This window comes from Sulfurovum sp. (assembly GCF_049668085.1).
GTDB lineage: Bacteria > Campylobacterota > Campylobacteria > Campylobacterales > Sulfurovaceae > Sulfurovum.
The window spans coordinates 1-57,671 of sequence record NZ_JBATIY010000006.1 but is presented as its reverse complement, the minus strand read 5'-3'; the positions used below and the strand labels follow the sequence as shown (position 1 = coordinate 57,671).

The window sequence follows — 57,671 nt, the reverse complement described above, 5'->3', positions numbered from 1 at the left end:
AAATAGGAGAGGTACAATCTTTTGCTACCCTGCTTGAAACAGGAAAAATACTCAATCAAAACAAAGATCTAGACAGTATCGATCTAGCCCTGATATATCAAAAATTACCTCAAAAATATAGAAAGATCATACTTGTACCTTATGTCAATATTGAATATAATCAACTAAGATTCGCTACTCGTATCGTAGACTCTAATGAAGCCTTACGAAGGGATGCATTGCTAAAAACTATCAAAGATGATCTAACGCATATTATTGATCCAAAGATCGGAACGGTACAGCTGTCAAATCTCATGGTACTTTATAACAACATGCTGCAATCCCTTTTCCATTCACAGATCACTATGATCGGTCTTGTCTTACTCATTGTTTTCTTTATGTTCTTTATACTCTTTAGATCATTTAAACTCACTCTTATTGCCTTAACTGTCAATATTATTCCTATAGGAATGGTCTTTGGATTTATGGGTTGGCTACACATTCCTCTTGATATTATGACTATTACCATTGCAGCCATAGCGATGGGTATTGGTATCGATGACACCGTTCACTATATTCACCGTTATAAGGTTGAATATGCAAAAGACAACCTTTCGTATTTTAGTATGCACAGAACAAATACGAGCATCGGAAATGCACTCTATTTCACTACACTTGTTATTGTCATTGGTTTTTCCATTTTAACATTATCCAACCTGCTTCCTACCATTTATTTTGGTCTACTTACCATGCTCGTCATGATTGCAGCCCTCATTTCAGATCTGATTTTGTTACCTAAACTTTTACTCTTGTTCAAGCCATTCAAAAAAACAATTAAAATGTAAAAATTAATAGCTACTTCTATAAAATATGCTACAATCAAAAAAATATAATAATGGATAATAACCTATGTTTCAAGAATTTAAAATAAACAATTTAGAACAATTTCCTCAAGATTTAGATGCCCTCTTAAATCAACAAAGAGAGATCATCAACAGCATTACTACAAATAATGAAGTCAGCTATGAAAAAGTGCTTAAACCTCTACAGGACCTAGATGAAGAGTTAGGACTATTCTTTACACCTCTTTCACACCTCAACTCTGTCATGAACTCAGAGGAGACACAAAAAGCCTACGAAGAATCTATCCCTTTGCTCTCAAAATTTTCTTCTGAAATAGCACAAAATGAAGCGCTGTTTAAGAAGATAGAAACTATCAAGGCCAACTCAGATGAAGCTAAAAAAGTAGTTGAACATGAAATAAGGGACTTTGTGCTCTCGGGAGTAAACCTTCCTGATGAACAGAAAAAACGGATGGAAGAGATATCACTTAAACTCTCTGAACTCAGTAACCAGTTCTCCCAAAACCTTCTGGATGCCACCAATGCCTATGAACTCATTATTACAGATGCAAATGATGTAGAGGGATTACCCCAATCTGATATAGATGCAGCTCAAGAGGAAGTAGAAGGTAAAACCGTTTATAAATTTACACTTCAGATTCCTAGTTACTTGGCATACATGACATATGGTCCAAACCGTGAGTTCAGAAAAGAACTTTCAAAAGCATATGCTACTCGTGCACCAGAGAATGCAAAAGTAATAGACCAAATTCTTGCCCTTAAAAATGAAAAAGCAAAATTGCTTGATTTTGAATCTTATGCACACTATGCACTTGAGACAAGAGATGCAAATAAGCAAGAAGATGTCATTGGTTTTTTAAATGACTTGGCAGATGCGGCATTGCCTCAAGCCAATAATGAACTTGCTGAACTTAAAGCATTTGCTAAAAAAACTGATGGTATTGAAGATCTGTCAGGGTATGATGTTGGCTACTATAGTGAAAAACTCAAAAAAGAAAAATTCGACTTTGATGATGCTATGACAAAACCTTACTTTGAACAGAGTAAAGTACTTAGCGGACTGCTTGATATTGTTTCAGAACTCTTTTCTGTCACATTCAAAGTAGCTGATGTCCCTACTTGGCATGAGTGTGTGAAGCCCTTTGATATCTTTGATGAAGGCAAACTCTCAGGACGCATCTACTTTGATCTTGAAGCACGTAAGGAAAAACGTGGTGGTGCATGGATGAATGATTGGGAGACACATTATGTAGACAGTAAAGGAGAGCAACACTTTTCCTCTGCATTTATCGTATGTAACTTTTCACCAGCTACCAAAGAAACCCCTTCATTACTTAGACATGATGATGTGGTCACACTCTTTCATGAAATGGGACATGCCATTCACCACCTCTTTGGAAAGTGTACTGAACGTTCCGTTTCAGGTATCAACGGTGTAGCATGGGATGTAGTTGAGTTTCCTTCACAGTTCTTAGAAAACTTTGCCTATGAGGAAGCTATACTTAAACGTTTTGGTTTCCATTATGAAACAGGAGAACCTATCTCTGATGAACTCATGGCAAAAATAAAAGAAACGAAAAATTTTCAAGCGGCTCTTGGCATATTACGACAAGTAGAGTTTTCTCTCTTTGACTTTATGTTACACCAAAACCTCTACCAGGGGGAAGAAGTACAGAGACTGATTGACAGTATTAGAAAAAAAACTTCTCTATTGGAATCACCAAGCTACAATAAATTCCAACATGGGTTTGCCCACATCTTTGCAGGTGGATATGCAGCAGGATACTACAGCTATAAATGGGCGGAAGTACTCTCAGCAGATGCATTCTTTTCCTGTCTAGATGATGACGCAGGATTTGACAAAGAACATGCACAAGGCTATAAAGAGTTCATACTTGCTAACGGTGGTTCAAAAGAAATGAGTGAACTGTATGAAGAATGGCTTGGGCGAAAAGCAGATGTCAAAAGTTTGACAAAACTGTATGAAATAGCATAACTATTTTGACACACTGTGCAGTGCCAAAGAATGTTAAAAAACAAAGGAGACTTTTGTGAGTGAATATCGTTCTCTTACGCTAACAGTAATTGCCATTTTTGTCATTACCTTAATGGCTGCCTATTTTAGTCCTTCATTTGCAGAACAAAAAAGCTACTTGGAACTTTTTATACTTTTAGGAAGTCTTCTTTTCATCTTTTCAGTGGTCATTGTCTTTGCAACATTGGGGTTTCACTCATTTGCACTTTTTTTGAGTATCTTTCTTGCTGTAGTCATAGCACTGTACGGCGTACTCGGTGCATTACTACTAACAGTTATGACTTATTTTCTATGGGGTTCTATCTTTGCTATGGAAGTGCTTCTCTTTTATAATGGCAGTGAAAGCGCTAAAGAGTGGTTTGTATCTCGTTATGATTTCAAAACGTTTAAGATGGAATACTTTGCTTTTTATCCAATGATGGGAATGTTATATATCTTACTAGAGTTTATCCCCTATATATTTTCTAAAGAGAAGTTATTGAAGTTCACTCCTTCAAAAGTCTTGAAGGAGATGGAAGAATTGTTAGAATAGTGTTATTTATTCTTCTTTATATACTCTTCTTTTTTTTCTTCCTCTGTTTTACCAAATCCAAAAAATCTTTTAATCCGTTGACAAATAGTAAATGAACCTGTCTCTATACGACACTCTTCTACTTCTTCCTCTTCAGTACCTACCATTGCAGCAATACGTTCAGGCTGTTTTTTACCTTCAATGATAAATCTAAGAGCATTTAGACGGATAAATCCTTCTGCATCTTTTTGGTTATATACTTCATCTTCTTCAAATGTAGAGTGCTCTTCGGAGTAAAGAGAAACATCAGATCTTCTACCTACTACAGTAATATTTCCTTTGTAAAGTTTCAACTTTACATCACCTTGTACATGATCTTGTGTTGCATCGATAGCAGCTTGAAGCATCTTACGCTCTGCTGACCACCAAAAACCCTGATAGATAAGCTTTGCATACTTAGGCATTAACTCATCTTTCATATGTGCTTCTTCTCTATCCAGTGTGATAGATTCGATCGCTCTATGTGCTTTAAGCATAATAGTCCCACCTGGAGTTTCATAACAACCACGTGCCTTCATACCCACATAACGGTTCTCAACGATATCGATACGCCCTATACCATGTTTGTTACCATAGTCATTCAAAGTTTTAAGAATCGTTGCAGGGCTCATCTCCTCACGGTTGATCGCTACAGGGTCACCATTTTTATAGCTAATAGTGATATATTCTGCTTCATCCGGTGCATTTTCCGGACTTACAGACCATAACCACATATCCTCTTCAGGTTCAGCATACGGATTTTCCAAGTGTTCACCCTCATAAGAGATATGAAGGAGATTAGCATCCATAGAGTATGGTTTTGGCTTACCTTTGTCATCAATATTAATACCATGTTCTTCTGCATACTTTAAAAGCTTCGTACGTGAATTCAAGTCCCACTCTCTCCATGGAGCGATAACTGCGATATCCGGATCAAGTGCAAGATAACCAAGTTCGAAACGTACCTGGTCATTTCCTTTACCTGTAGCACCGTGACTTACTGCATCAGCACCTGTCTTATGTGCAATTTCTATCTGCTTTTTAGAGATAAGTGGGCGTGCAATAGATGTTCCTAAAAGATACTCACCCTCATAGATAGCATTGGCTCTGAACATAGGAAAAACAAAGTCTTTTACAAATTCTTCTCTAAGATCCAAGATAAAAACATTCTCAGGTTTAATACCCATATCAAGTGCTTTCTGACGTGCAGGTTCTACCTCTTCACCCTGACCAAGGTCAGCAGTAAAAGTAACCACTTCACACTCATACTCATCTTGAAGCCATTTTAAAATAATACTCGTATCAAGCCCACCAGAGTAAGCCAACACTGCTTTTTTAATTTTTCTTTTTGCCATGCTATAAGCCTTATAGTTAATATAAACGCGATTTTACCATAATGTTGGTAATAGTTGAATGTATGGATGATTTAATTTTAATCAAACCCATACTTCTTCAAAATAATATCCACTACGGCTTTTTTATACGCTCCAGTATGACGGAATACTTCTTCACCTGAAGCATTAAAAAAAAGTTGTGTAGGCATCTCTTTTAGTTTGTAAATATCACGACTTACCAAACGTTCTTTTTGAGAGTCTATGGAGTAGATCTGAAACTCAGGATGTACTTTTAATACTTCGGCAAAAATCTTAGACATAGCTATACAACTGTAACAGTGTGACATACCAAAAGAGAGTATGAGCGGCTTTCCATTGCCTATATTATCTTTGATATCGACATACTTCATCACAGGCAGTACATTTTTAGTAGGCATCTTCTCTCCATATATTCTAAATATAATCGATTATACAAATTCTATCTTAAGAACTTTTGCTATAATCAAATTAATATTACTCAAGGGAGCTCATAGATGTTATTGGGTGTAAACATTGACCATATCGCTGTACTGCGAGAAGCAAGAAAGATCGCAGATCCTGATCCGCTCGATGCTCTGAGCATCTGTAAACGTGCAGGAGCAGACCAGATCACTATTCACCTTCGTGAAGACCGACGACACATGCAGGATATGGATGCTAAAAACATTATAGAACTCTCTTCACTGCCTGTGAATCTAGAGTGTGCCATCTCTTCTGAAATGATAGACATCGCATGTGAGCTGAAACCTCATCGTGTGACCCTGGTACCAGAAAAACGTGAAGAGGTCACTACTGAGGGTGGTCTTGCAGTTATGGGAGAGCAACCCAAACTCAAAGAAGCGATCAAAAGACTGCAAAAAGAAGAGATAGAGGTCTCACTTTTCATAGACCCTACTTTAGATGCTGTAAATGCATCACTTGACCTAGGTGTCGAATGGATTGAATTTCATACAGGAAAATATGCAAATATCTATGCGATGCTCTATACAAATCTATCCAAAACACACCACAGTATCCCTGAACTTGAACTCTCGCGTAAAATACTCAAACAGATGCTCAATGATGAACTGTGTAACCTACGTTTACTCTCTTGTGATGCTATGGAGCTAGGATTACGTGTGGCAGCAGGACATGGACTCAATATGCAAAATGTAAAAGAGATAGTTGAAATAGAAACAATAGAAGAACTCAACATTGGACAAAGCATTATAGCCCGCTCTGTTTATACTGGTCTTGAACAAGCCATAATAGATATGAAAGCCCTATTGATTAGATAACGTATATGAAGTAAAGCTTCCTATACTACGCTAACGCTCTATTCGCTTCAGCAGAGTGCTCTCGTTACTCTTTATAAGGAAGGAAATAACATGTTCAGAAAAAAAGTAGCCATATCTGTAGGTGATCTCAACGGTATAGGTATCCAGCTTGCCCTTGAAAATCATGACATCATTTCTAAAGAAGTAGAAGCACTTTACTGCATAGACAGAACCATGTTGGAGCAGGCAGCAAACAAATTAAAACTGCCAATACCCTCTGGCTTTAGAACGATAGAGGATATCGCTCAACCATTTGAAATAGACGCTGGAACTGTCAGTAAGGAAAGTGGTGCATATGCCTATGCTTCATTTATCAAAGCTATAGAACTCGCACGCAACAAAGAAGTAGACGCCATCGTTACCCTCCCCATTCATAAAAAAGCATGGGAATTAGCCGGGATCAGCTACAAAGGTCATACTGATGCCCTAAGAGATATATTTGATGCAGAGGCTATTATGATGTTAGGTTCACCTAAGATGTACGTTGCTCTTTTCAGCGAACATATACCTCTTAAAGATGTAGCAGGAAGTATCAACGAAAAAGACTTAACAAGATTTCTTATAGACTTTTACAAAACAGCAAAACCCACTCTAGAAGTAGGTGTTCTAGGGCTTAATCCACATGCCGGAGATGATGGTGTTCTAGGAAATGAAGAAAAGATCATTCAAAAAGCCATTGATAATGCTCATGCACAGATTGGCAAAGTAATATTCTCTTCTCCACTAGTACCAGATGTAGCCTTTACGCCAAGAGTAAGAGCAAACTATACACACTATATCGCTATGTACCATGACCAAGGCCTAGCACCACTAAAAGCTCTCTATTTTGATGAAGGTATAAACGTATCATTAAACCTACCGATCCTAAGAACATCTGTCGATCATGGAACAGCATTTGATATCGCATATAAAGGAATTAAATTAAGTAGTTTGAGTTATTTGAATGCAGTAAAATACATTGTAGAGAGTTAGCAGAAAAGTCCAGGACTATCATCTTCAACCACTTCACAATTCTCATTCATCTGAGCACAAAGTCTTTCCTGGCAATTTTTACATAAATAACGATAATTCTGCATATCATAATGGATAATATCGCCTTCATTGATATCATCATAACATTCAGCACATACATTGGTCACACGTAAAAGAATCTCTTGGGTTGCTTCCTGTGTTACAAAACATTCACTAGCCATTGCTACTCTCCATCTCTTTGATCATTTTTTGCGCCTCATCCAATGTATCATCTAGTGCGTATGCTTTGGTATAACCCACAAGCGCTTCTTTCTTTCGCCCAAGATCATATAATGTATTTGCGTAGTTAAAATGATGTGGGGCATACTCAGGGTCCAGTTCAATGGCACGTTCATGATGTTTTTCTGCACCCTCTTCATCTCCAAGTTTATGCAGTACATTAGCCAGTAGTGCATGTGCCATATCATCTGTCTCATCCAGTGATAAAAGTTTTTCATAACTCTCTTTTGCCTCTGCATATTCACCTGTCTGCATATAGACATAACCCATTTTTTGCAGTACTTCGGTATTATGCTCTTCTATAATAAGTGCTGAACCCAGCGCTTTTATGGCTTCTTCAAAGTCTTCTTTTGCAACGGCATCATCAGTCATTTGTAAAAGTTGTTCCATACGTGTAGGCTGAACATTTGGCGTAGAAAATGTTTTATCAGGACGGTTGATACCACCTATCTGCTCATCTCCTACTTTCGCTTCAAAGTCGACACCTCTTTTAGGATGATCGCCTGAAAAAAGTTGTTTAAAAAAAAGGTAAAATACTCCTCCGGCGACAATAAGAAGTAATAATTGAAATGTTGTCATAGTTTCTCCAATATAGTTATCGAATGATAAGATAATCTAACTTAAACCCAAAGAAAATCTGCTATGATAATAAAAAATCTCTAAAGGATTATCATGGCTTATAGAATAGAATTAGATAAAGAAAAATTGCAAAAAGAGTTAACACCACTTGAGTATAATGTTTGCTTAAACCATGGTACAGAAGCGCCGTTCCAAAATGAATTTTGGGATTCTAAGCAAAAAGGTATTTACACCTGTAAATGTTGTGCAACACCACTCTTTACTTCAGAAAGCAAATTTGATTCAGGTACAGGATGGCCAAGTTATTTTCAACCTATCGATGATGAAGCCATCGAAGAGATCACAGACAGTAGTCATGGAATGGTACGTGTCGAAGTATGTTGTGGGGCATGCGGTTCACACTTAGGACATGTTTTTCCAGATGGGCCTGAACCTACGTATCAACGTTACTGTATCAACTCTGCTTCTTTAAATTTCGAAGAGAAGTAAAATAGTTATTTGTGAAGTTGTGAGGCTATACGCCCTGCAGCTTCATCCATCTCTTCTTTTGTATCAAACATAAATGTATGCTTCTCATCTTCTCCAAGATTGACAAAAATACCAAAACCTACCACTTCGACCTTACCTTTTGCCTCGATATCTAACCATTCAAGACTTACCTGTGTTGTTTCATCTTCATGTCCAGTCTTTACTACTGCCGCTGGGTAGAGCTGTGTGATCTTTGCTGTGTCAAATTGTTTATCTTCTATTGTGATTATCATAGAGGGATTATAGTATAATCATTTTAAATCTAGAATGGAGACCTATATATGAGTTTGAATGCACAAATCAAAAATGATATTAAAGATGCCATGCGCGCAAAAGAGACAGTAAAAAGAGATACACTCAGAAATATCCAGGCAGCTATCAAGCAAATTGAAGTAGATGAGCGTAGAGATGTTGCAGATGCTGACGTTGAAGCTATCTTGATGAAATATTTGAAACAAAGAGAAGATGCTAAGGCTCAGTTTACAGATGCCGGACGAAATGACCTCGTAGAAAAAGAAGATGCAGAGATAGCCATCATAAAAGCCTACTTGCCAGAGCCAATGAATGATGCAGAATTAGAATCTGTACTCAAAGAAGTCATCGCTTCTGTTGGAGCTGAAAGCATGAAAGATATGGGAAAAGTGATGGGTGGCGCAAAATCTGCTATAGGAAGCCGAGCAGACGGTGGGCGTATCAATATAATGGTGAAGAAGTTACTTTCTTAATCATCTATTAATGATGTCGACCCGAACGCCCTTGAAAGCGGAGCGATTCGAGAGGGTCGACGCTTTTTGCCTACTTTTTTAAAAAAGTAGAGAGAAAAAACTGCATAATAAAAAATCTATTTACTTAATAATGTTCAAATATTCATCCTAATTGAAAACAATTGGGAATAAATGGATTTATTCTAATTAATTCCCATACTTAAGCTTTTTAATAGCCGCAGTAATATCATCCTGTCTCATAAAATGTTCACCTACTAAAAATGCATCTGCCCCAATCTTAGAAAGTTCTACAACTGTCTCATGGTCATTGATACCAGATTCAGCCACAATGATCTTACCATTTGGAATAAGCGGTATAAGTTTTTCACTAAGGTTCATGTCCATTTCAAATGTTTCAAGGTTACGGTGGTTGATACCAATAATATCTGCTCCAGCGAAAATAGCTTTAACCAGATCTGTTTTGTTATGTACTTCTACCAGTACATCCAAACCTAAATGACGTGCATAGTCATGTAACTCTTTAAGCTCTTTACGGCTCAGTGCCATAGCAATAAGCAAGATATAGTCAGCTCCAAATGCCAATGCTTCAAGTACTTGATATTTATCAACGATAAAATCTTTTCTAAGCAGTGGAATATTGACATAACGACGTACCATACCTAGATACTCTTTGTCCCCTTTAAAAAAGTGTGGTTCAGTGAGGATAGAGAGTGAGTCAGCTCCACCTTTTTCATAGGCCTGTGCTATCTCAACAGGATCAAAATTTTCACGTATGATCCCTTTACTAGGACTTGCTTTTTTCACTTCCGCGATGATACGGTATGGATTCTCCTCAGTAGAACGCAATGCACTTTGCACATCTTTAGGTATAAAAGGGTTAAATGCAAGTGAACGTCCTAACCACTCTTCTGGATAATCCACTTTTCTTTTTTCTAGGTCTGCTTTTGTTTTTTTAATAATTTCATCTAATATTTGAGCCATCTATTACTTTCCATATTTCTCTAAATTTCGCGTATTATATCTAAAAGAAAGCTCGAAGTTATTTACACTGTCTGATAGCATCCCAATGTTCTATGATCTCAGGTTCTGTCAGGCCTTCTTCATCGACAACTCTTTTCATCACTTTATAGGCTTTATCACACTCACCTTCTTTGTAATATCCCCAGGCTAAAGAGTCTAAATAATACATATTGTCAGGCTGCTGTATCAATGCATTTTCTATTACATCAATGCCCTTTTTCACATTTACTTCTTTATCGATAAGTGTGTAACCATAATAATTTAAATAGATACTGTCATCATTTCCCAATTCAATGGCTTTTTCAAAATGTGAGATCACATCTTCGATCATTTTTTTATCATTTTTATCTTTGGAGTTTTCAAAGATCAACACACCCTTTTCAGCTATCCATTTTGCATCTTGATCTTGATCATAGAGTTTATCTACTAAACTCAATGCTTTGGAAAAACGCTTTTCCCTCTTATAAAGTTCGTAAAGTATATCATTTCTACTTTGGTCTGTTTCTAAAAAATCGATCGCACCCTCAACATCTCTTTTATAGACGTACACATCTATGATCCTACCAAGATACTCTTCATCATTATTTTGTTGATAAAGTGCTTTATACGTTTCTAAAATACCATCAATATTGTTTTCTTTTTGATACAGTGAAAGTAGTTTAGCATAGACGTCATGACTCACAATATTGATACGGCGATGTGTTTCAAGCAACTGTATCGCTCTTTTACGTTCTCCTGTAAACTCGTCCATAATATCGATCATTCGCAATAATATCTCTTCTCTAGGCACACTTTCATATACCCTGCTTAAAAGTTCTAATGCTCGCTTAAATTGACCGGCATAAAGAAATGAATTTGAAGCCAGGTCTAAATCCATGGGTTCTTTTGACTGTTCAAGTAGATACTCTGCTTCTATGGTTGCATTCTTCACTTGTCGTATAGTAAGATAAAGAGGGATAAGAAGACGTCTTACCTCAATTCTATTTGGATTTTTTTTATCCCAAAGTTTTAAACGTGTGATACTCTCTAATATGTGTGTTCTACTCATTAATGCAGAAGTTGCTTCCTTAAACAGATAGATCTCAGCCCCTGTATCGTCATACAATTTTTTATAGACTGTATAACTGTTTTCATAGGCTCTATATTCATCATACAAAATCCCTCTAATAATAAGTTCATCTTCACTTATCTTCATGATCTCCTTGGCATAAGTAGCAGTACTACCAATGCTGAAGACTATTAATAGTGTTAAAGCTATACGATTCCAGGACACTCTTTGCGCACCTCTTCTTCATCATTTTTAAATTGTTCCCAAAATGGGAAAGTACGACACTGTAAAGGCCGTACAGGGTAAATAGAACAACGCTTCATAGTCTCATCAAAAAATACACAGGCAAAGTTATCTGGTGCCAGTTGTTTTTCTCTCAGAGAATAGCGATGCTTCACTTTTCTTAAATACATTGTACCAAAATCTTCTACACTAAGGTTAACAAAGTCTGCCATTTTTTCTATCTCAGCATATTTTGCCCAAATATAACCGCTCTCGCCTGTACAACAGTGACCACCACAGGCTTCACACTCGTTAGGGTTAAACTTAAATGTATACTGTTCATGTGTCATTAATTCCATGATCAAAAATCACCTTTTACACTGTTTGTATTTGCACGTTCAAATGCTTTCTTCGCATTCTCTCTATAGATACTCTTCTCATCAAAGACCACAAACGGAGGAAGTATCTGTGTCATAGACTTTGACCCCATACGTGCTGCAATCATCACCAGTTTAGACTCCCTGTCTATTTTGGAGTGCACAAACTGCATTGTTTCAACAGTTATACCACAGGAAGTTAAATGGTGCAACAACAGGTCTACTTGTTTCGCATCATAACAAAAGATAAAATACCCTCTGGGTTTTAACAGTTTTTTCACCTTGGGTATAAAGTCGTCTATAGGCAAATGATGTGCATATCTGGCTATATTCAAGTGTGTATTTTCACTTTGCTGTACACGAGGATCATAAAAAGGAGGATTTGAGATGATATAGTCAAATTTCTCATCCGTCTTCCACTCTGTAAAATCTCCAAGATGGCTTTCTACTTCAAAATCATTGAGTGCATAATTATGTTTTGCATAGTTAAGCATCTTTTCTTGTTTGTCTATAATGCTCGTCTGAATATGAAAATCTCTGGTCAATAAAAGAGAGATGATCCCTACACCGCAACCTACATCCAATAGTTTACCTTTCGGTTTAAAAGAAGAGATAAAGTCATATAAAAAAATAGAGTCACTATTGTAGCAATAACCTGATGTCGGTTGATAAAGAAACATAGTCACCTCTATTTTTTATGAATTTTACAATAATTTCAGTATAATCGCGATTATGAACGAAGAACTAGACCTACTGAACCCACCATCAACAGATTTTTCTATGCTGGACTACGATTGTGCATACATCCCTGGTAATAAGGTACGTATGAACTACAAGTATGTCGCTAAAGCAAGCAAAAAGTTTGCTACTGCTGTCATAGCCAGAGGATGGAGACGTTTTGGAAAGTACTTCTTCCACCCTATCTGTAACGGTTGTAATGAGTGTAAAAGTATCCGTATAGATGTTAAAAACTATCAGTATACAAAATCACAAAGAAAAGCGATCAGACGAAATGCAGATACACAGATCATTGTGCAAAAGCCTAGTCTTACTGACGCACATATCTATCTTTATAATAAATACCACTCTTTTAAACATGAAAAAGACCAGTGGCAACACCGTAATATTTCACAACGGGAATACCATGAAAACTTTGTAGATGGTGCACATGATTATGGAAGAGAAGTACTCTACATCAAAGATGATAAGCTCATAGGTGTTGACCTCATCGATATACTCGATGATGGTATCAGTTCCATATATTTTTATTATGACCCCGACTATTCTAATCTATCTCTAGGGACCTATTCACTGCTCTACCAGATAAAATTGGCAGAAATACTTGAACTGCCTTGGATCTACCTGGGGTATTGGGTCGATGGATGTAAAGCTTTTGCCTATAAACCTAAGTTCCAACCCCAAGAGATTTTGGATGGTTTTCCACATGTATCACAAGAAGCTGAATGGGAGAAGTGGGATCTAACGTAAAGCATCTAATGCCGGACTCTTTCGGCACCATTTTAAAAAAAGTCTGTCCGGACGTACTCTGACATCTACCTCTTTATCTTCAACGATACACTCGGCCAATATCTTCGCCATAAGCGGTGCAAAAACAAACCCTCTTCCCCCTAAACCATTAGAAACATATAAATTATCTACATACTTCATCCCAGGCTTGGCACCGCGTGTGATAGCTGGGTAAGTTTCTAACATAAATGGTACATCTATCACCTTCCCTACTAAAGGAAAGTAGTCTTTAGACCCTGCTCTCATACCGCAAAACACTTCTTGAAGTTCCAGATCAGAAGTATCTATAAGAGAAGAAGCTTGTTCTTTGAGAAGCAAAGCTTGTGTATCTTGGCAAGGCATAGGTTCTTTCACTTCTTTCTCATGGGTAGCTCCCAGTTTGATGATCCCATCTACATTGGCTCCTACAGACATAGACTGATGCATACTGACCTCTAGAGTAAGCTTTGAAGAGAAATCCCCTCTTGTCCCCCAAGTGCCCTTTATACCCATATAACGCAAGTCAGCCAAATCACCTTCATAACCCGTTGCCAAGACAAGATTATGAGCCTTATAGTCACCCATAGACCATAATCCATCTTCTTGTTTTATCTCCTTTACCTCATACTGTACTACTTCTATATCCGAAAGTAAAAACGCACATACCTCTTTTGCATCACAATCTCCAGCCTCAGGAAAGTAAAAACTTTCAAAATCAGAACATATGCCTTGTGCATGAAGTTGTTCTTGTGTGTAAAGTGCATAACTATTTTCATTAAAAGGTGCATACGCGGAAAACTTCTTTGCATCATCCTCATCTTTTGGAATACGGATCACTCCTGTTTGATGAAAATAGTCTGGACATGTAGCAAGGTAAAAATCTTTAGCAAAAGAAAAAGCTTTGTTTGTAAGTGTTTGAAGAGGAGAACCTTTACCGATCTTAGGAGAAACAAAAGCCCCGGCTGCACCGGAACCGCCAGAAGCGATGCCTTTTTTATCGAGGACTAGAACTTTTTGATTTTTGTGTGTAAGTGCATGTGCTGTAGTAGCACCTGCGATACCTGCACCGATGATGATGGTATCATAGGTTTTAGACATGAGATCTAAACCGAGATCTCTTTGATATCCGCAATATTTCTAAACGTTTTATATACAGATCCTATGGTATGAAGTCTATTTACTTTTAATGCTTCATCCTCTGTATTTACGAGAACATCATCAAAATAACAGTCAAGTTCACGTTTCAATCCAAAGAGTGCTTCGAGTTCCTCCTGATAGTCACTGTATGGTGCATTGATCACTTTTTCATAAGCATTATAAAGCGTTACTTCAGCATCCTCTTTAAACAATGAAATATCTATCTCCAAACTTGACTCAAGGTCTACATCTTTAGAGATATTTGCTACACGTTTAAAGGTTGTGAACTGTTCTTTAAAGGCATCATTACTTACGATGACATTGAGTGCTGCTACTTTTTTTGCTATCTCATTGATATCTCTTTCCCCTGAAGCAAGTACAGAAGCGATGACAGATGGATTTGCATCGAGCGATTTATTGATTCGTTCTATAATGAATTCACTTAATATATTGGTATCAAAGTCATCATAATTGCCTTTGAGCAGCATGATGATATCGTCAATGTTAAATGTCAGATCATACTCTGTCACGATACGTACTATACCATTGACTGCACGACGCAAAGCAAATGGATCTTTAGACCCTGTAGGAATTTTTCCTACGCTAAAGAGTCCAAAGAGTGTGTCCAGTTTAATACTCATTGCAACGATAGATGAAAATACAGTACTCGGAAGATCCGCACCCTCACCTACTGGCATATACTGTTCTTTTATAGCATTATAAACAAGCTCTTCTTCACCCAGTGCTTTGGCATAGTAATACCCCATAAGCCCCTGAAGTTCTGTAAACTCATACACCATTTCACTCATAAGATCTGCTTTTGCTAGGTTTACTGCTCTGTCCATTGCTTTTTCAAGTGCTGCAGAACTTTGTCCCGTTCCTGATTCTACTCTGTCCATATAAAGCGCAAGTAGTCTGATAGCGATATTGTTTTCTCTTGTGATCTTATCTGTAAGTGTTCCTAAACCATCAATGAATTGTACTTTTTCAAGGCCATCAATACTCAGTCCATTTTTCAAATCATTTTTGTAGAAGAAGAGCCCATCTGCCAAACGTGGTTTGAGTACACGTTCATTTCCTGCTACGACTTTACTGTAGTCATTTGTATAGGCATTACTTACTACCACAAACTTGTTTGCTATTTTCCCATTTTCAAATACAGGGAAATAACGCTGATGCTCTTTCATAGAAGTGATGATCACTTCAGGTGGAAGTTCTAAAAAAAGTTCATCAAAAGTCCCCACAAGTGCTTTAGGGTTCTCTGTAATAGCCACAACTTCTGCAAGAAGTGCTCTATCTCTTTCGATGATGATATTATGGGTTGACTCCAAAGCATCGAACTCGGTCAAGATCTTCGCTTCTCTCTCTTTAGGATGTAACATCACTGCACACTCATCCAATATACCTTCATACGCATCTATCGTAGGCACTTCTACAGCATCATACGTCACCATACGGTGTACATAGGTTTTTGTATCTGAATTCACACCAAAAAGTTCTACAGGCACAGAAGTATCATTCATTCTTACTTGCAGCCATCTGATAGGACGTATAAACTCATCCGTTCTGGATCCCCAACGCATCATCTTTCCGAACGACATAGAGGCTATCCACTTTTCCAACATCTCTTGAAGAAGGGAAACAGTTTCTGATCCTTTTTCTTCTTTTTTGAAATAAAGTACTTCTTTACCATTTTTTTCACCACGACCAAGAGCATCAAAAGAGACCCCGCATTTACCTGCAAAACCTTCAGCAGCTTTAGTAGGTACACCATCTTTCATAGCAGCAACCATAGGTGGACCGAAAAACTCTACAGTACTGTCTGCTTGTTTTACAGCCATACCTGCATGTTTAAGCACAAGTCTTCTAGGTGTATAGATAAACTCAAAGTCACAAGAAAGCTTATACTCTTCAAGTATATTTTTCCAAGATTTTTCTATGTTAGATACAATTTTAAGTAGTGGTATAGCGGGAAGTTCTTCTACACCTATTTCGATAAGTAGTGCTTGTGTCATTTAGGGTTTCCTAGTAAATAATAATAGCTATTATTTTACCTAAGAGTTGGTAAAGAGGGGGTTAGTAGTCCTACTCTTCCTTTTTATCTGCTTCATCTTTCATATCAATACGTCTACCCTCGTCATCAAATTTACTTTTATAATAATTTTTCACGATCCCAAACGTAATAAATGCAAATACGAACATAGCGATGATGTAAAGTATATCTCCAAAAGACATGTTAATGCTCCAATGTATTGGCTATAGTGATCTTTTCAAAACCTTTATAGTTTTGACGCAGTGCATCATAGATAACGATACCTACACTCACACCAAGGTTAAGACTTCTGCCTTTTCCACCCATGGGGATAGTTATACAACGATCAGGATGGGCAAGCAAGACTTTTTCATCTATGCCTTTAGTCTCAGAACCAAACAAAATATAGTCATCTTTTTTAAATGCAGCATTAAAATAGAGATTATCTGTTTTTGTAGTCGCCATATGTGCATTTTCACCTATAGGATGCGCTTCTAGGAACGCATCGAAACTTTCCCATACAACGAGGTCTAAGTCTTTCCAATAATCAAGTCCTGCACGCTTCACGGCCTTGTCATCTATGTCAAATCCAAGTGGTTTAACGAGATGCAAAGTGGCTCCAAGGTTGACACAAAGCCGACCTATCGTACCAGTATTAGGCGGGATCTGAGGTTCTACTAAAACGATGTTAAACATAGTCTAAAATATGACCGTTTTATTGCCATTGACAAAGACTCTGTCATGCAGTACCAATGCTAAAGCACGTGAAAGTACTATCTTTTCACCATCACGACCAGCTCTTTGCATATCTCTCCAAGAAAGACGATGATTAACGGGTATCACATCTTGAGCGATGATAGGCCCTTCGTCCAGGTCATCCGTTACAAAGTGTGCTGTAGCGCCAATGATCTTTACGCCTCTTTCAAATGCCTGCTTATAAGGATTTGCCCCTATGAATGCCGGGAGGAAAGAGTGGTGAATGTTGATGATCTTTTCAGGATATGCTTTTACAAAAGTAGGTGTGAGTATACGCATATACTTTGCAAGTACAATATAATCAAACTTAAATTCACCTATGAGCTTCATCACATGTTCCTCATGCTCTTCTCTTGTCATATTTTCCGCTGGAACATGGAAGAAAGGGATGTCAAATCTACGTACAAACGTCTCAAGCGTATCATGGTTTGCAATAACACACTCTATCTGTGCATCAAGTTCACCGTTTGCATGACGCACAAGAATATCACCAAGTGCATGAGACTCTTTGGTTGCCATAAGGATAATTTTTTTATCTTTAGGTTCCATGACTCTTATATGTGCATCTTCTGGTGTTACCGTCTTAAGTTCATTCAGCAACTCTTCAATGTCAAATAATCCTGTCACCACGGTACGCATAAAAAATCTTTCATGCTCTTTGTCAACAAATTCGCGGTTGTTATCGATGTTTAAACCTCTGTCATAAAAAACTTTAGAGATCTTATACACTAAACCTTTTGCATCTACGCAGTCTATTAAAACCCTTGCTCTCTTTTCCATATTCACCCTAGTTACGCTTTAATTGTAAAATTATACCTATTTTTCTTTCAAACTCTTTAGGATATATTAGAGATACCCTTTATCTTTTCATTGGTCCTTCTATCAAGTTCATCACCTAAAGCTTTACCCGAAAACCCTTCCGCTATCAACTCTGAAGGCGTAACCCCTCTGTCAAAAGGCTGATCCCATACATTCAGTTTTTTTGCCATAGCAATCACTTGGATATCATAGTTACCTACATACTCTACTATACCCTCTTTGAGTGCTAAATTTGCTATAAAAGAAATTGTTATATTTTCAGGGATCGGTGGTGTTGCCACTTTTTTATAATAACTGTTAGGTGCTCCCAATCTCTCTAATATCACCAGTATATCCGTGGAAAAATATTCTCTACATATAAATAGAAAATAATAGGGTTTAAGTTTTTCGACAAAGTTTTTTTGACTCTTTTGTAATACCCTGCTTAAAATACTAAATGCTCTTTTCTCCATACGTTCGTTAAATAGCTGCTTTGCAATACCCAGTGCAAAGAGATAATAGAGTCCATACTGAAGGTATGAACCCTTAAACATTTTTTCAAACTCTTTAAATAGTCGTTCTTTAGGCAGATCATCAAGAGTGATACTCTGACAAAGTCTACAGCTCTTCGCTTCTACTTTAAATCCAAGACGTGCAGCGAACTGCATTGCACGTAATACACGTAAACTGTCCTCTACAAATGAATTCTCATCCACAACACGAAGTACTCTATTTTCTAGATCTTCTAACCCATGCCAATAGTCAACTATCTGTTCATTTTGAATATCATACATCAAAGCATTGACGGTGAAATCTCGTCTTCTTGATGCCTCTTTTTCATCTGTTGCCAAAGAGACCTCAAAACCACGATGTCCAGATGAGATTTTTTGTTCCGTACGAGGTAATGCAATGTCCAGATCATGATACTTATAGACAAAAAAACTTTTACCCACACCTTGTGCACCTAAATGCTCCATCGCACTCTCAAAATCTTCTACACTGATGCCAAAACACTCGATATCATAGTCTTTACACTCACGTCCCAAAATACGATCACGCACTGCACCGCCAACGACATAACATTTGACATGATAATTTTGGATCAAGTAATCCGTTACTGTTGTGATATCTTGAAGTATGTAAAGGTCTGTTTGTGAAAAAAAGTGTGGAAAAGATTTGATAGTGGGCATGCTATCCCTTCTTTATCATTCTTTGGTTGAGATAAGTCAAAAACAACCAGTTATGTAAGATTCCCGCTAAAGGGAATCTAAATGTTACGTCCTATTTACTCGCATAATCAGCGATAATATCACCGATCTCTGTACAAGTACAGATCTCTTTTGCATCATAGTCACCAAGATCGCCTGTACGGTAACCTTCACTTAATGCTTTTTTAATAGCATCATCGATTTTATCTGCCGCTTCACTTTCACCTAATGCATAACGGAGCATCATACTTGCAGATGAGATAGTCGCCAATGGGTTAGCTATACCTTGTCCAGCGATATCCGGTGCAGAACCATGTATAGGTTCAAATAATCCTACACCTTTACCTGTACTGGCACTTGGAAGAAGACCGATAGATCCACTTAACATACTAGCTGCATCTGAAAGAATATCACCAAAGATATTCCCCGTCAAGATAACATCAAACTGTTTCGGATCACGGATAAGTTGCATTGCAGCATTATCTACATACATATGAGAAAGCTCAACTTCTGGGTAATCTTTAGCTACTTCTTCTACGATCTCTCTCCAAAACTGGCTTACTTCAAGTACATTGGCTTTATCTACTGAACAGACACGTTTATCACGTTTCATAGCAATATCAAACGCAACAACAGCGATACGTTTCACTTCTTCTCTTGTATAGATCATTGTATTGAATGCTTCATCTTCGTGAAGTTCTCTTGGCTGACCGAAATAGATTCCACCAGTAAGTTCACGCACAACCATAATATCCACACCTTGGATCACTTCAGGCTTAAGACTTGAAGCATTCACCAACTCATCATAGACCATTGCCGGCCGAAGGTTTGCAAATGTTCCCATCTCTTTACGAAGTCCAAGAAGTCCTGTTTCAGGGCGTAAATGTCTCTCTAATGTATCCCATTTTGGTCCACCGATCGCACCAAAAAGAACAGCGTCACATTTTTTTACACCCTGGATGGTCTCTTCTGGTAATGGTACACCAGTTTCATCTATGGCAGCACCGCCAAGTAGCATCTCTTCATACTTAAGGTTAAACCCTTGTGCCACAGAAACTGCGTCAAGTACTTTTATAGCTTCATCAATGATTTCAGGACCGATCCCATCACCTTTAATTACACCAATTTTATAACTTTTCATCTATTTACGCCTTTTCTGCTATTTCTTTTTTTGCAAATGCTATCAATCCACCTGCATCTACCAACTCTTGCATAAAGTCAGGGATAGGAGAGAACTTATATGTTTTGGCTTGTGTAACATTAATAACTTCACCCGCTGCCATATCGATACGAACCACATCACCTTCATTAATTTCAGCTGCTTCTGCAAGCTCAAAGATAGGAAGTCCCATATTAAAGGCATTTCTGTAAAAAATACGTGCGAAAGTAGGTGCGATAACCGCATTCACTCCTGCTGCTTTTAGTGCGATAGGTGCATGTTCACGACTCGAACCACAACCAAAGTTCTCACCAGCAACAATAATATCACCCTCTGTCATTTTTGAAACAAATTCAGGGTCTGCATCTTCCATCACATATTTTGCCAACTCTGATGGCTCACTGGTATTTAAATATCTCGCTGCGATGATCAAATCAGTATCGATATTATCACCAAATTTCCAAACTTTACCTTGCAAAGTAAATTCCTTCGTAATGAGAAATAAATTCTCATAAATTTTCGCGATTATAACCAAAAAAATGAAATTTGACAAATTCAGTGCTGAAAAGTAATAAAATTTCGGTATAATCCACCTTAATTAAATCTGAGGATTTTCACCTCAACACATCAAAGGTTTTTAATGGCAACAAAAGACAGTATGAAAAACATCGAAGCATTATTTCAGTCTAAGAAAAAAGGTGATGTAGTCACACTTGAAAACATCGCAAAAGAGTTTCCTAAACAGCCAACAGCAGCACAAGCAAAGAAGATACATAAATTTGCCACTGATGCTAAAGTAGAAGTTATTTCTGCTTCAGAGCATGCAAAATTTCTCACAGCAAAAGAGAAGAAAAGAAGAGAAGACGCAAGAAAAAAACTTGCAGATGGCTCTGCAGAAGATGAATTTGACCTTCATAAAGAAAAAGAACTACTTGAGTGGAGTCGTTCTGACAGTCCTGTTAGAATGTATTTACGTGAAATGGGAAAGATCCCTCTACTGACGAAAGAAGAAGAGGTCGACCTCTCTATGCGTATTGAAGAGGGAGAAGATATTATCATCGATGCTATCTGTTCTGTCCCTTACCTTATAGGCTATATCATAAACTATAAAGAACCTTTACTCAACCGGGAAAGACGCGTAAAAGAACTTTTCAAAAGCTTTGAAGATGATAAAACAGAAAAAGATGATTCTGATGATTCTGATGATGATTCAGAAGCAAGTGCACCTAAAGATGACAAAAGGGTCAAACAGGTTGTAGACAGCTTTAAGCAACTTGAAAAAGCTAAAAAAGAGTGGATGAAAGCACGTGAAGATCTGGATACATTTTTAGAAACAGAAGAGGATGAAGTAAAAATTCTCCATGAGCGTCTAAAAATAGCCTTTAAAAAAGAACTACTAAAAGCTGCTCTTTTAAATCTTGGGCCAACCTCTAAACTTATTAATGAACTTGTAAAAGCGATGGAAACTGCACTTAAAAGTGATGACAGTTTCGAAAAAGAACTTAAACGTTTAGAATACAAGCTTCCACTTTTTAACGACACGCTCAAGGCAAATCACAAAAAACTGCTTGATAACATCATCAATATGGATAAAGATGACATTATCGATGCTGTACCTGAAACAACCATGGTAAGTACCTATGTTGAGATCAAGAAACTTTTTGAAACGAGAGAAGCAAGTAAAGGTGGATTTGATCTTTCTGAAGAGAAGCTTCAAGAGATCTTGGGTCAGATCCGTCAAGGTAAAGCAAAAAGTGAAGTGGCTAAAACACGTATGGCAAAATCTAACCTTAGACTGGTTGTTTCTATCGCTAAACGTTATACTAACAGAGGGCTCCCATTCCTTGATCTTATCCAAGAAGGGAACATCGGTCTTATGAAAGCTGTTGATAAATTTGAGTATGAAAAAGGATACAAGTTTTCAACCTATGCAACATGGTGGATCCGTCAGGCGATCTCCAGAGCTATTGCAGACCAGGCGAGAACGATTCGTATCCCTATTCACATGATAGAGACCATTAACCGTATCAATAAGATCATTAGAAAGTATCTTCAAGAAACAGGAAAAGAGCCAGATCTTGATACGATCGCTGAAGAAGTAGGCTTATCAGTAGACAAAGTAAAGAATGTCATTAAGATCACCAAAGAACCTGTTAGTCTTGAGACACCTGTAGGTGATGAAGATGATGGTCGATTTGGTGACTTCATTGAAGATAAAACCACACTAAGCCCAACAGATGTAGTACTAAAAGACGATCTCAACAATCAGATAGATGATGTACTTGACCAGCTTAACGAAAGAGAAAAAGCGGTTATCCGTATGCGTTTTGGTCTTCTTGATGATGAAAGTGATAGAACACTTGAAGAGATAGGAAAAGAACTGAGTGTAACACGTGAAAGAGTAAGACAGATAGAATCATCTGCGATTAAAAAACTCAAGCACCCTAAAGTGGGACGTAAACTTAAAAACTACATCGAAGAATAATTCTTCATAAAAGTATTATGATGTCTGAACCTAGATTTTTTGCCCTTATCATAGGAACAGAGATCCTGAATCGTCGTAGAAAAGATGCCCACTTTGATTTTGTAACAAAAGCATTAGCTGATAAAGGGTATAAACTTACAGCTTCATTTACTATAGAAGATGATCCTGCACTTATCATTCAAACCATCAAATTCATTGCTTCACAAGAAAATGCTGTACTCTTCTCTTTTGGTGGTATAGGTTCTACTCCTGATGACCACACACGTCGCTGTGCATCCATTGCTTTGAGAGAGGGTGAAATGATCACACATGAAGAAGCAAAACATATCATTGTAGAGACACTTGGTGAGAAAGCCTACCCTTACTCAGTACGTATGGCAGAACTTCCAGAAGGTGCTACGCTTTTAGAAAATCCTGTCAATAAAATGCCTGCTTTTGCATTGGATGAACGCTATTACTTTATGCCAGGATTTCCAGAGATGAGTCATCCCATGGTGGAAAAGATACTCACGAAACTGATACCGAACAAAAGAATCTACTATCGTCATACACTTACAGCACTTTGTAAAGAGAACGTATTTATAGAAATCATGGAAAATATGCCAAAAGAAGTAGAGTTTTCTTCTTTGCCTAAACTCTATTCTGATGGATGGAGAGTTTCCATCTCTGTGGCTTCAACAGATGAAAAATTGGCATTTGAGTCTTTTAACAGATATATAGCCACACTTGAAAAACAGAAGGTCGTCTATAGTTTACATGATCAACACAATGAAGAGTAGTCCAAATAGATGACATATATAGAAACACTGAAACACCCTACTATCAGAAGACTCTCGCTCATACAACTTATCTCCTATTTTGGAACATGGTTTTCACAAGTAGCCATTTTTTCTATGATCGTAGCCTATGGTGCTGATGAGATCACTATAGCCCTTACTGCTGCTATGGCCATGTTACCCGCCGTTATACTTGCTCCTCTCATAGGTATCATCATCGACCGTATACATTTCAAGAAGCTTATGCTCATTCTTCTGCTTATTGAGATATCTATGACCCTTGGGTTTATTTTCATCAATTCACTTGAATATATATGGGTGTTAATGATACTCATCTTTTTACGCTCTTCCGCTGCTTCTATGCTCTTCTCTGCAGAGATGGCACTTTTCCCCAAACTTGTACAAGGGAAAATGCTTAAAAATACCAATGAAATACACTCTATCATCTGGTCATTGTGTTATGCTTCAGGCATGGCTGTAGGAGGTATCGCAACACATTTTATGGGCTTTGATACTGCCTTTTTAATAGATGCTCTTTTGTATGGTATAGCCGTATTCCTCTTATTAGGTTTACAACTCTCTCTTGAAAAAGTACAACATACAGACTCAAATTGGCAAATGTTTAAAGATGGGTTTAGCTATATGTTAGCCAATAAAAAGATCCTTCATCTCATCTTACTGCATGCAGCTATAGGACTTACCAGTTTTGATGCACTCATCACCCTACTTGCAGACTTAAGGTACAAAGAATTCATTGCTGTACCTCTTGCCATAGGATGGATGAATGCAACTAGAGCATTAGGTTTGATGATAGGCCCTTTTTTCATTAGTAAAATCATTTCAAAAGAGAATTTACACTATTTTTTCATTCTACAGGGTCTTGCGATCATGCTTTGGTCAATGCTTGAATACAATTTCTATTTGGCACTTATAGCACTCTTTATCACCGGGTTTTTCATCACAACACTTTGGTCATACACCTACCTGCTCATACAGGAAGAGACAGATTCACATTATATGGGAAGGGTCATCTCTTACAATGATATGTTCTTCATGCTTTCCAATGTTGCTACTGCGATGTTTATAGGATATGCTGCGAAATGGGGATTATCATTAGAAGGTATCACCTTTACTCTCGGTTTAGGGTTTATAGTAGTCGCAGGGTATTATCTTTGGTTCAAAAAGCAGTATCTTGATGAGAAAAACTAACAGAAGCATCTGCTACAACTGCTATCGTCCCCATACGTCATGCATGTGCAGATATATCACTCCCATAGAAACACACACACGATTTGTTATCTTAATGCATCCCAAAGAGTTTAAAAAAACCAAAAATGGCACAGGTCATTTTACGAACTTATCTTTGAAAAATTGTGAGATACATATCGGCATTGATTTTACAGAACATGCAGTCATCAACACTATCATAAACGATCCATCAAATATCTGTTACACTCTCTACCCTCATGAAAAGAGTATCAATCTCAATGAAGCACCCATAGGAGAAGAGAAAAGAAATACAGTCATCTTCCTTATAGACTCAACCTGGCCCTGTTCAAGAGCCATCTTAACTGCAAGTCCAAATATTGATGCTTTACAAAAAGTCAGTTTTACGCATACAGAAGTCTCAAAATTTACTTTTAAAGAACAACCTAAAGCGTACTGCTTGAGTACCATGGAATCTACCTTATGTGTATTAAAACTTTTGAACACACATCATATTGAAAAGATAGAGAGTAAAAAGTTAGATCAATTTTTACTCCCTTTTGAAAAAATGGTGGAGTATCAACTCTCTTGTAACTAAAACTATGGTTACTCTATATGAATTTAAACAACACCGCTGTAGTAAAAAAAGAGAAGAGTATACCGTAACCGACAATGGCAGAACTAAGTCTTGGAGCCAATCCAGATAAGGATGCCATTGCTCCTGCTGTGATCATCGGTGCCATGCCTGCTTCCATCACAGAGACATTTGCAGCTAAACTTGTCCATCCGGCTATTTTAACAATAGTCAATGCGATCATGGGTGCGATCACTAATTTAATAAGCAATGCCATACCAAAAGGTTTTATTTCATGACCTGGCAGTTTGAGTTGTAATTGCAGTCCCACTGCAACCAATGCAAGAGGTACGATAGTATTTGCCAAAGTAGCTAATACTTTTAAGATCACATCAGGGAAAGGTGTCCCTATAAAAAAGAGCGCAAAGATCAATGAAATAAACGGGGGGAATGTAAGGATCTTGACAACCATGATCTGAACATTGATTTCACTTTTATTCGAATAATAGGCAGCCACAAATATACCATATGTTGCAAGTGCTAAAAAAGTTCCTATTTGATCGTACACTAAAATAAAAGGCAGCGCTTCATCACCTAAATATGCATTGATGATAGGAATGCCTAAAAAAGAGGAGTTCGTTAACACTGCAACAAGCATTAACGCACCTGTAACTTCCTTAGTAAAATGAAATATCTTGGAAACAAACAGGGTCAAAATAGCTGTCAAAATCATAACGACCCAGGCAATGATCACAGGAATCATAATATCCATAGAAAATGTTAGCTTTGGTATTTGCAGCAAGATCATAGCAGGGAGAGAAATAAATATAACAAATTTATTTAAGATAGCTGCTGCATCTTCAGGGAAGATCCTTAGCCTATTCAATCCGTATCCAATGAAAATAGCCACTATTATTAATATGAAATTTTCCATAAAACCCTTATATCTTGTTCAAGATAAACATTTCCATCTCTTTGACGATAAGGTCAAGTGTTCTCTCACCATCTATGAATTCTAACAGATCATTGTTGATATAGAATGTTTGGATCTCTTCCAGCGGTGTAGTGTAAATTTTCATTCTATCAAAAAACACCTCTACACTGTCATCAGAACGGACTACTTCCGCCTCAGCAGCTCTTCCTAAAATACGTTCTTTCGCCACATATTCACTCACCCGTACTTCGATCACGGAAACAAGCTCGATCTCTTTTTCATTTTCCAAGATTTTATCGAGTGCATGCATCTGCTCTACACTTCTTGGATACCCATCGATCAGTACCACATCTGTTGGTGCATTTTTAATAGCTGAAATAATCGTATCCATGATAATATCAAGAGGAACCAATGCCCCTTGATTTATAAAGCCATCAATGGTCTTACCAAGTTCACTTCCACTGGCTACCTCTTCTCTTAGCATATCTCCAGTTGAATAGTGAACGATACTCTCTGTATGTCTTCCCGCGATGATGCTGGCATCAGTTGTTTTTCCGGAACCGGGGGCTCCAATAATTAGAAATAGTTTCTTTTTCATAGTCTTCTTTTATCCCATTCTCTTAGTGTATACCTATTATGCCACGCTGTTATAGCATTAATATAGCATTCATGGAATTTGCATTGTGTTTTTACTATAATGTTTGAGGGATGGGTCTTCATACGTTTGAAGATACTCCACTTTACGCAGTAAAATCTCTTTTCATTAGATTTAAAGTGTCCATAAACAGTGAAGAGAAAACCTATTTTATCTTCACTAACGCATACTTTTAGGCTCGCAACCTGTCATCTTTAAAAAGTTCATATTTTTTTCTTAATGAAGCAACTTTTTTTCGTGTATAACCCAATTTTTCAGAAATTGCTATATCTGACATCTTATATTGTAGAGATTTGATCACCATAAGTGCATAACCAGATATTGGAAGAATTTCATTTTTATACAGTGAAGTACTTTGTACAACAACTTCTATTGTTTCATAAGGCTTATTGACACTGGTGAAACTGGAAACGATAAATTTTCTGCCTTCCAATTTAGTAAACAGACTATTTCTTTCCTTTACATTCAATGACTCTAGTCCGGACAGATAAAGAGGTTGATGCTTTTCAGCATGATGTATTTTGTCCCTCCAATTTTTACTATTTAGAGAGATAAACATGATATTCATATCTTTTCTTTTACCATAGGCTAAAACCAATTGATCAATATAAGCGATATTGTTCGTAATAATGATCATAGGAAAACTGATTTTATCAATGTATTCTTCAAGCGCAATATCTTTTAAAACATACTCATGATACTCACCATATAATGCATTTTTAAACTTGAGTTTCTCAAATTCTTGATAATGTTCAATTTTTTTAACAAGAATATCCATACTTACAGGTTTCATAATATAATCTTTAGCACCCAATTTAATAGGTTCAGTAAGCGTTTCATTGCTTTTATGACTTACTAACAGTAAAATAGATTTTTGTTTAAATTTTTGAATAAAAGCTTTGGTACTGCTCATAGAAAATACAGTAGAGAGTATACAAACATCACCTATGCTGAATTTAGCGGCTTTGTTGATACAATTAAAAACTTCCGTTTTGTATCCTGATTTTCTTAACTTGTCTGAGATATCATTAGCAAGTAATATCTCTTTTTCTATGATAGTAATCATCATCTTTTTTGTCCTGAACTTACTTTTTTACTTGTATTATTATGCCTTCTTTCTAGAGAAAGAAGGTAGGTTATTTTTACTTTTATGCGTTGATCAGATCTTCGATCTGTCCAACAATACTAGGATCTTCAAGTGTAGAAGTATCTTGAGTGATCTTTTCACCTTTTGCAAGTGCTCTAAGGATCCTTCTCATGATCTTTCCTGATCTGGTTTTTGGAAGATCTGGAACAAAGACCATATCATCACATAAAGCGATATTACCGATCTCTGTTTTAATGATCTGATTGATCTCTTTCATGGTCTCAAACTCATCAGCGACATCATCTTTGTGTTCCATAGGTACAGATTTAAGTACAATATAGGCAAAAATCCCTTCTCCTTTAAGATCATGAGGTTTACCTACAACAGCTACTGCGGCTACATTATCATGCTTCTTAATTGCTGCTTCTACTTCAGCTGTACCCATACGGTGTCCAGATACATTAATAACATCATCGGTACGACCTGTGATCGTGATATAACCATCTTTACCATATATGGCACCATCACCTGTGAAATATACAGGTTTGCCATCTTTAGTCACATCACCGAAGTAAGACTTTTTGAAACGCTCTTCATCACCCCACACACCACGGATCATAGAAGGCCAAGGGCGTGTTACACACATATATCCACCTTCACCCTCTTCTACTTTTTCACCCGTTTCAGGATCAAGGATCTCAGCCATGATACCTGGGAGTGGAAGTGTTGCACATGCCGGCTTGATCGGTGTAGCACCTGGCAGTGGAGAGACGATGTGACCACCAGTCTCTGTCTGCCAGTAGGTATCAACAATTGCACATTTACCCTGACCTACTTCATCATAGTACCATTTCCAGGCAGGAGGATCTATAGGTTCACCCACTGTTCCCAGTACTTTAAGAGAAGAGAGGTCATATTTAGCCGGCTCATCTTCACCCATTTTATGAAGTACACGAATTGCTGTTGGTGCTGTATAGAACTGGTTGATCCTATGTTCTTCTACCATTTTCCAAGGTCGACCTGCATCAGGGAAGGTAATAACACCTTCAAACATTACAGTAGTGGCACCCATTGCGAGTGGCCCATATACGATGTAAGTATGTCCTGTGATCCAACCAACATCTGCCGTACACCAGTAGGTATCATTGTCTTTAACGTCAAATACCCATTCCATAGTCATTTGTGCCCAAAGAATATATCCAGCAGTGTTATGTTGTACACCTTTTGGTTTACCTGTACTACCAGAAGTATAGAGTAAGAAAAGAGGATCTTCACTCTCCATAGGTTCAGCATCACATTTACCAGATTTACTTTGGATAAGTTCATTGTACGAGTAGTCACGTCCTGCTACCCATGTAACATCTTCATGGTTTCTCTCAACAACTAACACTTTTTCAACTGGTGTCTCACCTGTAAGTGCTGCATCTACTACAGGTTTTAGCATATATGGTTTTGTTTTTCTGTAAGCACCATCCGCTGTGATGACTACTTTAGCCTCAGCATCTTCAATTCTGTCACGTAATGCCTCTGAAGAAAATCCACCAAATACGATCGAGTGGATCGCACCGATACGTGCACATGCTAGCATCGCATAAGCAGCTTCAGGGATCATTGGCATATAGATGACAACTCTATCACCTTTTTTTACACCGAAATCTTCTTTAAGAAGATTGGCAAATTTATTTACTTCATAAAAAAGGTCAAGATAGGTGATGACCTGCTTGTCGCCTCTGTCACCTTCGAAAATGATCGCTGCTTTATTTTTTTGCGTCTCTAAATGGCGGTCAATACATTGATGTGCAACATTTAGTTTACCCCCATCAAACCACTTCACAAATGGTGCATTGGATTCATCTAGTACCGTGTGATACGGTTCAATCCAATCGATCTTCTCATCCGCATACTCTTTCCAGAAACCTTCATAATCATCAGTAGCTTTTTTTACCAAAGCATTGTATTCATCCATACTTTTTATTCTTGCATCTTTTGCAAATTCAGGGTTTGGTTGATAGATTTCTTGTAACATATTCTTTCCTCTTGTAAATTTATGTAAAAATTACCAGTGTAATTTTAAGATAAACTTAGCTTAACTGAATGCTCCTTTGTATTCTGGCATATCTTTGAGTTTAAGATACATCATTCCAGACATCACAGCATCATTCAGTGCATCATGCTGTCCCAATTTCGGTAAATTTAATTTATCCATGATAGTATCGAACTTCAAATCGACAAATTCATGCGATGACTCTTTCTTGTAGCGTTTATAATACATGTTTGAAAGTTCTATACTTTTATTTGGTATGGTCGTTCCTATCAGTTTTTTTGCATAACGGTTGATCATAGCAATATCAAACTTTATATAGTAGCCAATAAGCGTTCTGTTACCTATAAAATGCAAAAACTCCTCAATCGCTATTTTGGCTTCTATACTATTCTCCATATCACAAGGACGAATGTGATGTATCTTAATACTCTCTTCACAGATATTATTCTCTGGTCTGACATATTTTTCAAAAGACTCACTGAATTCTATTTTATTGTTTATGATCTTGACTGCACCTATCGAAAGAATTTCATCTTTTTTTACGTTCAATCCTGTGGTTTCACAATCAAAAGAGACAAACTCTTCATCCTCTGTAATCTCATCAAACAAAAAGGAAAAATCAGGATTTTTAAGTCTCGACTTTTGATAATGTTGTTTTAGCTTTGCGATCATTATGCCAGGTTTCCTAAACGAAAATGATGTGTAATAAATTTTTTAAATTCATTCACAATGACAAAACTGTCTTTGAGCATATCTCTCTCAATTTTTCCAAAACCGCTCACATCAATGACATTGTCAAGCGGCAAACCTTCTTTTTGCTTTAAAATATGGCCTTGAAGCCGTAATCTAGCCAAGAGCCCTAATGCTTCTATGAGCTCTGAAGCCATCTCTTTTTCCAATACACCTAACTGATGTAGTCTTTTGATTCTTTTTACTGTAGATTTCTCGAGCACACCATTTTCCAAAGCTAAACTTCTGATCCCTTGAACGATAGCAAAAATACCCCCTTTTTTGATATCTATCTTTCCCTCATCGGTCGTACGCAGTGATGAAAACATATTAATAGGTGTTTGAAAAAGAAGTGAATTTCTGGCAAAGTAAGCCATAAAGACATCTTTTTGCTTAACCATATCAAATATCTTTTGTTTTAATGGTTCCAACAAAGTGGTATCTCCTGCTACGCATTTAGCATCAAAGAATATTGCCAGATCCATATAGTGATCCATATCGTTACCTTCAAACCAAATAACTATTTGCTTTTCAAATTCAGCCTGTGTCTTACACCAATATGGATTATTTACCATAATGTTTCCTTCACATGGAGGAAAACCGAATGATATGAGTTCTTTTGTAAACTGATCCATATAAGGTCGGAAGCGTTCTACATCTGTGTCATTTGCAACAACCAGTGCATTATCCTGATCTGTCTTAATGATCTGTTCATCTCTTCCTTCACTTCCCATCACTAAAAGTGCACATTTATTTTGCAATTCTTCGGGGACAACAAAGCCAAAGAGTTTTTCATAAATTTTAGCATTAAGTTCTGCAACCATTTTCCCGATATAGGTTGTTTTTAAGCTCTTATTATAGAGTGACTTAATCGTTTTATTGACATCTTCACTGGCACTTTTAAGCTCTTCTATAGTCTTTGCTTTAGCTATTTTTACGGAAACAATATGTGTGTGATTTGCAAAATAACTCAATATATCTATTTGCTTAATGACTCCCACTATCTTTCCATCTTCAAGTACCCCTACTCTTTTTATGGCATTTTTCACAACCAATAATAACACTGAAAATAAAAAATCGTCTTTTTGTACACAGATAAATGGGAAATTAGCTATTTCAACTATGGGACTGGATAAATCTCTTCCAACTAACAAGACATCTTTTTTTAAATTAGAATCCGTTACAACACCGTATTGTGAATCATTTTCTACAATAATGGTAGAAGTGTTTCCAGCAATAGATTTTTCTATCGCATCCTTAATACTTGTCTCTGCCTGAACAATACATGGTTCATGCATATAAATATCACTTACCTTGGCAAACATAAAAGAAGATATTTCTGAACCATACTCTTTATTTTTTAGTGTTTGAAATCTAGCAGTCATGTTTTTAAGAAAAAAGCTTTCAAACTTCTTATTGGTTCCGATCAAGTTTAAGAAAACAGATTTTTTTAGCTCATAACATATAAGATCTTCATTAACGACAAATGTACTTTCTGTCTTATGATAGATGAGAGAATCAGCATCAAATCCATCTTGCTCATGATAAACAAAGGTCAACTCATCATTGTTATATTCGTTGACTTCACCTTTGATTATAATAAAGAAATAATCACTTATTTTCTCTTTTGAGATCAAAACCGTATCTTTAGGATAATACGCTATATCCATATTTTTCAAAGCCATGTCTAATTCAAACTCTGTAAGTTTTTCAAATGGATGGATTTCTTTTATAAAGTTTTTCTGATCGTGTAAACTCAAATTTTTTCTCTTTTTTCTCTTTAATAATGGTGAAACTTGCCCAAAGGCAAGTTTCAAGTGTTCCTAGTGATCTACAGCTTCACCTGCACCTGAAGGGAGACGGATTCTTTCTACAAGTTCCTGAATCTCTGCTGGTGGTGGTGGTGTCGCTCTTGATACAAAGTATGCTACCACAAAGTGTATAACCATACCAATAGTACCAATTCCTGTTGGTGCAATACCGAAGAGGTAATCTTCTTTTGCTCCACCCATAAATACAAAGTATACAATATAAACAAATGTAAATGTAAGACCAACTATCATACCGGCAATCGCACCTTCTTTGTTCATTCTCTTATCAAATACACCCAAGATAATCACTGGGAAGAATGATGCTGCTGCCAAACCAAATGCAAATGCAACAACCTGTGCAACAAATCCTGGAGGGTTGATACCTAGATATCCGGCCACCAATATGGCAACTACCGCGGCACCTCTCGCCAATCTTAACTCTGATTTTTCAGTAAGTGTTGATTTTCCAGTTGTTTTATCTTTCATCAATACTTGACCAAATAAGTCATGTGAAATTGATGATGAAATAACAAGTAGCAATCCTGCTGCTGTTGAAAGTGCTGCTGCAAGTCCACCGGCTGCCATCAATGCTATTACCCATGCAGGTAAGTTAGCGATCTCAGGGTTTGCAAGAACCATAATATCTCTATCAACATAGATCTCATTGGCGATACCATTGTTGCCTTTAGTCTCTTCAGCTGTTGCTGGACCTTTAGCATTCGTTGTTAATCTTTCACCATTTACACCTGTTTTGTCACCATCATATGCTGGTTTACCTTTTGGACCATCAAATGCTGCCCCTTTAGCGTATTGGATCTTACCATCGCCATTTCTATCGTTCCAAGCAAGTAGTCCACCTTGTTCCCAAGTTTTGAACCAAGAACCATCATTAATAGAACCGTCTGCTCTTTCTACACCACCATTTACAAAAGACTTATATTCAACGTTTTGTACGTTTTTAACAAGGTTTACTCTTGAGAATGCTGCAACTGATGCGATAGTTGTATACATAATAGCGATAAACACCAATGCCCAACCAGCAGAGATTCTTGCATCTTTAACAGTTGGAACTGTAAAGAATCTAACGATAACGTGTGGAAGTCCAGCTGTACCAGCCATAAGAACCACAGTAAGCATGAACATGTTAAATACAGATCCTGGCTCAGTATAGTTGTTAAATCCTAGGTCATTTACCGCTTGGTCTAGAGCATGCATAAGGAATGTACCTTCTGGTATGGCCCTCACTCCAGTATCAAACGCAAATGCGGTCTGTGAAAAGAGTCCCATTTGCGGTAAGAACGTATCTGTAACCTGTAATGAAAGGAAGATAGCCGGTACTGTAAATGCAAAGATCATTACAACGTACTGAGCAACCTGAGTATATGTAATACCTTTCATACCACCTAGTACAGAATAGATAAATACGATACCCATACCAAGCATTACACCTGTGTTAACGTCTACCTGTAGGAATCTAGAGAATACGATACCAACACCTCTCATTTGTCCTGCAACATAGGTGAATGAGATAAAGATAACTGCAACAACCGCAACTGTTCTTGCAAGGTCAGAGTAATATCTGTCACCAACAAAATCAGGTACAGTAAATTTACCGAATTTTCTCAAATATGGTGCTAAAAGCATTGCTAGTAGAACATATCCACCAGTCCAACCCATAAGATAAGCACCACCATCAGAACCTTTAAAAGCAATGATACCTGCAAGCGAGATAAATGACGCCGCTGACATCCAGTCTGCTGCTGTTGCCATACCATTTGCTACTGGGTGAACACCACCGCCTGCAACATAAAACTCTTTTGTAGAACCCGCTCTACTCCATACTGCAATACCAATATATATTGCAAAAGTCACACCTACAAATAGGTAAATTAAACTTTGTAATTCCATTCTTTCTCCCTACTCGTCTACGCCGTATTTTTCATCAATTTTTTGCATTTTATATACATATACGAAGATAAGTAATACAAATGCGTAAATTGAACCCTGTTGTGCAAACCAGAAACCTAGTTTCACTCCACTGATCTCAATAGCGTTGAGTTGATTGATAAACAATACTCCCGCTCCCAAAGAGACAACGAACCATACGACTAAAAGTCCTATTATGGTTCTAATGTTCTCTTTCCAATATGCCTGTGCTTTTTCTGCATCCATGTTATATTTCCTTTTTAAAAGTTATAGTTAGCTATAAGTCTATACTCATCCCATCCGAAACCGTCAGGACCAGTAAATTCTGTTGGGTAGTTTGCTCTTGCTCTCAAGTTCAGGTTTTCTGTTGCTTGGTACTGAACATCCCAACCCCACTCTTCACTTGTTGCACCTGCAGCATATGTTGAATTTCCTACATCAAATGAAGTGTAATAAGCTGTCGCTTTTACATTCGCACCAAGAAGTTCATTCATTTTATATGTTCCTGCTACTTTCCATGTATCTGTATCATTGAAGAACTGGTGTCTTGTTACCATACCTTGTGTAAATGCTGGCATTCCACCCCATGGTGTGATAATACCGTGACCTAAAGTACTATCATCATCAAGCGTTTGTGAATACGCAACATATCCACTTAATGCACCCGCACTAGCACCTAACTTAGCCGCCCAGTAGTTACCCTTAACATTACCTGCCAATGCATCACCTACATCACTTTGGTTGATATATTGTGCAGAAGCATTCATTTTTACAGAATCGCTTACGTTGAATCCATAATCAGCTTGAAGATAAATTGAATTCATTAAGTCCCATGCGTAGTAGTCCCATGCCTGAAGCGTAAGCCCCTCAATACCTTTATAAATAACAGCACCTGTAGTTATACCATCTGTAGTGTTATCAACATAGTTACCACCTGCATCTTCATTTCCTAATGCAACAGTTCCCATATTTGTAAAGTTACCGCTTCCTGCTAGTGTAAATCCAAGTCCATAACCACTTTGAATCGACAATGCACTTCCTGAACCATAAACATTTGAGAAATCACCTGTAGCCATCTGAGTGATATGTCCCAGAATCAATGTTGTATTTTCAAGATCAGTATTACTTAATACCGCTGCTTCAAAAAGGTTTGGAATCATTCTCGCATCATCTGCACCAGCAAGTGGTGTATTGAGTTTTTGACGACCAATTTTAAAGTTTGTATTTCCTGTAGCATAATTAAGGTATGCTTCACCAAAGAAACCATAACTATCAAAACCTGGACCATATACTGAAGGATCATAAGAATAAGTTGTATTAAGTCCAGCAGCAGCCATTGACGCTGCTGATTTATCATGAAGTTTTATGTGCTCTACCCCATAAGCTTTAAACCCTGCACTAAATCCATTCCATTCAGCTGTGTCATAACCGATCCATCCACCTAAAGCAAGTGAATTACGATTCCCTATTGGATGATTGTTATCATAGGTTCTATCAACATAGAATGATCTGAATTGTCCAGAGAATGTTCCTACTGACTCCTCTGCAACAGCCTCTACTACAGGCTCAACTGGTTTCACATCTCCTCCAGCCATAAGCAGTGTTGAAGCTACGACGGATAATGCCAAATATTTTTTCATTTTGTCTCCTATTATTTTTGTACGATTAGAGTATGAAGGGTTAACGTAGCATTAACATAGCATAAATGAAAAGTAGGGGAAAAGGTCTATAAAAAAAAGTTATGTGTGTATATTGGTTACAAAATGGGCACAAATAACCGTCAAAAAGATCAAATTTGTTTAGAAAGTGTATATCCTACACCCTTTAGTGTTGTAATCAAATCTTCTTTTAGTACTTGACGTACTCTATGTATCTCTGCTCTGATAATAGCATTGTCTACAGGACTGTCATCCCAGGCATAGTGTCTAAGCATTTCAAAATCAACCACTTTGTTGATGTTCTTTGCAAACAGATCCATGATCTGTGCTTGTTTATGGGTCAACTGCTGCTCTTCTCCATCAAAAAGCAAACATTGATTTTCCGCATCATAGCAATACATCCTTGAGATCTTTACAAAAGTTTTTGCTCTTATATCTGCAATTTTTAACAATCTTTCAATATGCAAACCCAACTCTTTAAGGTGAAAAGGTTTTTTCAGGTAGTCATAACATCCCAGTGCGTATGCTTGACTTATCTGTTCTATCTCTGTGATAGCAGAGATGAAGATCGTAGGAACAAATATTCTCTCTTTTTGCAATTTATCCAGTAAGGAGAGTCCATCCATACTTGGGGTATTGATATCAAAGATAAAAAGATCATACGTATTTTTGAATATATTATTATACGCTTCTTGCCCATCTTCAAATGCTGTTACTTCATACCCTGTATCTGTTAAATATTCTTGTATGGCACTCTGGAGCATCAATTCATCTTCAAGTAATAATACTTTCATCTACTCCCCTTTTTTAAACCTATAGGAAAACAGTGTTAAGTTCTCATCAGATTGTACCTCTATTTTAACGTTTTCTTTTTGACAAATAGCATAAACGATCTCCAGTCCCAATCCAAATCCACCCCTCACATTATTTTCACGTTCAAAAGCTTTAAAGATCCGCTCTGTATCTTCTATTATAGGTGAAGTGCCTACAAACTGTAAAATGATCTCTTCTTTTCTCTCTTTAAGTACCACTTTCACATCTGTACCTCTATTGGCATATTTAATGGCATTAGATAAATTGTTATCTACTATTCGTTGTAATTCTTCTGGACTAAAATAGATCCGTATATCATTTTCTATCTGTGGAATAATATCGTGTTTATTACCCCATGCAATTTCAGAAAAAAAGTCAATCCTCTCTTCAAGAAAAGCAGACATATTAAAATACTTTTTTGTATACACAAAACGATTTTTTTTCACCATATAACTCAAATCCTCATAGATGTTCGAGATGATCTTGCTGGCTGCTTCGATTTTAGTCAGATACTTATTGTCACCTTCTTTCATTTTAAACAGGTCAATATGGGTCATGATCACTGCTAAAGGAGTATTGATCTCATGTATGGAATGTTTAATGAAGCTGTCTTGGGCCTCCACAAGTGACGCATTAAAATCTTTTTCCTTTTCCAGCAAAATATTTTGTTCACTCAGATCTTTTGTTTTTTGCTCAACCTTAGACTCAAGTGTAAGATTCATCTCTTTGAGTTTCTCTTTTCTTTGATGGATCACAGAGATCATAGCATTGATGTAAGGTACCATTTTTTGAAACTCAGAAAGACGTATATTTTCTTCATCTATCATAGCATAGGTAGATGAAGCTTCTTTAAAGTAATCGCTGAATGAAGATATCTCTTTTTTAAGTATGCGGTTTGTAATGATGATACCTACAATACCCACTACAAATAAGATTCCCAGAAGAAACACCATTTTTAAAAAATACTGGTTAAGTCTGTTTTTGAGTATATCTCCTTCAATTTGAAGATGCTTTTCTACCTCATCCAGATACACACCCGTTCCAACCATCCATCCCCAAGGTTCAAATGACTTTGCATAAGATATCTTGGGACTTAAGGAACCTGAAGTAGGTTTTAACCACTGATACTCAACAAAGCCTCCTTCTTTTTGTCGTGAAATATCTATAAGGTCTTTGATCACCATCACTCCATTGGCATCTTTTGTATCATAAAGATTCGTACCTATATTTTGTCTTTGTATAGGATCAGATAGTACAACTCCATTAAAATCATAAACAAATATATACCCTGTACCATCTTGTCGTCCGTAAAGTTGTTCTATGGCATGAAGTATTTGTTTCTTTAAAACTACTTCATCTTCTAGTTTAATATTATCTTCATATGTGCTACTGATAAATTCTAGTACACGCATCGTGTCAAAAACAATGGTAGCCTTTTGTTTTTGAATAAACGTAGATTGGGTAGTTGCAGCTTCAACTTCAAAGTTTTCATACTCTTTATAGGCAACAATCGTTGAAAAGACTATAATGACAATGAACATGATAACCATTGCAACCACATGTATACTTGCAATCGTTTTATTTTTTAAAAAATTGATAATAGGCTCCCTAATATTAAAAGGCTAAAGATTTTTTTCTATCAAAACAATCACATCTTTTATCTCTTCATCAGAGACTTTTCCAAACTTTTTATATATCAGTTTTCCTTCTTGATCAAAAATAAGAATATCAGAATTATCATCTTCAAGGTTCCACTGCTTGACTAAAACCTTCTTTTTATCTTTTACATAGATCGTATGCGGGAATTTTTTTTGCTTCTCTTTGAGTTTGGATTCAATGAACACATTAGGCAACCATGTAGCCGCAAGATTGATAATGGCAACAGAATTCACCTTTTTCCTATCAAATTTTTTTGCTTTTAGCGCATCGGCTAAAGGATTATTCAAATCTCTCTTATCTGGATCTACGTAAAAAAGTGTATGTATTTTACCTTTAAGCATTGAAGATTCCCATCCTGAACCATCGATTTTTCCACCATTTTTCCCATCTATGGTCACAGTAATAGGTACTTTACCCAATTCAATTGCCATACTGCTTTCTAACAATAAAAAGAACGATAAAACTATTTTTTTCACACAAGATCCTGTATATTAAATTTTATTATATTAGGATAATACCATGATTAGATAAACTATTTATAATATTTATGATAGAATCTCCAAAATCTAACCTAATGGAGATATTCAAATGGACATTACTAAAATCGGATCGGGTGAAAACCCAGATGCTGTAAAAGCAATTATTGAAGTACCACTTAATTCAGCTATCAAATATGAAATAGATAAAGATTCAGGTGCTGTTGAAGTAGATAGAGTACTTTATTCTGCTATGCATTACCCGGCAAACTACGGTTTTGTAGCAAACACATTATCAGATGATGGTGATCCGGCTGACATCCTTGTACTTTGTGACTACCCGCTTCAAGCAGGTTCATACATCAAATGTAGACTTGTAGGTGTACTTATGACTGAAGATGAAAGTGGTGGAGATGAAAAACTTATTGCTGTACCAACTGAAAAAATAGATCCAACATACAAGGATATCAAAGACCTTGGTGATGTTCCAGAGCATACACTTAACCGTATCAAGAATTTCTTTGAAACGTACAAAATGCTTGAGCCTAACAAGTGGGTAAAAGTAGCAGGATTCCAAGATAAAGCAGCTGCAACAGCGATCTTGGAAAAAGCGATCAAAAACTACAAGTAGTTTTTGACCTCACTGCCCTCAAACGCTTTGAGGGTTCCTTCTTTTTAACGTTATTTAAAACCCAACTTCTCTTTTTCTATTATCCAGGTACCTGTTCACACCTTCAACAATACCCTCTGCGATCTCTTCTTGATAGTTTGATGTAAAAAGTCTTTTACGCTCTTTAGGATTTGTAATATACCCGACTTCTACAAGTATAGAAGGCCGGCTTGCACCCACAAGTACATAAAATGGCGCTGGCCTTACTCCACCATCTTTAACATCATCATAATCATCATTTAGATTTTGCATGATGTTCTGTTGTACATCGATGGCAAGTTTATGTGACTGTACTATCTTAGGACCATTCAATACTGCATCTATAATAACATCTTGGCTTAACTTATCTGTCCCCATAAGTACGGATGCATTTTCTCTAGCCGCGATACGTTGCGACTTTGCATCTCTTGTTTTTTGCAAATAGTACGTTTCAACACCCTCAACTACATCAAAGCGACTCTTATTAGCAATAGCATTGGCATGTATAGAGATGAAAACCGCTGCATCTTTCTTATCTGCAAGTCTCGTACGTTGACCAAGTGTCAAAAATCTATCTTTGTTTCTAGTCATATATACTTTGTAACCTTCGCTCTTAAACTCTTTATAAAGTCTCTTAGTAATACCCAATACAATATCTTTTTCCTGTTTACCGGCACATGTTGCTCCAGAATCATGTCCACCATGTCCGGCATCTATCACCACTAAACTGTCTGACCTGTCAACACTTGGACCACCACAACCCAATATTACAAAGAGTGCACTAAGTCCAACTATAAATTTTTTCATTTTTTTATCCTGTTTAAAATACATATATCATTTCATTAAATATCAATTTCTTTTTCTCTATTCTTTAAATAGATATCTACACCTTCAGCAATACCTTTAGCGATGAGTTCCTGATAACGCGGCATAAAAAGTCTTTTACGCTCAGTAGGATGAGAAATATACCCTACTTCAACGAGTATTGAAGGTCTGCTTGCTCCTACGAGCACCCAAAATGGAGCATGTCTCACACCACCATCTTTCACGTTTTGATACCTTGTATGTAAATTTGTGATGATCCTTCGTTGTACATCAATAGCAAGTTTATTTGACTGAACGATCTTCGGTCCAGAAAGTACAGAGTCCAATATCACACTACGACTTAATTTGGTAGTACCCTTCAAAACTGATTTATTCTCTCTTTCTGCAATACGTTGAGATCTTGCATCTCTTGTTTTTTGCAAGAAAAATGTTTCAACACCCTGTATTTTATTACGTTTGCTTTTAGGTACAGAGTTAGCATGAATAGAGATGAACACAGCGGCATTTTTCTTATCAGCAATTTTCGTACGTTGCGGAAGTTTTAAAAAACGGTCTTTCTTGCGTGTCATGGCGACTCGATATCCATGCTTTTTAAGCTGTTTCTCGAGTCTTTTTGATATCTGAAGCACAAGATCCTTCTCTCTCTTTCCTCCTCCTATCGCACCAGTATCATGACCACCATGTCCTGCATCTATGACAATAAGTTTATCACTCTTTGTGTTTTTTGATTTCGACTTTTTTATCGTTTTCTTAGGTTTTGTTTTAGTTGTTTTATACCGTTTTGCAGGCAATGTACTACCATTTTTAGGTAATGAAATATGATAATGATCATTTGAAAAAAGTGGTTGGTATGCAATAGGTTTAGAATATTTATAACCAGTGATCACTACTCGAACCGTATTGGTATTGTTTTGAGCAAGACGGACATTTGAACCTAGACCCAATGGTACACGGCTATGTGCTATACGTGTATTTTTAAAGTCATAAATTTCTCGATGAGGATTTTTAAGTGTAAAATGTTTAACACTCTTCTTACTTAATGATTTAGAAAAGAAAAGACGAAGCTCTCCTTTTTCTACTATGGCTTTTTTAAGTGTATTGGAGTCGGGGAAAAGCAGTGTATTCAGTAGTATGACTAAAAGAAAGATCCTACTGAATTTTAGCATGGTTTTAGCTGTCTTCACCATTCATCAGTTTGTTCATAAGTTCTTTCACTGTAATGATCTCTTGAAGACGATACCCATTTGCTCCGGTAAAGAAAAGTCCACTCTCTTTGATACCATCATACGCATCAGTAAGTCTATCTGCAATACAGTAACCTACTATCTTCGCTTCTTCACCACGATGACATGGTGCAACACAGTTAGATATACAGGCAACTTTTGGTGCAGTTCCTTTTTCAATATCTGTATGAAGCTGTGTTTTTACACCACGCGCAGGGTAACCTACAGGTGACTTAAAGAGTTTTATGTCATCCTCTTCCGCTTCAATAATAATATCTTTCATCACTTGACTGGCATCACACTCTACTGTACCGATGAAACGTGTACCCATTTGTACTCCATCTGCACCAAGTTCCATCATCTTGACGATATCATCATGATCCCATACACCACCAGCAGCGATAATGGGCATAGAGCCCCAGTTTTTAGCTTCCTCAACTACAGGAGGGAGGATTTCTTCTAACTGATTTTCAGGCATAAAACACTCTTCATACTTAAAGCCCTGGTGTCCGCCGCTAAGCGGTCCTTCAACGATAACCGCATCAGGAAGTCTATCATGTGTTTTTTTCCAACGACGACATAAAATACGTAATGCTTTGGCAGTAGAGACAATTGGGACCAAGGCTACATCAGGATAGTTCTTCGTTGCTTCAGGCATAGTAAGTGGCAATCCCGCACCTGTAATGATAATATTTGCTCCAGCCTTACATGCATCCTCTACGACACGATTGTATTCACTCTGTGCATAAAGTACATTCGCTGCTAAAGGTTTGTCACCACAAATAGCTCTTGCATTGTCAAATATCTTTTCAAGTGCCTGATAAGAGTAAAAGTTGATCGCGTCAAGTGGTCTGTGCTCTTTACCTACCATTTCATTGTTATGAAGGTATTTTCTGTTTTTATAGACACCTGTTCCCACTGCAGAAATGACACCAAGTCCACCTTCTTTTGAGACGTTACCAGCTAGCTGATCCCATGATATACCAACACCCATACCACCTTGAAAAATAGGTTTTTCAATGGTATATTTCCCAATTTTTAAAGATTTAAATGCCACTACTTCACCTTCACTTTTGCAAATTTTCTTTTTCCTACTTGCAAGATATACTCACCCGCTGTAAGATTTAACTTTTCATCAGAGATCTTTTCCTGATCTACACTCACCGCATTTTGTTTAATATCTCTTCTTGCTTGAGAAGTAGAAGGCTCAATACCGGCATCCACTAATGCCTTACATATCCAAATACCCTCTTCAACTTCAACTTCATTCATATCTGTTGGAAGTTTGTTTGATTTAAAAACCTTATCAAACTCTTCTTTAGCTAGTGTAGCCAACTCTTCATTATAAAACCTTGTAACAAGTTCAAGCGCCAAGTTTTCTTTGACTATTTTAGGGTGAAGTGTGCCTTTTTGTACATCCTCTTTCATTGTAGCGATATCTTCAAGTGACGTCTCACTCAAAAGTTCATAATAACGCCACATTAATTCATCTGAAACCGAAAGTGTTTTGGCATAAATATCTTTAGGGTCTTCCGTAATTCCAATGTAATTATTCAATGACTTACTCATCTTCTGAACACCATCAAGTCCCTCTAAGATTGGCATCATAAGCACTGCTTGTTCTTTACCTGTATTGTAGACACGCTGAAGGTGTCTTCCCATCAAAAGGTTAAATTTCTGATCTGTACCACCGATCTCAATATCACTTTTAAGTTCTACAGAATCATACCCTTGAAGTAAAGGGTATAAAAATTCTGAGATAGAAATACTCTGTCCGCTTTTATAACGTTTTTCAAAGTCATCACGTTCCAACATACGTGCTACATTAAAAGTCGTTGTTAGTGCAACCATCCCTGCAGCACCCAATTCATTCAGCCAAGTTGAGTTAAATACGACTTCTGTCTTACTTTCATCAAGAATGTTAAACACCTGCTCTTGATACGTTTTTGCATTTGTCATGATGGTATCATTATCAAGTACTTTTCTTGTTTCACTTTTACCTGTAGGGTCTCCTATGGTTGCAGTAAAATCACCAATGAGAAGTTGTACTCTTCCTCCATGATTTTGAAATGCTCTAAGCTTTTGAAGAAGTACAGTATGCCCAAGGTGAAGGTCTGCTCCGGTAGGATCAAATCCGGCCTTGACTGTATACGTACTGCCATCATCATAATATTTTGAAACCAACTTTTCTATACGTTCCATATCTATGACTTCTGCAGTACCTCTGCTTATCTCTTCCAGTGCTTTTTCTACCATACTCAGTTTCCTCTATTTATTTGTTATATGCATCATCTAAACTTATAATTTCTATGAGTTTAAACGTTTGTGAAATTTTTTCTGCAAGCTCTTGTTTCTTAGACTCATTACTCTCTACTTCTATTTGACAAAATTCTGCCTGCTCCGAATTTCTAATACCCAATTCAATACTAAGGATATTGAGATTAAGCGTCGAGAGTTTTGCCAGTAGATCTGCCAAAATACCTTTTTGATTTTGAAGGCTTATGGTAAGTCTATATCTAGAGAGTTTAGAACCGGTCCAACTCACATAGATCATCTCTTGACCTTCTAAAATTCTAGTATAGGCTTTCTTGCATAATTTATGGTGTATAATAGCTTTACTACCCTTATAAAACGCAACGATCTGGTCACCAACTTTAGGATGACAGCAATAATCAAACTCTACCCCGTCTATTGGCTTGTTCGTGAAGAACCTAAAGTGTTCCAGCTCTTTAATATATGGTTTTTTATACCCTTTTTTAAGCAATTCCCAAAAGCGTACTTCTTTTGTCCCCATATAATCTGCTACTTTATGTATAGTCTCTTTATAATAATCAAGCTGGACTGGTAATTTATAGACAGAATCATTATGGTCCATTTGCTCCATAAGATCTTTCATTGCTGTACTCTCTTGAGAAAATAATGTACCCAAAATATTGTATGCGCTTAAGGTATCTGACTCTTTTATCCTTGCTCTACAAGAACTTCTGATACCTTCTTTGGCTTTTGATGTTTTCACAGTATCAATCCATGAACAGTGAAGATGGGGTTTATTATCTTTGAGAATATTCACAATATCCCCATTTTTCAAAATGGTCAAAAGCGATGCTTTCTGCTTATTTACCAATGCTTCTGTCGCATTGATCCCTACTTCCGAGTGGATAGCATAAGCAAAATCAAGTGCAACTGAGCCTTTAGGTAAGGTATAATAATCACCTTTAGGTGAAAATACCGTAATATCTTCAGAAAAAAGATCTGATTTTGCCAATTCATAGAACTCTTCTATCGATTCATTCTGATAATGTAAACTCTCTAGCCATTCCAGGTTTACGCTATTGTCTCCACCTTTATATTTCCAGTGTGCGGCAACACCGTACTCAGCAAGTCGATGCATCTCTTCAGTTCGAATCTGTGCTTCAACAATGCCCTCTTCATCAAACAATGTAGTATGTATGGTTTTATATCCATTTTCTTTAGGTACGGCTATATAATCCTTGAACCTGGATATAAGAGGTGTAAACCGAAGGTGCATGAGTCCCAAAACTCTGTAGCAGTCTATCGGATCTTTAACGATAATACGAATTGCAAGCAGATCAAGTACCTCTTCTATACTCACACCTTTACGATGCATCTTAAGGTAGATAGAATAATAATGCTTCACCCTCCCGATAATTTCAAAATCATCTTCCTTGAAACCGTCTTTATCCATCATCTCTTTTACATTTTGTATAAAAGTGTTGAGTTTGATCTTTAGATTTTGTGCGTTTGATTTGATATAAGTATCTATTTGTTTGTAATCTTCGGGATAAATATAACGGAAACTCAGATCTTCTAAATGGTTCTTAAGTTTGGAGATACCTAGTCTATGTGCGATAGGTGCATACACGACAATAGTCTCTTCAGAAATACGTTTCTGTTTTTCAGAACTCAGCGCATCTAGAGTCAGCATGTTATGCAGTCTGTCACAAAGCTTGATCACCAATACACGCACATCCTTAATAGAAGCGATAAGCATTTTTCGAAATGTCAGTGCAGAGTTTATAAGCCTTTCATCTGAACCTGAAGGGACCAACTCTTCATCACGGATCTCAACGATCTTGGTGAGGCCTTCAACCATATGTGCAACATCATACCCGAATTCATGTTCTAACTCTTCGATAGTATAATCTGTGTCTTCTACTACATCATGTAAAAGAGCAGCTTGTACCATCATTTCATCATTAGAGACCTTTGCCGTGATCGCTGCTACCAATATGGGATGTACAATATAAGGCTCACCGCTTTTACGCGTTTGTCCTTTATGTGCTTCAAGTGAAAGTTCAAGTGCTTTGGTTGTTGCAGGTAGAGGGGATGGGAGTTCTTCCCAGAGAAGGGCACTTGCCTCTTCTATTGTATATATATTTTTAGCTTTATCTAAAAAAGCATCCAAAAGCGTTTAGCCTTCTAAACTTACTGTAATTTTACCTTCAGCAATTTCTTGAAGTGCGATATCTGAATATTTCATACCTGTTGTATCTATATCTAAAAGTATTTCAGCACCTCTGGCAATAGCTTCAGCTCTTTTTCCTACTGCATTTGCAAGCAGGTATTTATCGTAGTCTACTCTTTCTAGTGCTTCTGCTGTTAATTGTTCTGTTCTCATATCTATTCCTTTATTATTTCATTCTCTATTTTACAACTGAACAAAGGCTCATATCACCTTTGATAATTGCAAGCAGATTACCTTTTTCAAACATGTTACATACAACTATAGGCAATCCATTCTCTTTGGCCAATGCAATAGATGTGTCATCCATCACCTTGATATGCTCTGTTAATGCCTGATCATACGTAAGCGTATCGAGTTTCACTGCATCCTCAAATTTATTTGGATCTTTGTCATAGACACCGTCCACTTTTGTTGCTTTGATCAAAAGTTCTGCTTCTATCTCAGACGCTCTCAGCGTTGCTGCTGTATCTGTTGTAAAGTAAGGGTTACCCGTACCTCCGGCAAAAACAACCACACGCCCTTTTTCCAAATGTCTTCTGGCACGACGTACGATAAAGGCTTCACCGATCTCTTGCATATCTATAGCAGATTGAAGTCTAGCTTCAAGTCCACAATGCTCCAATGCTTCTTGTATAGCCACACCGTTGATCACAGTTGCAAGCATACCCATGTAGTCACCAGATGTTCTTTTGATGATACCATCAGCAGCAGCAGACACACCACGAATGATGTTACCGCCACCCACAACGATACCTACTTCAACACCAGCATCTACCAGTTCTTTTATCTCATTTGCAATAAAGTTAAGAATCTGAGTATCAATACCATACCCTTCTTCACCTGCCAGCGCTTCACCAGAAAATTTCACCAATACTCTTTTAGTCACAGATGCACCTTTATATAATTTCGCGATTATATCCTAATGTGGTTTAGGAGGCGTTTAAACTCTAACTGGCTATATCTTAATAAGCTTCAACGGGTTGATATGTTTGGAATCTTTTGTTGCTTGGAAAATGAGCTTTTCATTCACTTTTCCTACCACATATCCTTTTTGTATCTTTGCACCTACATGGATAGTAGGAGCAATTTTAGAGAGTCCTGCATACACCGTATGTATCTTTTTACTATGAGAAACGACTACTACTTTACCTAACATACTACTCTTTCCTGCAAAAACCACTTTCCCATTCAGTATATTTTGCACCTTTGAGTTTGTAACAGGCGACTGTAATGTGATAGATTCATTAAATATCTTGATCTTATAGACAGGATCTATATACGTACCAAACTTCTTTACAAGTTTTGATCCAGGTAGAGGAGATATCGTTTTCCCACCTCTATATTTATACGTTTTCGACGGTGTATACGAAGAGTTAACCTGTCTAACCTTTTCACTCTCTTTATAGACTTTTTTCTTCTCTTTTTCAGCCGCTTTCGCCGCCAAACGTGCTTTAGCTCTATCTGCTTCTGTTTTAGCTTGTTTCAAAGCCTCTTGTGCTTTTCTAGCCTTCGACTGTGCCAATGCTTTGGCTTCACGTATCTCTCTTTGTCTCTTTTTTTCAAGACGCATAGCCTCTTTTTCAGCTTCAGCTCTCTTACGTGCCTTTTTTACTTCTTTCGCCTGTAAAATATTCAGGTTTGCCAATGTTGAACGAAGAGAATTTTGTTTATCGACTATCTTTGCCAGTTTTTTATTATAGTTTTCTTCATCTTTAGCAAGTTTTTTACGTAATTTCTCTTTTTTAGATTTTTTTTGAGCATAATCATCTCTTTTTTTGACAATTGCAACAATCTGATTTTTTGTTTTGTTTCGCAAATAAACCTTATCTTCTTTCTGTTTTTTCAATGTCCCAATATCAAATCTTAAGCTGGATAACATTCTGGTGTTATGGTTTTTATATGCGACATAAACTTCTTGCATAAGTATAGATTCTCTTGTAGGTTCATGTGCCTGTTCCATAGCAAATATGATAGAGAACTGTTCAGAAAGCAAAGAGATAAAAGCTTTGCGTTTTTCTTCTAATAACTGGCTTGTCTCTGTTAGATCTTGTTCATACTTACTTAATTCAGTTTGTAAAGATGCATACTGTTTTTCTCTTTCTTCTTGATCCTCTTCAAGTTCAGCCATCTTCTTATCAAGATAGACAATATCTTTCTCTGCTGATTGTATATCTTTCGCGATCTTACTTAGCTGTCTGCTTGCCTTTTTCTTAGCTACTCCTGTGGCAGAGAGGTTTTTTTTGGACGATGCTATCTTTGCAGTGGTTGAAGCACCATAAAGTAACCCTACAACTACGAAACAGATAAGAATAAAGGATCTCACTCCTGTACTCCCTTACTGCTGAAGACAACGGTATACACAGCGACAATAACGATCAGAAGTGAAGACCCCAATAAGATCCCTATATCACTAAGCTTGAAAAGTGCTTCTTGATTTTGCATCATGATATCTATACCACTTTCTGCTGCCCAATAGAGTTTAATATAAAAGAATATTCCAGAAACCAAGATCGTAGAAAAAATAGCATCTACAAATGCTACCCTGAAGAGTACACCGGATCTAAGCATTAAAGGTGCACCAAATATCTCCATGACCTGCATACGCTCTTTATGTGCATATTTCCAGATCTCCATCTGTTTGATGATCAAAAAGAGACTCACAACTGCCATAAAACCGATAAATACTTTCAAGATAAATTTAATAAAAGAAAAAAGTCTATAACTTGAATGATAAGTGCTGCCAAATGTTTCAACTTTTTTTATGTTAGTATCACTTTTAAGATCTTGTTTGATCGTTTCCAATCCTGTAGTATGGAGATAAGTATCTAATCCAAGATTATAAAAATAAGGCAATGCTTCCAATATCTCTTCACTACTACTTTTACTTATACCTTTCGTAACCTCTGAAACAATACTCTCACGTTGTATCTTTTCCGAACTGCTAATATGTTCATTAAGTGCCTGAAAAGCAGAGAGTTCCATAGGCTTTTTTGTCACTACAAGCATAGAATAGCCCTCTTTGAGACCTTTTTCATATGTGTTTGTTGTACGTTCAAAGACTAGATAGAACTCTATACCTAATAAAATTGCCATAAGTGGCAGTATAAACATAAGATGATTTTTAATGAACTTCATACACACCCTTGCTCTCTATAATAAAATGTCTGTAAGGTAACGAAAAGATCGTAGGGATCTTATGTGTTACGACCAGGATCGTTGTATCAAGCTGCTGACATGCATTTTCCATTAAGTCCCAAATTACATTTGACGAATAGTCATCAAGGTTACCTGTAGGCTCATCTGCCAAGATCACCACTGGATTTTTTGCTAATGCTCTTGCAACACCTACACGCTGCTGCTCTCCCCCGCTCAGTTCCAAAGGATATCTGTCAGCATGTTCTGCAAGTTTAACGTGTTTAAGAAGTCTGTGTGCCTGCGTTTCTTGTATCTCAGTTGGATATCCGGCTATCATTAAAGGCAAAACCACATTTTTTTTCACTGTCCATTCATTCACAAGTTTATAATCCTGAAAAATAATACCCATATGTGTTCTCAGTTCCTGCAGCTTGTTCTGACGTATATTTGATAGATCCTGTCCCCCTACTACAAGGTTACCTTCACTTGGTCTCAACTTTCCATAAAGTGCTTTTAGCAGTGTTGATTTACCTGAACCACTAGGTCCGGTTATAAACACAAATTCACCCTTTTTAATAGTAAAATTAGCATCTTTAATGATCTCTTTTCCTCTATTACCATAGGTGAGGGTAAGATGTGAAGCGTGAATCACATTAGACATATTCTACTCTCCTTTATTGAGCATTAATTGCTCGGCTAATTTTTGATGTGCCTGAAAGTTGACTGTTGTTTTCACAGGGGCAGAGACTAAATACCGACAGCTCTCTTCTTCTAACAAAATATATTTATGTTCTGGTCTGTCAAAACTTCCAAAAGCACATTTGATAAGTAGACTTTGTTCAGAAATTTTATAGACACGCTCAAAGTGTAGAAAATATCCCTCAAAAACCAACGCTTTTGGAGGTAAACGCTCTTCTATACCTTTGGTATATTTTACATCATTAAAATTAAAATCTATAGTCATCTCTTGAGGTGCTGATTCCTCTGTACATTTAACATACACATCATAGATATCTTTTTCTTGTCTAAGCCATCTTGCTTCATACTTACTAGTCACTTCTAAAGCTTCATTTTTACGTATTTCCACTTCAACTTTAGGAACTGAAAAGAACGTTTCAAGTGCATACCAAAAGTATTTATCACTGTCTGTACGCAATTCTAAACGTCCACCTTTTCGTAATACCCTCATGGATTCATCTAAAAAACTGGCACTGATGACCCTTCTGTGAGGTTTTTTGTCCCAAGGCACAGGGAAATGTACAAATATCTGTTCACATACATTTGAAGGTAACATCTCCAAAAATAGTCTAGCATCGTAGTTCACGACCCAAATATTATCCAAGTCTTGTAGTTCTATCTGTTTAAGCACCTGTTGTGCAGATGGCGTATGGATCTCCAAACCTATATAAAGTGTATCTGGGTTCTTCTTTGCCTGATAGAGCAAATGTCGTCCGCTGCCAAATCCTACTTCAACAGATATCTTCTCTTTAGGGTAGGTGATATTTTCAAAATCTTCTATCTTTTTAAAATACTCTGAAGAGAGTGGTGTTTTTGTATGTGATATGGCAATATTTGAAGAAAGTATCTCCAGGTTCAACTCTTCCGAAACTTGTTGCAGTGCCTCTTTAAGAATATTCACTTGAAGAGGTCTACTTGCTTTGTCATACTTTAATAAATAGGCTTTCTCCTCTGGTTTAAGCTGCAGTAAAAATTCTTCTCCTCCATGTTCAATACCTATGAGCATGTCATTTCGGTTCATTGCTTGAGCGCAAAAAGTCATCATTTCACTTGTTGATAACTGCTGTTCTACGATAGAAGTATCGAATGGTTTAACTTTTAAATGTGGCATTGTTCCTGCTTATATTCTGATTTTTGTTACATGACTCGGATATGCACGTATCTTGTCATAACTTTGAGCAATGATCCTATAACTATAGGTATCTCCGTTTCTTACAAATGTATCGATGTACTCAGCCATCAATTGTCCTTCTACTTGTGATACAAATTTCCATTCAGACCCATTGACCGAACGCTCTACGATATAGGTATTGATACTTGGATCTGCATGCGGTTTCCACAAAAGTTTTACGACTGAGGGTGCAACTTTATAGGCTTTCACAAAAGAGACTGCTGAGAACGAAGGCAGCGTTCTCACCTCAAGTGGTGCACTGCGTTTGGACTCTTTCCCAAAAGCAAAAGTACTAAATGTATAGCGATACGTTCTGTCTGGCTTCACATGTGTATCTACAAAGTGTGTTGCATAACGATTGCCTACAGTACCTATACGTTTAAAATTTTTTGTATCTTGAGAAGCATCACCTCTGTAGATGTTGACTCCATGTATACGTTGATCCTCTATCTTCTTCCATTCAAAGCCTATAGAGTTTATCTTAGGCAAAGCATGCACCTGTCTAACAGTATTTAATGAAGGATCCGTACCGTATGTCATCAATCCTTTAACAGCACCACAACCGTTAAAGATTATTAAAGAGAGTACCCAGAGTATGAGGATTGATTTTTTCATCGACTTCACCTTGATCAAAATTCTTGGATATATACATTTTCATATCATCAAAAAGCGGGGCTATAAACTCCATTTTTTCGCCACTTGCAGGATGGACCAGATATAGTAAATATGCATGCAGATTAACTCGAGAGATTTTATCTCTTTTGCTCTTAAAGCCATATAAATCATCACCTAAAATATGACGTCCAAGGGTATTTAAATGTACACGTATCTGATGGGTTCTTCCTGTAAACAATTTTGCTGCTATGAGTTCAACACGATGTTGACTTGTAAGTAGTTTCACAAAAGCTGTTTTGGCAGCTCTTCCATCTGGAACAACATCCATTTTTAGCCGATTGTTAGGATTACGTCCTATCGGTTTATCCACTACTGTATCATCTTTTAATGGACAATCGATCAGTGCCAGATAGTAGCGTCCCATACTCTTGTCTTGTAATTGCAGACTCAGTGCCTCATGTACTTTGTTGTCTTTTGCTACCACAAGTGCGCCTGTTGTCTCTTTATCTATACGATGTACGATACCATAACGCTCTTCTCCACTAATCGTTGAAAGAGAAATACCTTTATGGATCAACCAATCTACTAATGTAGGTTCTTTCACAGAAGGGGCAGGATGAACCACTAATCCCGAAGGTTTATTCACGACCAAAAGATATTCATCTTCATAGAGTATCTCAACATCAAAGTCTATCGGAGGAGCGACTCTTTTTTCTGCTTCTTGAAAAGCATAAGAAACCCTGTCGCCTTCTACAACTTTAAAGCTACTTTTTAGCACCGTTTTATCATTGACACTCACATGCCCATCTTTGACGAGCTTTTCAACTTGGTTACGACTCACATCAAGTTGGGTTGCAAGTACCTTATCTATGCGTCCAGATGCTATAGCTGTAAACTGATTCATATTTTTTTCAAAAAGAGTTAGTCTTGCTTTTTACAGGGTGTGTCTACTAGAAATTGTTTACGTGCCCAACCTACTTTACCCTTCGCATTTACTTTACACCACACTGGATATTTCCAGGCTGCAAAATCTCTTTCATTTTCATTCATAGCTTCAAGCTCTTTTTGCGTGACCTCTCTTAAGCAGCCATAATTTTGAACACAATCATCCATCCAAACACGCGTATATATCTCTTTTGCTTTACGGTTAGGTTCTTCTTTCAGTACAAGTGTCTCACAGTTCTTGATCAATTTTACTGTAAATTCCGAAGGGTGTATATTGTTATCAACATCTGAAAGATCTATCTCATCATCCTCTGCGAACACACCTGTAAAAAATATTGTCAAAAGTAAAAATAGTTTCATAGTATTTCCTTTAAATATCATCTCTATCCCAACGCTTCGGATCAAGAAACGTATCATCATGAATATGTTTAAATGAAGCCCTGAACATTTTAAAAATGTCCTTATTCTCTTTTTCAAGTCCAGCCAACCACTCTTTAGTAGAAGCTCTGGCATGAGGCATCTTCACATTCTTTAGCATAGCAGGACAGGCTTCATCACCGATCACCTGCAAATTATTCTCTTCAGCAAAGGCACGTAATTGTGACTCTCTGGCTTGTATCAATGGACGTATCAAATGAAAACCTCTACTGGTTTTATAGATAGGTGCCAAAGCTCTCATCGTACCATTATAGAACATGTTCATAAAAAAGCTCTCAACTGTATCATCAAAGTGATGTCCCAAAGCCACCTTAGTAAACCCGCCTTCCTCAGCAAAACTGTAGAGTGCCCCTCTTCTCATACGTGAAAAGTAGGAACAGAATGAAGAGTTTTCACGTATCGTGTCATTTGAGATCTCATAAATGTTCGTATCAAAAACCGTATGCTTAATACCATACTCTTCACAATGTTTGCTCAAAAACTCATAATGTTCATCTGGCATACCATATTTGACTGTACACGCTTCAAATTCAAAATTAAATGGTGCATGCCTTTGTATATGTTTCATGATATGCACAAGGGCCAGAGAATCTTTCCCTCCGCTGAGACCCACAAGTACCTTATCACCCTCACCGATGAGTTTAAACTCCGCATTGGTCTTACCTGCCAACTTGAGAAGCTTTTTGCTGATAGGGATACTCTTAGAGGCAGTACGTCTTTGCTTATCGTCCAAGTTCATCCACCATACTCAAGATGAAATCAGCAGAAATTTTCGCCGAACTTTCCAGAAATTCATCGAAATTAAAACTTGCATCCATGTCCGCACTGTCAGAAATAGCACGCAAAATGAAAAAAGGTACATTTAAAGCATTACATACCACTGCTACACTAGCACCTTCCATCTCTAAGGCATCTGCACCAAACGTAGTTCCTATCCAGTTTTTGCGCTCTTCATTTGCTACAAATTGATCTCCGGTTGCAATGATCCCCTCTTTGAGTGTCAACCCTTTTTGTTTTGCAACATCTTGAGCTATATTTCGTAAAGTTTGGTCCGTATCAATACTCACATCGCCTTCAGGTACATATCCAAAGGGATGTCCAAAAGCAGTGATATCCAGATCATGTTGACAAAGACTCTTGGCAATAATGAGATCACCGATATTCAATTCATCATTGATCGCACCGGCCACACCAGAAAAGAGTAATCTATCACAACCAAACTTTTCAATGAGTACAGTAGCAGTTAACGTAGCGAACACTTTACCTATTTTAGAATACGCTACAACAACCTCCTGCCCGTGATAAGAACCTTCATAATACTTGTTTGCTCCATAGAGTGTCATGTCTACATTATCAAGTTTATTTATGATAGGCTCTATCTCTTCAGGCATCGCACCCATGATGGCGATCTTAGACATTAAAGTTCCTTGATCGCGGCAATCGTTGCTTCAAGTGATGCCATATCACTTACGTTAAAGTGTGGCTTTTTTGTTGCTTTACGGTTCAGCCCTTTAAGCACATTCCCATGGCCAAACTCAATATAGCAATCTACTTCATCATCTATATTTGCCATAGAGTGTTTGTAAAGAACAGGTTTTATAAGCTGTTGTGGGAGAAGTACTAGTGCTTCTTCTTTAGAACTGTATGGTTTTGCAGTCACGTTTGAAATAACCGGTGCAATAAATTCATCTTTTAATATCTCTTTTAACTTCGCTTCAAGTGGTGCAGAAGCAGACTCAAGAAGTGGGCAGTGTGAAGCAACTGACATATCTAACAACATCGCTCTTTTTGCGCCTGCATCTTTAAGTACACCTACTAGCTCTTCAAGGTCTTTTTTGATTCCTGCGATCACAATTTGTCCATCGGCATTATAGTTTACTGCCCATACTTGCTTTCCAGCTTCACGTTGTGCAGAACATACCTCTTCAACTGCATCATCACTTAGCCCTAGACTTACCAACATACCAACCTCTTGCGCTTCACATGCTTTTGCCATGAGTTGACCTCTAAGATTCACCAGCCCTACTGCATCGATCGCATCTAGTGCTCCAGAAGCAACAAGTGCCGTAAATTCACCCAATGAATGTCCCATAGTAAGTACCGGCTTGATACCTGTTGCATCCACAAAAAGTCTATGTGCCATAGCACCTACAAGCAAAATAGCCGGTTGTGTATACTCTGTTTGTCCCAGTAGTGGATTCTCTTCAAAAAGAAGCTGGGAGAAATCGATACCCGTTTGTACACTCGCATCGATCAGCATCTGCTTTGCTACTTCTGAATTATTAAAAAAATCTTGCCCCATTCCTTGAGCTTGAGAACCCTGACCTGGAAATAAAAATGCACATTTGATTGACATACATGTCCTTTATGATATATTAAAATTGTTTATGTATTTTACCATCTTTAAATTATGATATCATAGTAATGCATTCAAGTAGGAGAATTATTATAAGCAAAAGTATATTTGTACTGTCTATGAATAGATTTATAACCTTGCCACAGATGATAACTTGGGTGCAGTACCAGTCACAGTATAGAAAAAACTGAATAAGGTCTAGTCTTTTAGACTATTTAATTTTAAGTTCTTTTTTTATTTCAGTAATAAGTTTTTGTAGTTCTATATGGTATTTTCCAGGATAAATAGGTAACATATCGAGTTTATTGTAGACAAAAATAAGACTGACCGTTTCAGCTAATTTCAATATGCTCTCTGCCCCAATGAGTTTTGCATGCTTTTCCAGATCTACACTAAACTCTTTAATTTTATTAATTGCTTTTTCATTCACAATTTGTCTAAAATAGATATCTGAACGTTCAAAAGAATCTAAAAAGTTTTTTAATTCATTTGCATATTTTAAACCCATATTTTTGGTGTTTTCCTCACCTGCCTTTTTATCTAATACAGGTAAGTCAAGCCCTCTTTTCCTTTCGATCATACTCTGAAGATTCTCTTCATATTTACTGCTTGGATTTACATGTTTTTCATTATGCTTATGTGCTTGGAGCATTTTTTCAAGATCAATAATATTCTCTTTTACTTCTGTTTTTATCTCTTCATGATCCCTTTCATTTTTGAACAGTGCTATAATCAACTCAAAAACACTCTCTTCTGTAACGGGTTTTACCAAATGAGTAGAGACACTTATTATTTTAGTCTCGACATGATGATCATCTTGCAAAAGCACATATTTAAGAGCCATATTTTGCTGTATTTTTGCAATCATATGTTCAAGTGCATCTGTATTAAATTTATCTTCTACGATCAATATATCATAGGGTGTCAGATCATTTCCACGTTCTTTAAATGCTTCAAGTCCCACATCTACATCATAAAGAAAATAATTAAACATTTTCTTGATACTTTGTGCGACCTTTGGACTCTCACAGATCAATAATACCTTTTTACCCAACATGGATACGTCTGGTAATCTATAATGACGTCTATACCCTAATTCATTGATCATAAAAGGTATATCTAAATGGATATCAGCATCTTTCTCATAAATGATCTTTCCATCTAGTTTCTCAAGATCTTTACTTAAATTGGATTCTAAAAAAGCCAGTACTTTTTCTTTGGCAATATTTGTACTTTTTATTTTGAAGGATATTGCTTCTTCATATACAAAATCTTCTGGAGCACTAAGAGACAATATGATCTCATTTTGATCTGTATATTTGAAAACAAAATTAAGCGTTTGAGTAAGTAGATGTTGCAATACAGCAGGGTCACCCCTTAATTCTCTTGGTATTGTCGCTTCCATATCATAAATAAGTTCAATATTTTTTTCTTCTCTTATCGCTTCTAAAGAGGAGAACAGAGTCATTAATATTATATTGATATCGAAAGTTTTTTCTATCTTATTCATACCATTCCTTCATTAAGCTTTAAAAAAACATGATATCCAAATATCGTATAAAATACCCATTATTTCAGGAAATATTTGAAGTAAATAATAAATTTTTAACTCTAGAAACACTAATTGCATATATATTATAAAATAGACTTTTTACTTGCCAGTGTTGGATATGGTGAACTACCCAATCTCTAAAGAAGATTGGGCTTCTTGTTTCATCATGCCGTGATTTCTAACAGATGTTAGAAACTCTATGACACTCCACAAGCTTTGATTTCGGTAGTTCCTACCGTATTT

The 57,671-nt window shown here is 37.0% G+C and carries 60 protein-coding genes (1 of these 60 running past the window's edge); 13 read left to right on the top strand and 47 right to left on the bottom strand.

What is annotated here, in order from left to right; genetic code table 11:
* From WBM70_RS00445 to WBM70_RS00435, 3 genes are all read left to right on the top strand, one after another.
* On the top strand, positions 1 to 824 hold the 3' end of the coding sequence (locus tag WBM70_RS00445) for an efflux RND transporter permease subunit (protein ID WP_424556546.1). Its footprint begins 1,672 nt before the window's first position; 824 of the gene's 2,496 nt are visible here — the last part of the coding sequence; its start codon lies off the left edge, out of view; the stop codon is at positions 822 to 824.
* 64 nt (positions 825 to 888) lie between these two features.
* The gene (locus WBM70_RS00440; protein ID WP_424556545.1) at positions 889 to 2,838 is read left to right on the top strand and encodes a M3 family metallopeptidase; all 1,950 of its coding nucleotides are present in this window, start codon (positions 889 to 891) and stop codon (positions 2,836 to 2,838) included.
* 55 nt (positions 2,839 to 2,893) lie between these two features.
* Complete coding sequence (locus WBM70_RS00435; protein ID WP_424556544.1) at positions 2,894 to 3,409, top strand: hypothetical protein; 516 nt, start codon at positions 2,894 to 2,896, stop codon at positions 3,407 to 3,409.
* Between the two features lie 2 nt (positions 3,410 to 3,411).
* On the opposite strand, the gene WBM70_RS00430 is transcribed toward WBM70_RS00435, so the two are convergent.
* The gene (locus WBM70_RS00430; protein ID WP_424556543.1) at positions 3,412 to 4,782 is read right to left on the bottom strand and encodes an argininosuccinate synthase; all 1,371 of its coding nucleotides are present in this window, start codon (positions 4,780 to 4,782) and stop codon (positions 3,412 to 3,414) included.
* 77 nt (positions 4,783 to 4,859) lie between these two features.
* Complete coding sequence (locus WBM70_RS00425; protein ID WP_424556542.1) at positions 4,860 to 5,198, bottom strand: thioredoxin family protein; 339 nt, start codon at positions 5,196 to 5,198, stop codon at positions 4,860 to 4,862.
* A 96-nt stretch (positions 5,199 to 5,294) separates the two neighbouring features.
* Between WBM70_RS00425 and WBM70_RS00420 the strand changes: the two genes are divergently transcribed.
* Positions 5,295 to 6,077: a pyridoxine 5'-phosphate synthase gene (locus WBM70_RS00420; protein ID WP_424556541.1), complete on the top strand. Its 783-nt coding sequence runs from the start codon at positions 5,295 to 5,297 to the stop codon at positions 6,075 to 6,077.
* A 90-nt stretch (positions 6,078 to 6,167) separates the two neighbouring features.
* The gene (pdxA, locus tag WBM70_RS00415) at positions 6,168 to 7,088 is read left to right on the top strand and encodes a 4-hydroxythreonine-4-phosphate dehydrogenase (RefSeq protein ID WP_424556540.1); all 921 of its coding nucleotides are present in this window, start codon (positions 6,168 to 6,170) and stop codon (positions 7,086 to 7,088) included.
* Here pdxA and WBM70_RS00410 read toward each other — a convergent pair.
* Positions 7,085 to 7,309, bottom strand: coding sequence for a hypothetical protein (locus WBM70_RS00410; RefSeq protein WP_424556539.1), 225 nt, complete (start codon positions 7,307 to 7,309; stop codon positions 7,085 to 7,087). The genes pdxA and WBM70_RS00410 overlap by 4 nt on opposite strands.
* Positions 7,302 to 7,946: a tetratricopeptide repeat protein gene (locus tag WBM70_RS00405; RefSeq protein ID WP_424556538.1), complete on the bottom strand. Its 645-nt coding sequence runs from the start codon at positions 7,944 to 7,946 to the stop codon at positions 7,302 to 7,304. The genes WBM70_RS00410 and WBM70_RS00405 overlap by 8 nt, the downstream gene beginning before the upstream one ends.
* Positions 7,947 to 8,039: 93 nt before the next feature.
* Between WBM70_RS00405 and msrB the strand changes: the two genes are divergently transcribed.
* Positions 8,040 to 8,435, top strand: coding sequence for a peptide-methionine (R)-S-oxide reductase MsrB (msrB, locus tag WBM70_RS00400; RefSeq protein WP_424556537.1), 396 nt, complete (start codon positions 8,040 to 8,042; stop codon positions 8,433 to 8,435).
* 5 nt (positions 8,436 to 8,440) lie between these two features.
* Here the strand turns inward: msrB and WBM70_RS00395 are convergent, their stop codons facing one another.
* Positions 8,441 to 8,707 carry a phosphomannomutase gene (locus tag WBM70_RS00395; RefSeq protein WP_424556536.1) on the bottom strand — a complete coding sequence of 89 codons (267 nt, stop codon included), beginning with the start codon at positions 8,705 to 8,707 and terminating at the stop codon, positions 8,441 to 8,443.
* A 48-nt stretch (positions 8,708 to 8,755) separates the two neighbouring features.
* On the opposite strand from WBM70_RS00395, the gene WBM70_RS00390 reads away from it, so the two are divergent.
* Positions 8,756 to 9,199 carry a GatB/YqeY domain-containing protein gene (locus WBM70_RS00390; protein ID WP_424556535.1) on the top strand — a complete coding sequence of 148 codons (444 nt, stop codon included), beginning with the start codon at positions 8,756 to 8,758 and terminating at the stop codon, positions 9,197 to 9,199.
* Between the two features lie 186 nt (positions 9,200 to 9,385).
* On the opposite strand, the gene trpC is transcribed toward WBM70_RS00390, so the two are convergent.
* The 4 genes from trpC to WBM70_RS00370 are packed head-to-tail and all read right to left on the bottom strand — an operon-like array spanning position 9,386 to position 12,546.
* Complete coding sequence (gene trpC, locus WBM70_RS00385) at positions 9,386 to 10,180, bottom strand: indole-3-glycerol phosphate synthase TrpC (RefSeq protein WP_424556534.1); 795 nt, start codon at positions 10,178 to 10,180, stop codon at positions 9,386 to 9,388.
* Between the two features lie 58 nt (positions 10,181 to 10,238).
* Positions 10,239 to 11,414, bottom strand: coding sequence for a tetratricopeptide repeat protein (locus WBM70_RS00380; RefSeq protein ID WP_424556533.1), 1,176 nt, complete (start codon positions 11,412 to 11,414; stop codon positions 10,239 to 10,241).
* A 59-nt stretch (positions 11,415 to 11,473) separates the two neighbouring features.
* Positions 11,474 to 11,848 (bottom strand): YkgJ family cysteine cluster protein, encoded by a 375-nt coding sequence (locus tag WBM70_RS00375; protein WP_424556532.1) that lies wholly within the window; start codon positions 11,846 to 11,848, stop codon positions 11,474 to 11,476.
* A gap of 2 nt (positions 11,849 to 11,850) precedes the next feature.
* Positions 11,851 to 12,546: a tRNA1(Val) (adenine(37)-N6)-methyltransferase gene (locus WBM70_RS00370; RefSeq protein WP_424556531.1), complete on the bottom strand. Its 696-nt coding sequence runs from the start codon at positions 12,544 to 12,546 to the stop codon at positions 11,851 to 11,853.
* 52 nt (positions 12,547 to 12,598) lie between these two features.
* Between WBM70_RS00370 and WBM70_RS00365 the strand changes: the two genes are divergently transcribed.
* Positions 12,599 to 13,354, top strand: coding sequence for an arginyltransferase (locus WBM70_RS00365; RefSeq protein ID WP_424556530.1), 756 nt, complete (start codon positions 12,599 to 12,601; stop codon positions 13,352 to 13,354).
* Here the strand turns inward: WBM70_RS00365 and WBM70_RS00360 are convergent.
* The 8 genes from WBM70_RS00360 to WBM70_RS00325 form a co-directional block, all read right to left on the bottom strand.
* The gene (locus tag WBM70_RS00360; RefSeq protein ID WP_424556529.1) at positions 13,346 to 14,470 is read right to left on the bottom strand and encodes an FAD-dependent oxidoreductase; all 1,125 of its coding nucleotides are present in this window, start codon (positions 14,468 to 14,470) and stop codon (positions 13,346 to 13,348) included. The genes WBM70_RS00365 and WBM70_RS00360 overlap by 9 nt on opposite strands.
* Positions 14,471 to 14,475: 5 nt before the next feature.
* Positions 14,476 to 16,524, bottom strand: coding sequence for a glycine--tRNA ligase subunit beta (gene glyS / locus WBM70_RS00355; RefSeq protein ID WP_424556528.1), 2,049 nt, complete (start codon positions 16,522 to 16,524; stop codon positions 14,476 to 14,478).
* A 70-nt stretch (positions 16,525 to 16,594) separates the two neighbouring features.
* Entirely contained in the window at positions 16,595 to 16,744 is a 150-nt protein-coding gene (locus WBM70_RS00350) for a hypothetical protein (RefSeq protein ID WP_424556527.1), read from the bottom strand.
* Position 16,745: 1 nt separating this feature from the next.
* A complete protein-coding gene (locus WBM70_RS00345) occupies positions 16,746 to 17,237 on the bottom strand; it encodes a tRNA (cytidine(34)-2'-O)-methyltransferase (RefSeq protein ID WP_424556526.1) in 492 nt (163 codons plus the stop codon).
* Between the two features lie 3 nt (positions 17,238 to 17,240).
* Positions 17,241 to 18,077: a formyltetrahydrofolate deformylase gene (gene purU, locus WBM70_RS00340; protein ID WP_424556525.1), complete on the bottom strand. Its 837-nt coding sequence runs from the start codon at positions 18,075 to 18,077 to the stop codon at positions 17,241 to 17,243.
* Between the two features lie 56 nt (positions 18,078 to 18,133).
* The gene (locus tag WBM70_RS00335; RefSeq protein ID WP_424556524.1) at positions 18,134 to 19,285 is read right to left on the bottom strand and encodes a CCA tRNA nucleotidyltransferase; all 1,152 of its coding nucleotides are present in this window, start codon (positions 19,283 to 19,285) and stop codon (positions 18,134 to 18,136) included.
* A 91-nt stretch (positions 19,286 to 19,376) separates the two neighbouring features.
* Positions 19,377 to 20,444, bottom strand: coding sequence for a 3-isopropylmalate dehydrogenase (gene leuB / locus WBM70_RS00330; protein WP_424556523.1), 1,068 nt, complete (start codon positions 20,442 to 20,444; stop codon positions 19,377 to 19,379).
* 4 nt (positions 20,445 to 20,448) lie between these two features.
* A complete protein-coding gene (locus WBM70_RS00325; RefSeq protein WP_424556522.1) occupies positions 20,449 to 20,940 on the bottom strand; it encodes a 3-isopropylmalate dehydratase small subunit in 492 nt (163 codons plus the stop codon).
* A 162-nt stretch (positions 20,941 to 21,102) separates the two neighbouring features.
* Between WBM70_RS00325 and rpoD the strand changes: the two genes are divergently transcribed.
* Genes rpoD through WBM70_RS00305 form a run of 4 tightly spaced genes read left to right on the top strand, consistent with a single transcriptional unit; the run spans position 21,103 to position 25,527 of the window.
* A complete protein-coding gene (gene rpoD / locus WBM70_RS00320) occupies positions 21,103 to 22,947 on the top strand; it encodes an RNA polymerase sigma factor RpoD (RefSeq protein ID WP_424556521.1) in 1,845 nt (614 codons plus the stop codon).
* Between the two features lie 20 nt (positions 22,948 to 22,967).
* On the top strand, positions 22,968 to 23,726 hold the full coding sequence (locus tag WBM70_RS00315) for a competence/damage-inducible protein A (RefSeq protein ID WP_424556520.1): 759 nt from the start codon (positions 22,968 to 22,970) through the stop codon (positions 23,724 to 23,726).
* A 9-nt stretch (positions 23,727 to 23,735) separates the two neighbouring features.
* Complete coding sequence (locus tag WBM70_RS00310) at positions 23,736 to 24,932, top strand: MFS transporter (RefSeq protein WP_424556519.1); 1,197 nt, start codon at positions 23,736 to 23,738, stop codon at positions 24,930 to 24,932.
* A complete protein-coding gene (locus WBM70_RS00305; protein ID WP_424556518.1) occupies positions 24,919 to 25,527 on the top strand; it encodes a tRNA-uridine aminocarboxypropyltransferase in 609 nt (202 codons plus the stop codon). Before WBM70_RS00310 ends, WBM70_RS00305 begins: the two co-directional genes overlap by 14 nt.
* Before the next feature lie 13 nt (positions 25,528 to 25,540).
* On the opposite strand, the gene WBM70_RS00300 is transcribed toward WBM70_RS00305, so the two are convergent.
* The 12 genes from WBM70_RS00300 to WBM70_RS00245 form a co-directional block, all read right to left on the bottom strand.
* The gene (locus WBM70_RS00300; RefSeq protein WP_424556517.1) at positions 25,541 to 26,437 is read right to left on the bottom strand and encodes an AEC family transporter; all 897 of its coding nucleotides are present in this window, start codon (positions 26,435 to 26,437) and stop codon (positions 25,541 to 25,543) included.
* Positions 26,438 to 26,444: 7 nt separating this feature from the next.
* Positions 26,445 to 27,035 carry an adenylate kinase gene (locus WBM70_RS00295; protein WP_424556516.1) on the bottom strand — a complete coding sequence of 197 codons (591 nt, stop codon included), beginning with the start codon at positions 27,033 to 27,035 and terminating at the stop codon, positions 26,445 to 26,447.
* 229 nt (positions 27,036 to 27,264) lie between these two features.
* Positions 27,265 to 28,161, bottom strand: coding sequence for a hypothetical protein (locus WBM70_RS00290; RefSeq protein ID WP_424556515.1), 897 nt, complete (start codon positions 28,159 to 28,161; stop codon positions 27,265 to 27,267).
* Between the two features lie 79 nt (positions 28,162 to 28,240).
* Positions 28,241 to 30,205 (bottom strand): acetate--CoA ligase, encoded by a 1,965-nt coding sequence (gene acs / locus WBM70_RS00285; RefSeq protein WP_424556514.1) that lies wholly within the window; start codon positions 30,203 to 30,205, stop codon positions 28,241 to 28,243.
* A gap of 60 nt (positions 30,206 to 30,265) precedes the next feature.
* Positions 30,266 to 30,895 (bottom strand): 3'-5' exonuclease, encoded by a 630-nt coding sequence (locus WBM70_RS00280; protein ID WP_424556513.1) that lies wholly within the window; start codon positions 30,893 to 30,895, stop codon positions 30,266 to 30,268.
* Entirely contained in the window at positions 30,895 to 32,712 is a 1,818-nt protein-coding gene (locus tag WBM70_RS00275; protein WP_424556512.1) for a putative nucleotidyltransferase substrate binding domain-containing protein, read from the bottom strand. The genes WBM70_RS00280 and WBM70_RS00275 overlap by 1 nt, the downstream gene beginning before the upstream one ends.
* A gap of 63 nt (positions 32,713 to 32,775) precedes the next feature.
* Complete coding sequence (locus WBM70_RS00270; protein WP_424556511.1) at positions 32,776 to 34,671, bottom strand: sodium:solute symporter family protein; 1,896 nt, start codon at positions 34,669 to 34,671, stop codon at positions 32,776 to 32,778.
* Between the two features lie 9 nt (positions 34,672 to 34,680).
* Positions 34,681 to 34,935, bottom strand: coding sequence for a DUF4212 domain-containing protein (locus WBM70_RS00265; protein ID WP_424556510.1), 255 nt, complete (start codon positions 34,933 to 34,935; stop codon positions 34,681 to 34,683).
* A gap of 14 nt (positions 34,936 to 34,949) precedes the next feature.
* A complete protein-coding gene (locus tag WBM70_RS00260) occupies positions 34,950 to 36,329 on the bottom strand; it encodes an OprD family outer membrane porin (protein WP_424556509.1) in 1,380 nt (459 codons plus the stop codon).
* Between the two features lie 149 nt (positions 36,330 to 36,478).
* Positions 36,479 to 37,141: a response regulator transcription factor gene (locus WBM70_RS00255; RefSeq protein WP_424556508.1), complete on the bottom strand. Its 663-nt coding sequence runs from the start codon at positions 37,139 to 37,141 to the stop codon at positions 36,479 to 36,481.
* Positions 37,142 to 38,710: a cache domain-containing protein gene (locus tag WBM70_RS00250; protein WP_424556557.1), complete on the bottom strand. Its 1,569-nt coding sequence runs from the start codon at positions 38,708 to 38,710 to the stop codon at positions 37,142 to 37,144.
* 72 nt (positions 38,711 to 38,782) lie between these two features.
* Positions 38,783 to 39,295, bottom strand: coding sequence for a YtfJ family protein (locus WBM70_RS00245; protein WP_424556507.1), 513 nt, complete (start codon positions 39,293 to 39,295; stop codon positions 38,783 to 38,785).
* A gap of 112 nt (positions 39,296 to 39,407) precedes the next feature.
* Here WBM70_RS00245 and ppa point away from each other — a divergent pair, with 112 nt between their 5' ends.
* Positions 39,408 to 39,926, top strand: a complete 519-nt coding sequence (gene ppa / locus WBM70_RS00240) for an inorganic diphosphatase (RefSeq protein ID WP_424556506.1) — start codon at positions 39,408 to 39,410, stop codon at positions 39,924 to 39,926.
* A 54-nt stretch (positions 39,927 to 39,980) separates the two neighbouring features.
* On the opposite strand, the gene WBM70_RS00235 is transcribed toward ppa, so the two are convergent.
* From WBM70_RS00235 to WBM70_RS00150, 18 genes are all read right to left on the bottom strand, one after another.
* The gene (locus WBM70_RS00235) at positions 39,981 to 40,751 is read right to left on the bottom strand and encodes an N-acetylmuramoyl-L-alanine amidase family protein (protein ID WP_424556505.1); all 771 of its coding nucleotides are present in this window, start codon (positions 40,749 to 40,751) and stop codon (positions 39,981 to 39,983) included.
* Between the two features lie 35 nt (positions 40,752 to 40,786).
* On the bottom strand, positions 40,787 to 41,956 hold the full coding sequence (locus WBM70_RS00230) for an N-acetylmuramoyl-L-alanine amidase (RefSeq protein ID WP_424556504.1): 1,170 nt from the start codon (positions 41,954 to 41,956) through the stop codon (positions 40,787 to 40,789).
* A complete protein-coding gene (locus WBM70_RS00225) occupies positions 41,940 to 43,049 on the bottom strand; it encodes a nitronate monooxygenase (RefSeq protein WP_424556503.1) in 1,110 nt (369 codons plus the stop codon). Before WBM70_RS00225 ends, WBM70_RS00230 begins: the two co-directional genes overlap by 17 nt.
* Complete coding sequence (gene tyrS / locus WBM70_RS00220) at positions 43,049 to 44,248, bottom strand: tyrosine--tRNA ligase (RefSeq protein WP_424556502.1); 1,200 nt, start codon at positions 44,246 to 44,248, stop codon at positions 43,049 to 43,051. Before tyrS ends, WBM70_RS00225 begins: the two co-directional genes overlap by 1 nt.
* A gap of 16 nt (positions 44,249 to 44,264) precedes the next feature.
* Positions 44,265 to 46,418 carry a RelA/SpoT family protein gene (locus WBM70_RS00215; RefSeq protein WP_424556501.1) on the bottom strand — a complete coding sequence of 718 codons (2,154 nt, stop codon included), beginning with the start codon at positions 46,416 to 46,418 and terminating at the stop codon, positions 44,265 to 44,267.
* A gap of 6 nt (positions 46,419 to 46,424) precedes the next feature.
* Entirely contained in the window at positions 46,425 to 46,631 is a 207-nt protein-coding gene (locus WBM70_RS00210; RefSeq protein WP_424556500.1) for a DNA-directed RNA polymerase subunit omega, read from the bottom strand.
* A 25-nt stretch (positions 46,632 to 46,656) separates the two neighbouring features.
* Positions 46,657 to 47,364: a UMP kinase gene (gene pyrH, locus WBM70_RS00205; RefSeq protein WP_424556499.1), complete on the bottom strand. Its 708-nt coding sequence runs from the start codon at positions 47,362 to 47,364 to the stop codon at positions 46,657 to 46,659.
* 69 nt (positions 47,365 to 47,433) lie between these two features.
* Positions 47,434 to 48,801, bottom strand: coding sequence for a murein hydrolase activator EnvC family protein (locus tag WBM70_RS00200; RefSeq protein ID WP_424556498.1), 1,368 nt, complete (start codon positions 48,799 to 48,801; stop codon positions 47,434 to 47,436).
* Positions 48,798 to 49,571: a cell division protein FtsX gene (locus WBM70_RS00195; RefSeq protein ID WP_424556497.1), complete on the bottom strand. Its 774-nt coding sequence runs from the start codon at positions 49,569 to 49,571 to the stop codon at positions 48,798 to 48,800. The genes WBM70_RS00200 and WBM70_RS00195 overlap by 4 nt, the downstream gene beginning before the upstream one ends.
* A 28-nt stretch (positions 49,572 to 49,599) precedes the next feature.
* Positions 49,600 to 50,274 (bottom strand): cell division ATP-binding protein FtsE, encoded by a 675-nt coding sequence (locus WBM70_RS00190; protein ID WP_424556496.1) that lies wholly within the window; start codon positions 50,272 to 50,274, stop codon positions 49,600 to 49,602.
* 3 nt (positions 50,275 to 50,277) lie between these two features.
* Complete coding sequence (gene trmB / locus WBM70_RS00185; protein ID WP_424556495.1) at positions 50,278 to 51,462, bottom strand: tRNA (guanosine(46)-N7)-methyltransferase TrmB; 1,185 nt, start codon at positions 51,460 to 51,462, stop codon at positions 50,278 to 50,280.
* Between the two features lie 9 nt (positions 51,463 to 51,471).
* On the bottom strand, positions 51,472 to 52,137 hold the full coding sequence (locus tag WBM70_RS00180; RefSeq protein WP_424556494.1) for a hypothetical protein: 666 nt from the start codon (positions 52,135 to 52,137) through the stop codon (positions 51,472 to 51,474).
* Positions 52,088 to 53,041: an RluA family pseudouridine synthase gene (locus WBM70_RS00175; protein WP_424556493.1), complete on the bottom strand. Its 954-nt coding sequence runs from the start codon at positions 53,039 to 53,041 to the stop codon at positions 52,088 to 52,090. The genes WBM70_RS00180 and WBM70_RS00175 overlap by 50 nt, the downstream gene beginning before the upstream one ends.
* Before the next feature lie 17 nt (positions 53,042 to 53,058).
* On the bottom strand, positions 53,059 to 53,442 hold the full coding sequence (locus WBM70_RS00170) for a hypothetical protein (RefSeq protein ID WP_424556492.1): 384 nt from the start codon (positions 53,440 to 53,442) through the stop codon (positions 53,059 to 53,061).
* A 10-nt stretch (positions 53,443 to 53,452) separates the two neighbouring features.
* Positions 53,453 to 54,253, bottom strand: a complete 801-nt coding sequence (locus tag WBM70_RS00165; protein WP_424556491.1) for a tRNA 2-thiocytidine biosynthesis TtcA family protein — start codon at positions 54,251 to 54,253, stop codon at positions 53,453 to 53,455.
* Positions 54,243 to 54,938 (bottom strand): 5'-methylthioadenosine/adenosylhomocysteine nucleosidase, encoded by a 696-nt coding sequence (locus WBM70_RS00160; protein WP_424556490.1) that lies wholly within the window; start codon positions 54,936 to 54,938, stop codon positions 54,243 to 54,245. The genes WBM70_RS00165 and WBM70_RS00160 overlap by 11 nt, the downstream gene beginning before the upstream one ends.
* A complete protein-coding gene (fabD, locus tag WBM70_RS00155; RefSeq protein ID WP_424556489.1) occupies positions 54,938 to 55,876 on the bottom strand; it encodes an ACP S-malonyltransferase in 939 nt (312 codons plus the stop codon). The genes WBM70_RS00160 and fabD overlap by 1 nt, the downstream gene beginning before the upstream one ends.
* Before the next feature lie 211 nt (positions 55,877 to 56,087).
* A complete protein-coding gene (locus WBM70_RS00150; protein WP_424556488.1) occupies positions 56,088 to 57,386 on the bottom strand; it encodes a hypothetical protein in 1,299 nt (432 codons plus the stop codon).
* Positions 57,387 to 57,671: the final 285 nt, after the last annotated feature.

Bases quoted from the DNA above. Each gene is read 5' to 3' on its own strand.
- WBM70_RS00365 (WP_424556530.1), top strand. From the start codon at position 12,599: ATGAACGAAGAACTAGACCTACTGAACCCACCATCAACAGATTTTTCT.
- WBM70_RS00160 (WP_424556490.1), bottom strand. From the start codon at position 54,938: ATGTCTAAGATCGCCATCATGGGTGCGATGCCTGAAGAGATAGAGCCT.
- WBM70_RS00395 (WP_424556536.1), bottom strand. From the start codon at position 8,707: ATGATAATCACAATAGAAGATAAACAATTTGACACAGCAAAGATCACA.
- WBM70_RS00335 (WP_424556524.1), bottom strand. From the start codon at position 19,285: ATGCCCACTATCAAATCTTTTCCACACTTTTTTTCACAAACAGACCTT.
- WBM70_RS00255 (WP_424556508.1), bottom strand. From the start codon at position 37,141: ATGAAAGTATTATTACTTGAAGATGAATTGATGCTCCAGAGTGCCATA.
- WBM70_RS00405 (WP_424556538.1), bottom strand. From the start codon at position 7,946: ATGACAACATTTCAATTATTACTTCTTATTGTCGCCGGAGGAGTATTT.
- WBM70_RS00410 (WP_424556539.1), bottom strand. From the start codon at position 7,309: ATGGCTAGTGAATGTTTTGTAACACAGGAAGCAACCCAAGAGATTCTT.
- WBM70_RS00375 (WP_424556532.1), bottom strand. From the start codon at position 11,848: ATGGAATTAATGACACATGAACAGTATACATTTAAGTTTAACCCTAAC.
- WBM70_RS00260 (WP_424556509.1), bottom strand. From the start codon at position 36,329: ATGAAAAAATATTTGGCATTATCCGTCGTAGCTTCAACACTGCTTATG.
- leuB (WP_424556523.1), bottom strand. From the start codon at position 20,444: ATGAAAAGTTATAAAATTGGTGTAATTAAAGGTGATGGGATCGGTCCT.
- WBM70_RS00295 (WP_424556516.1), bottom strand. From the start codon at position 27,035: ATGAAAAAGAAACTATTTCTAATTATTGGAGCCCCCGGTTCCGGAAAA.
- WBM70_RS00430 (WP_424556543.1), bottom strand. From the start codon at position 4,782: ATGGCAAAAAGAAAAATTAAAAAAGCAGTGTTGGCTTACTCTGGTGGG.
- WBM70_RS00230 (WP_424556504.1), bottom strand. From the start codon at position 41,956: ATGGTGAAGACAGCTAAAACCATGCTAAAATTCAGTAGGATCTTTCTT.
- WBM70_RS00370 (WP_424556531.1), bottom strand. From the start codon at position 12,546: ATGTTTCTTTATCAACCGACATCAGGTTATTGCTACAATAGTGACTCT.
- WBM70_RS00180 (WP_424556494.1), bottom strand. From the start codon at position 52,137: ATGAAAAAATCAATCCTCATACTCTGGGTACTCTCTTTAATAATCTTT.
- msrB (WP_424556537.1), top strand. From the start codon at position 8,040: ATGGCTTATAGAATAGAATTAGATAAAGAAAAATTGCAAAAAGAGTTA.
- WBM70_RS00360 (WP_424556529.1), bottom strand. From the start codon at position 14,470: ATGTCTAAAACCTATGATACCATCATCATCGGTGCAGGTATCGCAGGT.
- WBM70_RS00390 (WP_424556535.1), top strand. From the start codon at position 8,756: ATGAGTTTGAATGCACAAATCAAAAATGATATTAAAGATGCCATGCGC.
- acs (WP_424556514.1), bottom strand. From the start codon at position 30,205: ATGTTACAAGAAATCTATCAACCAAACCCTGAATTTGCAAAAGATGCA.
- WBM70_RS00380 (WP_424556533.1), bottom strand. From the start codon at position 11,414: ATGAAGATAAGTGAAGATGAACTTATTATTAGAGGGATTTTGTATGAT.
- WBM70_RS00425 (WP_424556542.1), bottom strand. From the start codon at position 5,198: ATGCCTACTAAAAATGTACTGCCTGTGATGAAGTATGTCGATATCAAA.
- WBM70_RS00210 (WP_424556500.1), bottom strand. From the start codon at position 46,631: ATGAGAACAGAACAATTAACAGCAGAAGCACTAGAAAGAGTAGACTAC.
- purU (WP_424556525.1), bottom strand. From the start codon at position 18,077: ATGGAAAAGAGAGCAAGGGTTTTAATAGACTGCGTAGATGCAAAAGGT.
- WBM70_RS00420 (WP_424556541.1), top strand. From the start codon at position 5,295: ATGTTATTGGGTGTAAACATTGACCATATCGCTGTACTGCGAGAAGCA.
- WBM70_RS00175 (WP_424556493.1), bottom strand. From the start codon at position 53,041: ATGAATCAGTTTACAGCTATAGCATCTGGACGCATAGATAAGGTACTT.
- glyS (WP_424556528.1), bottom strand. From the start codon at position 16,524: ATGACACAAGCACTACTTATCGAAATAGGTGTAGAAGAACTTCCCGCT.
- trmB (WP_424556495.1), bottom strand. From the start codon at position 51,462: ATGCCACATTTAAAAGTTAAACCATTCGATACTTCTATCGTAGAACAG.
- WBM70_RS00315 (WP_424556520.1), top strand. From the start codon at position 22,968: ATGTCTGAACCTAGATTTTTTGCCCTTATCATAGGAACAGAGATCCTG.
- WBM70_RS00195 (WP_424556497.1), bottom strand. From the start codon at position 49,571: ATGGCAATTTTATTAGGTATAGAGTTCTATCTAGTCTTTGAACGTACA.
- fabD (WP_424556489.1), bottom strand. From the start codon at position 55,876: ATGTCAATCAAATGTGCATTTTTATTTCCAGGTCAGGGTTCTCAAGCT.
- WBM70_RS00440 (WP_424556545.1), top strand. From the start codon at position 889: ATGTTTCAAGAATTTAAAATAAACAATTTAGAACAATTTCCTCAAGAT.
- WBM70_RS00170 (WP_424556492.1), bottom strand. From the start codon at position 53,442: ATGAAACTATTTTTACTTTTGACAATATTTTTTACAGGTGTGTTCGCA.
- WBM70_RS00300 (WP_424556517.1), bottom strand. From the start codon at position 26,437: ATGGAAAATTTCATATTAATAATAGTGGCTATTTTCATTGGATACGGA.
- WBM70_RS00270 (WP_424556511.1), bottom strand. From the start codon at position 34,671: ATGGAATTACAAAGTTTAATTTACCTATTTGTAGGTGTGACTTTTGCA.
- WBM70_RS00350 (WP_424556527.1), bottom strand. From the start codon at position 16,744: ATGTCTTTTGGAGATATACTTTACATCATCGCTATGTTCGTATTTGCA.
- WBM70_RS00150 (WP_424556488.1), bottom strand. From the start codon at position 57,386: ATGAATAAGATAGAAAAAACTTTCGATATCAATATAATATTAATGACT.
- rpoD (WP_424556521.1), top strand. From the start codon at position 21,103: ATGGCAACAAAAGACAGTATGAAAAACATCGAAGCATTATTTCAGTCT.
- WBM70_RS00235 (WP_424556505.1), bottom strand. From the start codon at position 40,751: ATGAAAAAATTTATAGTTGGACTTAGTGCACTCTTTGTAATATTGGGT.
- WBM70_RS00290 (WP_424556515.1), bottom strand. From the start codon at position 28,161: ATGATGATTACTATCATAGAAAAAGAGATATTACTTGCTAATGATATC.
- WBM70_RS00305 (WP_424556518.1), top strand. From the start codon at position 24,919: ATGAGAAAAACTAACAGAAGCATCTGCTACAACTGCTATCGTCCCCAT.
- WBM70_RS00310 (WP_424556519.1), top strand. From the start codon at position 23,736: ATGACATATATAGAAACACTGAAACACCCTACTATCAGAAGACTCTCG.
- WBM70_RS00250 (WP_424556557.1), bottom strand. From the start codon at position 38,710: ATGGTTATCATGTTCATTGTCATTATAGTCTTTTCAACGATTGTTGCC.
- WBM70_RS00280 (WP_424556513.1), bottom strand. From the start codon at position 30,895: ATGATCGCAAAGCTAAAACAACATTATCAAAAGTCGAGACTTAAAAAT.
- tyrS (WP_424556502.1), bottom strand. From the start codon at position 44,248: ATGGTAGAAAAAGCACTGGAAGAGATAAGCAGAGGTACTGCAGAAGTC.
- ppa (WP_424556506.1), top strand. From the start codon at position 39,408: ATGGACATTACTAAAATCGGATCGGGTGAAAACCCAGATGCTGTAAAA.
- WBM70_RS00190 (WP_424556496.1), bottom strand. From the start codon at position 50,274: ATGTCTAATGTGATTCACGCTTCACATCTTACCCTCACCTATGGTAAT.
- trpC (WP_424556534.1), bottom strand. From the start codon at position 10,180: ATGGCTCAAATATTAGATGAAATTATTAAAAAAACAAAAGCAGACCTA.
- WBM70_RS00265 (WP_424556510.1), bottom strand. From the start codon at position 34,935: ATGGATGCAGAAAAAGCACAGGCATATTGGAAAGAGAACATTAGAACC.
- pdxA (WP_424556540.1), top strand. From the start codon at position 6,168: ATGTTCAGAAAAAAAGTAGCCATATCTGTAGGTGATCTCAACGGTATA.
- WBM70_RS00345 (WP_424556526.1), bottom strand. From the start codon at position 17,237: ATGTTTAACATCGTTTTAGTAGAACCTCAGATCCCGCCTAATACTGGT.